This is a genomic window from Stappia indica, from assembly GCF_001696535.1.
In the GTDB taxonomy this organism is placed as follows: domain Bacteria; phylum Pseudomonadota; class Alphaproteobacteria; order Rhizobiales; family Stappiaceae; genus Stappia; species Stappia indica.
Map to the genome: position 1 here is coordinate 447,790 of NZ_MBQE01000006.1, position 56,753 is coordinate 504,542.

Below are 56,753 nucleotides of genomic sequence, written 5' to 3' on the forward strand. Positions count from 1 at the left end.
GGATCGTCGCTCATGACGGGGCGGAAAAGACCGGCGACGACCGCAAGGCGGAAATCCACCATCTGCTGGCCGTGGAGCGGGCCATCGCCGGCAACGGCTTTCTGCTGCATTCCATGACCGTGATCGACCTGGCCACCGGCAAGCCGGTGATGCGGGAGGTGCTGCCGCGGGTTGCATCCGGCACGCGCGACCTGCACGGCCCCTCGATGATCCGCGCCACTGCCGAGCGCCACGGATTGATGCGGGCGGTGGACCGGCTGGTGATCAATGCGGTGCTGGCGCGCCTGGAGGCGGGAGAGACGGACGGGCTTCCCGTGGCTGTCGATCTGTCGGCGGAAACGCTGCACAGCCAGGTCTTTGCCGGCCAGCTCGTCGACCGTCTGGAGCGCGCTCCCGACTTGCCGCGGTCCCTGGTCTTCGAGGTTTCGGAATCCGCCCTGTCGCGGATGAAGCCGGAGGCCTGGAACCTGATGGCCGACCTGCGGGGTCTCGGTTGCCGGATCGCGCTCGACCATTTCGGCCGCGGCGTTGCCGGGTTCACCCAGCTGCGCGCCAACGCCTTCGACTTCATCAAGATCGACCGGCTGCTCACGGCCGGGCTCGCCGGCGATCCGGTCAAGCGCGCCGCGGTCTCTGGCGTCGTCGGTCTTGCCGAGGCGCTGGGCCTGCCGACGGTCGCCGAATACGTGACCGAGCCGTTGCATCTCGATATTCTCAAGGGGCTCGGCGTCACCTATGCGCAGGGCCACGCCGTGTCGCGGCCGCAAGCCTGGTGCTGATCCGGCGTCACGCCGGCCCGCTTTCTCCAAAACTCTCGCCCGGAAACCGCGCCTGCGCCTCGGCCAGAAGCGGTCCGTGGGCTGCCGTCCCCTCGCTCGCCGAAAGCCGCGCCCGCCATACCGCCTTGCGCCAGCGTTTCGGCAGGGCGCTGGCCCCCGGCATCGCGTCGATGTGTGCCTCGACCTCGCCGAGCCGCTCGGCCGCTTCCGCGCGCCGGCCGAGCCGCACCAGCGCCTGCCCGACGGCAAGCCCGTAGCCGGGGTTGAGGCGCGCGTACGGGTCGCTGAGCGCCGATGCGACGGCATCGGCCTCTCCTGCCCTCTCGCCCTGCTCCGCAGCTTCCGCCATCACCTCGAAAAACCGCGCGAAACGGGCAAGATCGGCCGTTTTGTCACCCGCGATCAGCCCGCGTTCGGAGCAAAGCGCCTCGAGATCGCGGCTGAACCCGGCAATCAGCTTGCGGGCGATGTTCAGCGTGTAGAGGTGGTCGTGGCTGGCATGCGACGAGACGAGCCGGAGCACGCGCACCCGCTCCGGCAGGTCGCGGCCGCTCAGAGCCACCGCACCGGCCGTATCCGTCGCATCGAGAATGCCGAAGACCAGCGTCAGCTCGGGGCCCGCCCCGGCGCGTTGCAGCTGCTCGGCCATGTCGGGCGCGTTCGCCATGTCGGGGCTTCGGACCGCGCCGCTCTGGCTGCCCGGCCGGCCGAGCACCAGTTCGGGGCCGAAGGCGAAGGCCCGTCCGTCGCCGCGCCGCAGCGCTGCGGCCAGCGCGCCATAGGCCCCTTTCGAGGCCCCGTAGTGGACGATCCGCGCCGCGCCCGAGGCCTTTGCGGCAACGTTGATCGCGCGGTCGATCGCCGTCTCGCAGCCGAGATACCAGACGGGATCGGGGCAGTTGAGGAACAGGCAGGCATGGCGGGTGTGGGCGAACAGCCGTTCGAGGCCGAACCGTCCCTCCGGCACGCGCACCTGCGAATAGACCACGGCGAGGCAGTCGCTGCCGCCCGCCGGCGCTGGCCGATAGCGCCAGACGAGGCCGCTTTGCGGATCGAACCCGTCCGGGCGGGCCGGCATGTGCTCGTCCATCGCGGCCTCAGATCTCCGGGCCGATCCAGAAGTCGGCCTTGGTCGCCTTGCGCGGCTTTCGCGCCTCGGCGATATGCGCGGTGCGCGGATCGAGCGCGGCGAAGGCCTCGTACTGGGTCAGGAACACCTTGCCGTTGAGGTGGGTGAGGAAGTCGGTGCGCTGCAGCCGGTCCATCACCGGCCCCTTCACCTCCGACAGGTGGAAGCCGACGCCGGCGCCGGCCAGCCGGCGGCTGATCTCCTCCAGGCTTTCCAGCGCCGAGGCGTCGATCTCGTTGACCGCCGTGCACATCAGCACCACGTGCCGCAGCTGCGGCCGCTCGGCGACCAGCTCCGTCAGCCGGTCTTCCAGGAAGCGGCTGTTGGCGAAGAACAGGCTCTCGTCGACGCGCAAGGTGAGCACGGTCTCGCCGGTGATCACCTTGTGCCGGTTGATGTTGCGGAAATGCTCGGTGCCCGGAACGATGCCGACGATGGCCATGTGCGGCCGGGCGCTGCGATAGAGATGCAGCGCCAGCGAGACGCCGACCCCGACGGTGACGCCGGTCTCCACCCCGAGGACGAGCGTCGCCAGGATCGTTGCGGCCATCGCCGCGAAATCGCTGCGCGAATAGGCCCAGACCCGCACCAGCGCCTTCAGGTCGACCAGCGACAGGACGGCGACGATGATCGTCGCGGCCAGTGTCGCCTGCGGCAGCTCGGAGATCAGCGGCGTCAGGAACAAGGTGGCGAGCGCGATGCCGATGGCGGTGAAGGCGCCGGCCGCCGGCGTTGCCGCGCCCGCGTCGAAATTCACCACCGAGCGGGCAAAGCCGCCGGTCACGGGATAGCCGCCGGAAATGCCGGAGGCGATGTTGGCCGCGCCGAGCCCGATCAGCTCCTGATCCGGGACGATGCGCTGGCGCTTCTTGGCCGCCAGCGTCTGTGCGACGGACACCGACTCCACGAAGCCGATCACCGAGATCAGCAGGGCGGGCACCACCAGCTGGCCCCAGAGCTCAGGGTCGAGCGGCGGCAGCGCGGGCGCCGGCAGGCCGGAGGGAATGTGCCCGACCAGCTTCACGCCCTTGTCGCCGAGGGAAAAGACATGGGCCGCCAGCGTCGTCGCGGCCACCGCCGCGACGGGGCCGGACTTGGCGATGATGTCGGCGAGCCGCGGCCGCAGGCCGGCCCGCACCAGCGCCGGCTTCAGCCCGCTGCGCACCCAGAACAGAAACAGCGTGACCGGTATGCCCACCGCCAGCGCATAGGGATTCACATTGCCGAGATTGGCGACGAGCCCGCTGACGATCTCCACCATCGTGCTGCCCGAACCACCGACGCCGAGGATGTGCTTCAGCTGCCCGGCGGCGATGATCAGCCCGCTCGCGGTGATGAAGCCGGAAATCACCGGATGGCTCAGGAGGTTGGCGAGAAAGCCGAGGCGAAACAGGCCCATGGCGATCAGCATCGCCCCGGAGAGCAGCGCCAGCACGATGGCCGCGCCGAGATATTCCGGCGTTCCCTGCGCCGCGATCTCGCCAACTGCAGACGCGGTCATCAGCGACACGACGGCCACCGGCCCGACGGCCAGCGCCCGGCTGGTTCCGAACAGCGCATAGGCGACGAGCGGCAGGATCGAGGCGTAAAGGCCCACTTCCGGCGGCAATCCTGCGAGCAGCGCATAGGCGAGCGACTGCGGGATCAGCATGATCGTCACGATCAGCGCGGCGATCAGGTCGTCGGTCGCCGTGTCGCGGCTATAGGCGCGTCCCCAGTCGAGGATCGGCAGGTAGGAGGCAAGGCGTGTCATGTCGAGGCCGGAACCGCGTGTCGCAAAAGGAAAGCGCGCCGCCCGCTGGCGGGCGGCGCAACCGTGAAACCCCGCTCGGCGAGCGGGCGAAAGGTGTTTGTCCGGCTGGCCGTGCGGCCGACCGCCGTCTCAGCCGGCCGACGCTTTAGCCGGGAAGGCCGTGATCGGCAATCTGGCGCAGGGCCGGGGCGAGGCCCGACAGGTCGTAGCCGGCATCGCCCGCCATGCGCACCAGCTCGGCCGCGTCGCGGTCTCCGGCCTGGGACAGGGCCCACAGGTTGATCGAGCGGGTGCCGGTGCGGCAGAAGGCGAAGACCGGGCCGCCGGCCGTCTCCAGCGCCTCGTGGAAGGCACGGATCGTGTCGGGCGTGATGCCCTCGCGCCCCGTGACCGGCAGCGCGGTATAGGCAAGGCCGGCCTCGGCGGCGGCGCGGGCGATCTCTGCCCCGTCCGGCTGGTCCGGTGCCTCGCCGTCGGGGCGGTTGTTGATGATCGCGACGAAGCCCGCATCGCGGATCGCCGCGACATCCTCCGGCTGGATCTGGAACGATACGGTGAGGGTGTCGTCGACCCGGGCGCTTTGCATTCTTCCTGTCCTTACAATCCGTTGACCGGCACCTTGAGGAAGGTGCGGCCGCTGTCGTCCTTGGGGGGCAGTTTGCCGGCGCGCATGTTGACCTGTATCGAGGGAATGATCAATTTCGGCATGTCGAGCGTGGCATCGCGCGCCTGGCGCATCGCCACGAACTCCTCCTCGGTGACGCCGTCGCGCACATGGATGTTGTGCTTGCGCTCCTCGCCCACCGTGGTCTCCCAGCGGATCTCGCGGCCGTTCGGGCCGTAGTCGTGGCACATGAACAGGCGGGTCTCGTCCGGCAGCGACAGCACCTTGCGGATCGAGCGGTAGAGCTCGTGCGCGTCGCCCCCAGGAAAATCGGCCCGCGCCGTGCCGCCATCGGGCATGAACAGCGTGTCGCCGACGAAGGCGGCATTACCCATCACATGGGTCATGCAGGCCGGGGTATGGCCGGGCGTGTGCATGGCGAAGCAAGCCATGCCGCCGACCGTATAGGTGTCGCCATCGCGGAACAGATGGTCGAACTGCGAGCCGTCGCGCTGGAACTCTGTGCCTTCGTTGAACACCTTGCCGAACGTGTCCTGCACGAGCCTGATGTTCTCGCCGATGCCGATGCGCCCCCCCAGCTTTTCTTGGAGATAGGGCGCGCCGGACAGGTGGTCGGCATGGACATGGGTCTCGATCAGCCAGTCGACCGTCAGCCCGTTCTCGCGCACGAAATCGATGATCCGGTCGGCGGATTCGTAGGAGATCCGGCCGGCGGCATAGTCGATGTCCATCACGCTGTCGACGACGGCGCAGGCCTTGGATCCCGGATCCTGGACCACATAGGAGATCGTGTTGGTCTTGGGGTCGAAGAAGGCGGTGACCTCGGGGCGGGTCGCCGGGTCGAGCGGATAGGTCGTGTCGGTCATGGTGTCGTGCTCCATCGGTCGCGGATCGTGCGCGGCGGAAGGGGTGATGGGGGTCAGGCCGGCTGCAGCCGTCGGATGCGCCGGGCCTCGAAAAGGCGGACGGCGCCGATTGCGGTCACCAGGGCGGCTGCGAAGACGAAGGGCTCGATCCGGCCGAGGCTGAGCGCCGGCACCACGCCGCCCGGGCAGAAGCCGGCGATGCCCCAGCCGATGCCGAACAGGGCGGCGCCGCCCAGCAGCCGGGCGTCGAGCGTGGTAAGGGCCGGCAACGAGAAGCTGGAGGCCAGCACCGGCGCCGGCCGGGCCAGCACAAGCCGGTAGCCGATTGCCGCCACCAGCAGCGCGCCGCCCATCACGAAGGCCAGCGAGGGGTCCCAGCTCCCGGCGAAGTCGAAGAAGTTCAGGACCTTGGACGGGTCGGCCATGCCGGACAGCAGGAGGCCGGCGCCGAAGACGAGGCCGATGAGGAAAGCGGAAACGGTGCGGATCATCGCTCAGGCTCCGAACACGTGGCGGACGAGGAAGACGGTGACGGCGGTGGTCGCCATGAAGGTCAGCGTGGCGGCGATCGAACGCACTGAAAACCGCGCCATGCCGCACACACCGTGGCCGGACGGGCAGCCATTGGCATAGGACACGCCGACGCCGGCGATCAGTCCGCCGATCGCCAGCATCGGCAGGGACACGGGCACCTCGATCTCCGGCAGGCTGCCGGTGGCGACCAGAAGCACCAGCGGCGAGGCGATCATGCCTGCGAGAAACGCCAGGCGCCAGCCCCGCTCGCCGGCTGCCGCCGCGCCGCCCGAATAGGGCGGCAACAGCCCGCCGATCATGCCGCTGATCCCGGCGATCCGTCCCAGCAGCCCCATGGTCAGAACGGCTGAAAGGCCGATCAGCATGCCGCCCAGGGCGGAAGTAAGGGGAGTGAACTCGCTCATGTCGACATCTCGCCAAACGGTTATTTGCGGGATTTTGCGAGGTGTACGAGTCGCAGATTCTGTCAATGGCACTTTGGCACAGTTGCGACTCGCTGACCCATAAGGGCTTCCTCGAATGGAAAATATATGCGAGCCATATAAATTAGCAAGCATGAATATTCAAGATATGGAAAGTAAGGCCGACGAGGCCGCTGCCCTGCTCGCATCGATGGCCAACAGCCGCCGGTTGCTGGTCCTGTGCCACCTCGTGCGCGGCGAATACAGCGTCGGTGCGCTGGCCGAGCGTGTCGGCCTCAGCCAGTCGGCCCTGTCCCAGCACCTTGCGAAAATGCGGGTCCAGGGCCTGGTCGAAGCCCGGCGCGAGGGCCAGACGGTCTATTACCGGCTGGCCGGTCAGGAGGTCCTCGCGGTCCTCGAGACGCTCTATGGCATCTATTGCGGCGTGGACGCAGTCCCGGAAGACGCCGCCGGAGCCTGAACGGCGCCCTGATCCGCACCCTGCCCGGTACTCTGACCGGCATTGGGCAGGTCCACCGCCTCGCCGCCCAGCGCCACGGTCGAGCCGTCGCTGCGCATCTTCAGAACGACCCCCGGCAGCCCGTTCAGCGGGTTTTCGTCCGCCTGCGGCAGGTCGCGGTCCGCGCGCGGCGCCGACAGCTCGTTGAGCGGACGCAGGATCCGTTCGTGGATCAGCGAGCCGACCCGCAAGGGCAGCCGCTCGCCGTCCTGCGTCACGATCTCAAAGCGCGTCTGCCACAGCCGCAGGACCCAGCGCCCCCCGTCGGTGCTGCCATCTGCGCCGGCGGGCTCGTCCTCGTCCTGGCGCACCAGCACCAGGTCGGCGCCGCGTCCGTTCTGGATGCGCGGCAGGGCCGGCAGGTCTTCCGGCGCGGTCTGCCCGGTCAGGAAGCCGGCAAAGGTGGTGAGCGACCAGCCCGGCGCCGGGCGGTAGCCGTCCCGCGCCAGCGCGTCGGCCAGCGCCTGCGGGTCGCCGCTCCATTGCAGGATCAGCGGTTCCTCGCGTTCGCCGCTCAGCTCGATCCGGTGCGTCGGCACCTTTTCCCATCCGCCGGACAGCCATTCCTGGCTCGTCAGGGTCTCTATCGGCTTGGTCGGGCGATACATTTCGCGTGCCCGGTCGAAATCGCGCGACACATGGATGCCGCCGACCACCGCCAGCGTCGCCACGGTGAGCCCCGCCAGCGACCAGCGGCCGATCTTCTCGTTATGCACCGAGCCGAAGACGAAGGCGAAGATGGCGACCATCGCCGTGCCGAAGGTGATGCCGCCGACCACGTCGCTCATCCAGTGGGCGCCGAGATAGATCCGCGAGAAGGCGACCGCGCCGATCAGCGGCACGGCGAGCGAGAAGATGCCGGCCTTGATCAGGGGCGAGCGGTCATGGGCGACCAGCACCGCGATGATGCCGAACAGCACCGCCGTCAGCGTCGCGTGGCCGGAGGGGAAGGACAGCGCGTCGGCGCCGGTATAGATCTCGATCGGCCGCTCGCGCTGGAACAGCATCTTGAACAGAGGCACGAAGACGGCCGCGCTGGCGATCGCGATCATCAGGCCCGTCGCCCGCCGCCAAGCCTTGCGCGCGAACAGGTAGGCGATCACCACCGCCGCCACGGAGGCGATCACCACCCCGTCGCCGAGCATGGTGATGAAGGTCATGATGTCGTCGCCGACCGGCGTGCGCAGGTCCTGGAACAGGTTGCGGATCGAGGTATCGGCGCGGTTCAATCCGTTGTCGGGCGAGATCGCCGCCGCCAGCGCCGCGAACAGCGGTACGGTGACGATCAGCAGCAGCGCCGAGACGATCATGCCGGCCGAGCGCGGATGCGCCGGATCCAGCATCTTCGCCAGCCACAGGCTGACACGGTTCTGGTGCCGGCCCAGCCATTCGACTGTCCTCAACCGGCTGCCGGCATAGAGCGGCAGCACGATCAGGATCAGCCAGCGGGCGATCATCACCGCGACGAAGAGCAGCACCAGCAGCACGCCCAGCACCGTGGCCAGCCGGCCGCTGATCTCGCCGAGCGCGCTGAAGGCGGTGCCGGCGATGACGCCGGGGCCCAGATGCACGATGGCCCAGACGATGGCCGAAGTGACGTTGATGAAGGTGAAGCGGCCGACCGGCATGCCGACCATGCCGGCAATTCCCGGCACGATGGCCTTCACGCCCGGCACGAAACGGCCGATGAACACGCTCTTGCCGCCATGCAGCAGGAAATAGGCCTCGCCCCGGTCGACCAGCGTTCGATAGCGGTTGAACGGCCAGACCGACTTGATCTGGTGCTTGTAGACATGCCCGACCCAGTAGGAGATGGCATCGCCGGCGATGGCGCCCATCGTCGTCCAGAACAGGATCGGCCAGGGATCGAGCTTGCCGAGACCGACCAGCGTTCCCGCACCCACGAGCACGACGGTCGAGGGCACGAACATGCCGATGATGAACAGCGCCTCGCCCATGGCGATCGTGAACACGACCACGTTGGCGAGAAGCGGGTTTTCGCCGATGAAGGCGACGAGCTGATTGAGAAGGTCCGTCACGAGACGCGGCCCGGCATATCCTGTTTCCTGGCTGGCGCGGGGCGGAAGCCCCCGGCGCGGCCCGCTACATGTACGTCCTGCGACCGGCTTCGCCAATCCTCGGAAGGCGCATTTTTGCCTCTGCGCCCGGCAGTTTGGCGCAAGCCATATGACAGGCGCGGCCCGTGCGACTATATGTGGCGGCCCCGTCGCCCCGGATCGGGGCCGTGCACGCCCCGGCCATTGCATCGCGGCGGCACGCGCGGCACCTTGGGTCCGTCCGGGCACGCTGTGCCGGCGGAATGACAGCAGGAGAGCAGCGCCCCGTGTTTCAGTCGGCTTCCCTTCCCCTCGACCTGTCCCGCACTGACTTCGACGCGCTCGAGCCGAAGCTGCGCACCGAGCTTCTGGCCGCCCAGCGCGAGGTGATCGAGAAGAAGCCCTTCTCCGTGCTGGTGGTGATCGCCGGTGTCGACGGTGCCGGCAAGAACGACGCCATCGCGCGCCTGCACGAATGGCTCGACGTGCGCTACGTCACCTGCAACGCCTACGACGAGGAGACCGAAGAGGAACGCGGCCGCCCGGATCTCTGGCGCTACTGGCGCGACCTGCCGGCGCTGGGCGAGACCTCCATCGTCGTCTCCTCCTGGTACAACGAACCGCTGCGCTGCTTCGTCCAGGGCGAGATCGGCGAGGCCGAGTTCGAGCGCCGGCTTGCCCGCATCAACCGGTTCGAGGGGCTGCTGGCCAGCGAGAACGTCTTGGTTCTGAAATTCTGGTTCTCGCTCACGCCGGAAACGCAGAAGCGCCGGCTCAAGGGGCTGGGCCGCAAGGATCGCGCCCGCCGGATCCTGGCCGAATGGGCCGATATCACCCATGCCCCGGGCGCCCAGGCGGCCTTCGAACGGGCGGCCCTCGCCACCTCCACGCCGGCCGCGCCCTGGATCGTCATCCCCAGCGACGATGCGCGCGCCCGCGACCTCGCGCTCGGCCGCTGCGTCGAGATGGCCGTCCGCCGCCGGCTGGAAGCGGCGCCGAGCGATCCGCTGGCCCTGCCCGCCGTCGTCGCGCGCATCGAGCGGCGCAGTGCGGTCGAGGCGGTCGACCTGTCCTCGCGCCTGTCGAAACACCGCTATCGCACCGAACTCGACCGCCTGCAGGGCGAGCTGGCCCGCCTCGTCGACCGCAAGGCATTCCGCGACCGCTCGCTGGTGGTCGCCTTCGAGGGCAACGACGCCGCCGGCAAGGGCGGCGCGATCCGCCGGGTGATTCGCCCGCTCGACCCGCGTCGCTACCGCGTCCACCGCATTGCCGCCCCGACCGAGGAGGAGCACGCCCATCCCTGGCTCTGGCGGTTCTGGAACCGGCTGCCGCGCCGCGGCCACTCGGCAATCTTCGACCGGTCCTGGTACGGACGGGTGCTGGTGGAGCGGATCGAAGGTTTCTGCAGCGAGGCCGAATGGGCGCGCGCCTACAACGAAATCAATGAGTTCGAGGCCGAACTCACCGATGCCGGGGCCATTGTCGCCAAGTTCTGGCTGGCGATCAGCCGGCAGGAGCAGCTCGCCCGCTTCAAGGAGCGCGAGGAGACCCCCTACAAGCAGTTCAAGATCACCGACGAGGACTGGCGCAACCGGCTGAAATGGGACCAGTACGCCGAGGCGGCCGGCGACATGATCGACCGGACCTCGACCAGCTTCGCGCCCTGGCACCTGGTTGCCGCCGAAGACAAGCGCTTCGCCCGGGTCGAGGTGCTGCGCCGTCTGGTCGAGCAACTGGAGGCGGCGCTGTAGGGCGCATCTTCACGCAGCGTCGTAGGTGAATTCCTTGCGAAAGGCGCGCGGCGACAGCCCGGCGGCGGCGGTGAACACCCGCGAAAAATGCCCGGGATCGGCGAAACCCAGCCGATAGGCGACGTCGGCGACGCTGCCTTGCGTGTAGGCCAGAAGCCGCCGCGCCTCCAGCATCTGCCGCTCGCGCAGCACTGCCGAGGCCGGCCGGCCGAGCGCCTGGCGGCAAGCCCGCGTCAGGTGCGGCGTGGTCACCGCGAGTGCCGCCGCATAGGGCGCCAGGGCGTGCCACTCCCGGTAATGCGCATCGACCAGCGCCTGGAAACGGGCGGCGAGCCGGACCGCCGCACTGCCTGCCCCGGCCTCCGGCCCGGCCTGCGGTTCGGCCGCGAGCAGCCTCAGCGCCCAGACGAAGGTCAGCGTCGCCAGCGCGGCCAGCGCCTCGCCGCGATTGGCCCGGCTGCCTTGCTGTTCGGCCAGCAGCGCCTCCAGCTCGGGCGGCGCGTTGCGGGCCCGGCCGATGCGCACGCCCAGCAGCTCCCCTTGCGGATCGATGCGGGCGCGGATCGGCTCGAACACCGCCACCGGCAGGGTCAGCACCGTCCCGGTGCTGCCGGGCAGGAAGCGGAAGCCGTGCGCGACGCCGGCCGGCATGTTCAGGAAACTCGAGGCGGCGAGCGTGGTCTCGCCTTCCTCGCCGATCAGCGCGCCGCCGCCGCGTTCGATCCAGAACAGCTGGTGCAGGGACGGGTGGCGATGCCGGGCGATGCGCCAGCGGCGCGGCCCGCTGCGCACCGACAGATGTTCGATATGCAGCGTATCCGGGAAGCCCGATCCTTCCGGTTCTCCATAGAGTTCATAGTCGGGCAGCGGTCTCGATGTTCGATTCATCCCTGTATTTGACCGAATTCTGCATTCCCTTGTCCAGCGCTTCGCGCCCATTCTCGACACAAAGGCACGCCGCTTCGCAGGCCGATCTCGTCGAGGACCCCGCGCATGACCTCCGCTCTTTCCGGCCAGAAGCCTGTCGATGTCCCGGCCCGCACCGGTGTCGTCATCGTCGGCGGCGGCCCCTCCGGCCTGCTGCTGTCCCAGCTCCTGCACCTTGCCGGCGTCGACAACGTGGTTCTGGAGCGCCGCTCGCGCGCCTATGTGTTGTCGCGCATCCGTGCCGGCGTCCTTGAACAGGGCACGGTCGACTTGCTGCGCAAGGCCGGTGTCGGCGCCCGTATGGACCGCGAGGGGCTGGTCCATGACGGTGTCGAGATCGCTTACCACGACCGGCGCCTGCGCATAGATCTCGCGGATCTGACCGGCGGGCGTACCGTCATGGTCTACGGTCAGACCGAGGTGACGGCGGATCTTTACGCCGCGCGCGATGCCATGGGCGGCGCGGTGGTGCACGAGGCGGAGGACGTTGCCCTGCACGATCTGGAGAGCGCGCAGCCCTTCGTGACCTTCCGCCTCGGCGAGACTGTCCACCGCATCGATTGCGATTTCGTCGCCGGTTGCGACGGCTTTCACGGCGTCTCGCGCCAGTCTGTCCCCGCCGACCGGCTGCGGCAGTTCGAGATGGTCTATCCGTTCGGCTGGCTCGGCCTGCTCGCCGACGTGCCGCCGGTGCATGAGGAGCTGATCTATGCCGGCCACAAGCGCGGCTTCGCGCTCTGCTCCATGCGCTCGCCGACCCGTAGCCGCTACTACGTCCAGTGCGGGCTGGACGAGCGGGTCGAAGACTGGTCCGACGACCGCTTCTGGGAGGCGCTGGCAGCGCATCTGCCGGCCGATATCGCGGCCCGGCTGGTCACTGGACCGTCCATCGAGAAAAGCATCGCGCCGCTGCGCTCCTTCGTCGCCGAGCCGATGCGATTCGGCCGGCTGTTCCTGGCCGGCGATGCCGCCCATATCGTGCCGCCGACCGGCGCCAAGGGGCTGAACCTCGCCGCCTCTGACATCCACTACCTGTCGGAAGCGCTGATCGCCCACTATCGGCAGGGCGACGAGGGCGGCCTTGCCGCCTATTCCGACCGGGCGCTTGCAAGGGTCTGGAAAGCCGAGCGTTTTTCCTGGTGGATGACAACGACCCTGCACCGCTTCCCGGACAAGGGCGAGTTCGGCGCCCGCATGCAGCAGGCAGAGTTCGACTATCTCGCCTCCTCCCGTGCAGCGCAGACGACGCTCGCCGAAAACTACGTCGGTCTGCCCTACTGACGCCGCGCCGCTTTCGTTTGCCGGTTCCTTTTTCCGCCGCGTTCCGGCCGGTTTGACAAGGGTCAAGGCGGCGCGGGCCCGAAGCCGCAGGATGGTCTTGCAAGAGATCCGCCCGCGAGCGGATGGCGGCGGAGGAGGCGGATGTGACCGACGGAAAGCGACAGGCAGCGAAGGCGAACGGCAAGGCCGGCGCACCGAACGGCGCGTCTATCCCCGCATCGGAGGCCGACAGCGCGATCGGCGACGGCATGGCCGAGGGGCTGTCCCGGGAGCGGGTCGCGGCCGTTCAGGAAAGCGAGCTGGCGGCGGTTCAGGACATCTCCGGACACGAGGAAAACGGCGGCGCCGAGGGCCTTGCCGCGATCCTCGACGGGGCCTCGCCGGACGATGCCGGCCTGATGCGGCGGGCGCTCGGATTGCCCAAGCCGCCGGGCACGCCGCGCCGGACCAGCAACGAACTTGCCCCCGACTGGCGCGAGGGAGGTTATCCTTACCGCTTCAAGATGCTGCGCCGGGACTACGAGCGCGAGAAGTTCGTCCTGCAGACCGAACTGCTCAAGCTGCAATCCTGGGTCAAGGAGGCCGGCCAGCGTGTGGTGATCCTGTTCGAGGGGCGCGACGCGGCCGGAAAGGGCGGCACGATCAAGCGCTTCATGGAGCACCTGAACCCGCGCGGCGCCCGGGTGGTGGCCCTGGAAAAGCCGGACGAGGTGGAGCGTGGGCAATGGTATTTTCAGCGTTACGTCAAGCACTTGCCGACGCTCGGCGAGATCGTCCTGTTCGACCGGAGCTGGTATAATCGGGCCGGCGTCGAGCGGGTCATGGGCTTTTGCAACGAGGAGGAATACCGCGAGTTCCTCCGCCAGGTGCCGGAGTTCGAGCGCAATCTGGTGCGCAGCGGAACCCATCTGATCAAGTTCTGGTTTTCCGTCAGCCGCAAGGAACAGAACCGCCGCTTCCGCGAACGCAACGTCCATCCGCTCAAGCAGTGGAAACTGTCCCCGGTCGACCTCGCCTCGCGCGACAAGTGGGACGACTATACCAGGGCCAAGGAAGCGATGTTCTTCCACACCGACACGGCGGATTCGCCTTGGACGGTGATCAAGTCGGACGACAAGAAGCGGGCCCGGCTGAACGCCATGCGCTACGTGCTGCAGGCGATGCCCTACAAGGACAAGGACGCCAAGCGCATCGGCCGGGTCGACGACCTGCTGGTCGGCCGCGCAACGGTGCTCTCCGAGCGCGGCGAATACGATCCGCGGCGCGGCTGGGACGCCCCGGAAACCGGTGAGGGGCTGCGCTGAGGCGGAGCCGCCAGCTTCCGCAGGCGGCGAGCGTCCTACCGAGGCGCTTGAAACGGGCGCGGTTGGGACCGAAACTGCGGCGAAAGCCGCCACGGCCCTGCCCCTGATTCCCGGAAAAGCCGCCCATGTCCTTCGATCTTCTCGTCAAGAACGCCAAGCTGCCCGACGGCCGCGAGCGCATCGACATCGCCTGCCGGGACGGCCGCATCGTTGCGGTGGAGCCCGGCATCTCCGGCGAGGCGGGCCGCGTCATCGAGGCCGGCGGCCGGCTCGTCTCCCCGCCCTTCGTCGACAGCCATTTCCACATGGACGCGACGCTGTCGCTCGGCCTGCCGCGCATGAACGAGAGCGGCACCTTGCTGGAAGGCATCGCCCTGTGGGGCGAGCTGAAGCCGCTGCTCACCGTCGAGGCGGTGGTGGAGCGGGCGCTGCGCTACTGCGATCTTGCTGTTTCGCAAGGGCTTTTGGCGATCCGCACCCATGTCGACGTCTGCGACGACCGGCTTACCGGCGTCGAGGCGCTGCTTGAGGTCTGCGAGAAGGTCGCGCCCTATCTCGACCTGCAGCTCGTCGCGTTTCCGCAGGACGGGCTCTACCGCTCGCCGACGGCGGAGCGCAATCTCGTCCGCGCGCTCGACATGGGCGTCGACGTGGTCGGCGGCATCCCGCATTTCGAACGGACGATGGAGGACGGCGCGCGCTCGGTGCGGGCGCTGTGCGAGCTTGCGGCCGCGCGCGGCCTGATGGTCGACATGCATTGCGACGAGAGCGACGACCCGATGTCGCGCCACATCGAGACGCTGGCCTGCGAGACGCAGCGCCTCGGCCTCAATGGCCGCGTTGCCGGGTCGCACCTCACCTCGATGCACTCGATGGACAATTATTATGTCTCGAAACTCCTGCCGCTGATCGCCGAGGCGCAGGTGCATGCCATCGCCAACCCCTTGATAAACATCACGCTTCAGGGTCGTCACGACACCTATCCGAAGCGCCGGGGCCAGACCCGCGTGCCGGAGATGCGCAAGCACGGCATCAACGTCTCGTTCGGCCACGACTGCGTCATGGACCCCTGGTACTCGATGGGCTCGGGCGACATGCTGGAGGTCGCGTCGATGGGGCTGCATGTCGCGCAGATGATGAGCCGCGACGAAATGCGCTATGCTTTTGAATGCGTTACGACCCATCCGGCGCGCGCGCTGGGGCTGCAGGGCTACGGGCTTGCGCCGGGCTGCAACGCCGATTTCGTGCTGCTGCAGGCGGCCGACACGATCGAGGCGATCCGCCTGCGGGCCCGCCGCCTGGCCGTCGTGCGCCGCGGCAAGGTGATCGCGCAGAGCGAGCCGGCGATCTCGCGCCTGTCGCTCGAGGGACGGCCGGAAATCGTCGATCCGGCAACCTACGCGCCTGGAAAATAAAGGATTTCGCCGGTTTCCATGATTCTCGAATTTCGAGACGGATTTTGCGAAATTCCGTCTCAATCTCGCGCAATTTCGAGATAGGCGTCTCGAAATTGCCCAAAGGCCGGGCTTGGAGCCGGTCGCCGGGTTTGCGATAAGGGAGGGACGAAACGGCCCCGTCCGGACAGCGCTCCGGACAGCACCCCGGACAGGACCTCGACAGCACCCATGCAGCGACCGACAGGAACCATCGACGGGGATAGCGCGGCAGCGCCCGGCGAGGACAGGGCCGGGGATAACCCGGCCGGCAGGTGCCCGGTCGCCGGCCATGGCGCGGCCTCGCCAGCGACCGCGGATGCATCGGCGCCGGGCGTCTATGTCCCGCCCTTCCCGCTGCGCCCGACCTCGCCCCCGCCGATCTGGAAGCTGATCGGCCTGGCCCGCCGCAACTTCCTCTCGGTCTGGCCGACCACGGCCTTCGCCAATCCCTGGCTGCGCGTCGCCGTTCTGCGCAAGCAGATCTTCGTCTGCAACAGCCCGGACCTGGTGCAGGAGGCCTTCGTGCGCAAGCACGACTCGTTCGAACGCAAGAGCGCGCAGATGCGCCACGCGCTGGAGCCGCTGCTCGGCGACGGCCTGTTCATCTCCGACGGCGAGACCTGGCGTCGCCGCCGCCAGATCGTCGGCCCGATCATCCATGCCTCCAAGGTGCGCGACTTTTTCCCCGTCATGGCGGAGACCATCGCCGAGCGCCGCGCCGCCTGGGAGGCGGCCGGTCCCGGCGCGCCGGTCGACATGCTGCAGGAGATGGCGCACCTGACGGCGGAGATCATCTGCCGGACCATCTTCGGCCGCCAGCTCGGAGGCGACTACGCCGCCGAGGTGGTCGAGAGCTTCACCGACTACCAGCGCCACATCGACCAGATCGACCTGATCTCGCTGCTCGGCCTGCCCGACTGGCTGCCGCGCCGGCGCGGCCGCGCCATCCGCCGCGCGGTCGCGCGCATCGACAAGGTGCTCGACGAGATCATCACCAGCTACGAGGCGCGCCGGAGCGATGGCGAGACCTCGGTCATCGGCGGGCTGCTGGAGGCCCGCGACGAGGACGGCAAGCCGCTGTCGCGCGAGGCCATCCGCAACGAGGCGGCGGTGATCTTCATGGCCGGCCACGAGACGACGGCCAACACGCTGGCCTGGGCCTGGTTCCTGCTGTCGCAGGCGCCCTGGGCGCGCCAGGCGCTGGCGCGCGAGCTCGACACGGTGCTGGACGGGCGCATGCCGGAATTCGCCGATGTCGCCCGTCTGCCCTATACCCGCGCGGTGATCGAGGAGACCCTGCGGCTCTACCCGCCGGTGCCGATCCTGGCCCGCGAGGCGCTGGCCGACGAGACGGTCGGCGGCGTGCGGACCCCCAAGGGCTCGCTGGTCATGGTCGTGCCCTGGCTGCTGCACCGCAATCCGAACCTGTGGCCGCGCGCCGACAATTTCGAGCCGGAACGCTTCCTCGGCGCAACGCGCGGCGGCCAGTCGAAATTCGGCTATGTGCCCTTCGCCATCGGCCCGCGCATCTGCGCCGGCCTCGCCTTCGGCCTGACCGAATCGATCCTGTCGCTGGCGATCCTGGCGCAGGGCTTCGATGCGGAGCTGGAGCCGGGCACCGACGTGCAGCCGGCCTGCCGGCTGACCCTGCGCCCGGGCGAGACGCTGCCGATGCGCCTTCGGCCGCGCGCCTCGCGCACGTGAGGCCGCCCCGGCGATGACCGCCGTTCGCGGCCGCAGGCGCATCCCTCCGGTTGCCTTCGAGGAAACCCATGCGCGCGAGGTCGCGGGCGAGCCCTGGCGCCGGGAACCGGTGCTGGGGCCGGTCAAGCGCGCCTTTCACGAGGCGCTGCGCCGCCTGCCGGTGGGCTTCGGCCCGCGCCTTGGCCACGCGCTCGCGCCTGTCGTCCAGCATATGGAGCGGCGGCGGCTGTTCGCCCGCCGGCTGGCCTGGACGCTCGCCCGGCTGCATCCGCGCGCGCCGCTGACGGCCGCCGAGCACGCGGCGGCGGTGCGGCGCTGGTGGCAGGGGACGGGCGCGATCCTGGCCGAATACGCAACGATCGAGCGGCTGCGCGAGGCCGGGCGGCTGGAGGTCGTGGATCCGCACGGCACGCTGGCCGAGCTACCGGTGGACGCGCCGGTCGTCTTCGCCTGCGTGCATCTGGGGCCGTTCGAACTGTGCTTCGAAAGCGTGCTCAACACGTTCGGCCGCGAGGCGGTCGGCACCTGGCAGCCGGAGCCTTCGCCGACGTCAAACCGCATCCTGCACGATCTGCGCGCCCGCTACGGGCTCTACGTCTTTCCGCCCGGTCAGCGCTCGGCGCGGCACCTGCACAAGATGGTGGTGGGAGAGGGCTTCGACGCGATCCTGTTCGTCGACGAAGTGCGCGAGCGGCAGATCCACCTGCCCGCCTTCGGCCGGCCGCTGCCGGAGCGGGGCAACGCCTCCGTCGCGATAAAGCTGGCGCTCAAGACCGGGGCGCCGGTGGTGCCGATCCATGTGCTGCGCTCAGGCGCGGCGCGGTACCGGGTGCATGTCGGTGCGCCGCTGGATTTTCAGCGGGAGGGCGCGCCGGACAGCGCCATGATGGCCGGGATTGCCGCGCTCGACCGTCATTTCGAGCCGGTCGTCCGGCAGAACCTCGACCAGTGGTACATGCTGAAGGAAGTGCGCCTGCCGGACTTCGACCCGGCAAAGGTCTGAGCGGGGCCTTGCAGCCCCGTCAGTAGAGCAGGCGCACGAGGGCGAGCGTCAGGCCCGGGAACAGCACCAGGATCGCCACGCGGACGATGTCGCTGGCGATGAACGGCACGACGCCGCGGAAGGTCTGCGACAGCGGCACGTCGGGCGCCATCGAGTTGATGACGAAGAGATTCATGCCGACCGGCGGCGTTATCAGCCCGACCTCCACCACGATCAGCACGATGATGCCGAACCACAGGGCGAACTCTTCCGGCGGCAGGCCGAAGTCGAGCGCCGAAACGATGGGAAAGAAGATCGGGATCGTCAGCAGGATCATGGAGAGCGAATCCATGATGCAGCCGAAGATCAGATAGCAGACCAGGATGATCAGCAGCACGGTCCAGGGATTGAGGCCGAGCTCGCCGACATAGGCGGCCGACTGCTGCGGCAGCTGCGAGAAGGCGAGAAAGCCGTTGTAGACGCTGGCGCCGAGCACGATGAAGAAGATCATGCCGGTGGCGCTGGCGGTCGACAGGAAGGATTCCACCAGCCCCTTGCGGTCGAGCCCGCCATTGAGGAGGGCGACGATGCCGGTGCCGGCCGCGCCGACGGCCGCGCCTTCGGTCGGCGTGAAGATGCCCGAATAGATGCCGCCGATCACCGCGACGAAGATCACCATGACCGGCCAGACGGCGATCAGTGCGGCGATCCGTTCGGCGCCCGTCGCCTTGGCCTGGCTGCCGGCGCTGTCCGGGCGGAAGCGCACATAGAGCGAGACGGTGAGCATGTAGCCGAGGGCGGCGAGAAGGCCCGGAATGAAGGCGGCGACGAAGAGCTTGGCGATGTTCTGCTCCGTCAGGATGGCGTAGATCACCAGCACGACGGAGGGCGGAATGAGGATGCCGAGCGTGCCGCCGGCGGCAAGGCAGGCGGTCGACAGGGCGCCGGAATAGCCGCAGCGCCGCATCTCGGGCAGGGCGACCTGGCCCATGGTCGCGGCGGTGGCGAGCGAGGAGCCGCAGATCGCGCCGAAGCCGCCGCAGGCCGCGACCGCCGCCATGGCAACGCCGCCGCGCCGGTGGCCGACCATCGTCTCGGCCGCGCGGAACAGCGCCCGCGACATGCCCCCGCGCGTGGCGAACTGGCCCATCAGGAGGAACAGCGGCACGATGGACAGCGAGTAGTTGGAAAAGGTGCTGTAGACCAGCGACTTGAGCTGCGCCAGGATCGGCACCGTGCTCCCCGTTACCAGCGTCGTTCCGGCAATGCCGACCAGCAGCATCGACAGGCCGATGGGCAGGCGCAGGAAGATCATCAGCAGCAGGACGGGAACCGACCACAGGCCGTATTCGAGCGATGACACGTACGGTTACTCCCGGCCGGTCGCGGCCGCAGGCGGCGCGAGGGTCTCGTCAAGGCTGCGCCAGACGGTATAGGCACAGACCAGCACGGCGAAGGCCGCGCCGACCAGCGAGGCGGCATAGGGCCACCAAAGCGGAAACTGCAGGATGAAGGTGGTCTCGCCATAAGCCTGCTTGTCCAGCATGCCGAGCCACAGGCGCCAGCAGATCAGGCCGCTGGCCAGCGTCATCAGGATGTTGGCGATGAGATCGACGCCCGCGTTGACCCTGGGGCCGAAGCGCGCCAGCAGCAGGTCGACGGTGACATGGCCGCGCTTGAGCTGGCACCAGGGCAGGAAGGCGAAGATCGCGAAGGCGGTGCCCGCTTCCACCAGCTCGTAGTCGCCGGGAATGGGGCCAAGGCCGACGGAGGTCAGCGCGCGGCCGGTGATCGACACGACGGTGGCGATGGTCAGCGCGACCAGCACCGCACCGCCGGCAATCGCCAGCCAGGCACAGAGCCGCTCCAGCAGCCGTTCGACGGATTGACGCATCAGCTCTCGGTCCTCCCCAGCGCGGGCCCGGCGCCATCGGCGCAGACTGCCCGCTCCCTTGCGGTCCCTGCCTGTCCTGCTCTTAACGGCTGGCGCGGGCGGCGACAACTCCTGCCCGAAGGCGGATGCGACCGGCAAGGCTGACAGGGTGATCCATGCAAAAGGTAATGTAAAATGAGATTTGGATGAGTTTCCATAACCGCTGGCGCGGTCGGTCGGCCCATGCTTGCCTCTCCCGTCCGGCTCGGCTCAACTGCGGGCCGTTGGACAGGTGATTTGGGCCCGAAGGGAGTGCCGGGAGTGGCGAGACGCGCGCGCAATATCCTTTTCGTGATGTATGACCAGCTGCGCTTCGACTATCTCGGCTGCGCCGGCCATCCGCACCTCAAGACGCCGAATTTCGACCGGCTGGCGGCGCGCGGGGTGCGCTTCACCAATGCCTATGTGCAGTCGCCGATCTGCGGCGCCTCGCGCATGAGCTTCTACACCGGGCGCTATGTCGGCTCGCACGGTGCGGCCTGGAACAACTATCCGCTGAAGGCGGGCGAGGTGACGCTGGGCGACCATCTGCGGGCACGCGGCATGGACGCGGTGCTGATCGGCAAGACCCACATGAAGGTCGACGATGCCGGGCTCGACCGGCTCGGCATCTCGCGCGGCGGCATCATCGGCACCCGCATCGCCGAATGCGGCTTCGATGCCAGGGTGCGCGACGACGGGCTGTGGGCGGAAGGTCTGGACGGGCCGTATGACGCCAAGCCCTCGCCCTACAACGAGTTCCTCAAGGCGCGCGGCTACGACAGCCGCAACCCTTGGCACGACCATGCCAATTCCGGCCTTTCGGAGGAGCGGGACGCGGACGGGCGCGGCGACATCGAGAGCGGCTGGCTGATGCGCAATGCCGGGCTCGCGGCGAATGTGCGGGAAGAAGACGCCGAGACGCCGTGGCTGACCGACGAGACGCTGGCCTTCCTCTCAGAGCGGCGCGAGGAGCGGCGGGCGGTCCCCTGGCTCTGCCACGTTTCCTACATCAAGCCGCACTGGCCCTATATCGTGCCGGCGCCCTATCACGACATGTATGGCCCCGAAGACGTGCTGCCGGCCGTGCGCCATGAGCGCGAGCGGGCCGACCCCAATCCGGTCTTCGAGGCCTTCATGCAGAGCCGGGCCTCGCGCAGCTTTGCCCGCGACGAGGTGCGGGAGGCGGCGATCCCCGCCTATATGGGCCTGGTGCGCCAGTGCGACGACCAGTTCGGCCGGCTGCTCGACGCGCTGGAGGACAGCGGCGCGCTGGACGACACGATGATCGTCGTCACCTCCGACCATGGCGACTATCTCGGCGACCACTGGCTCGGCGAGAAGGATCTCTTCCACGAGCCCTCGGTGAAGGTGCCGCTGATCGTCTACGACCCTTCGGAAGCGGCCGATGCGACCCGCGGCAGCACCTGCGACGCGCTGGTCGAGGCGATCGATCTGGCCGCCACCTTCGTCGACGTGGCGGGACGCCGGGACGGCGAGGCGCCGGACCTGCCCGGCCACATCCTGGAAGGACGCTCGCTGTTGCCCTGGCTGCATGGCGATAGGCCCGCAGACTGGCGGCGCGCGGCGATCAGCGAATACGACTATTCCTGCACGCCGATGGCCGACCGGCTCGGCGTTTCGGTCAAGGATGCCCGGCTCTTCATGGTGTTCGACGGGCGCTACAAGCTGATCCACGCCGAAGGCGGACTGCCGCCGATGCTGTTCGACCTGGAAAGCGATCCGTCCGAATTCAACGATCTCGGCCGCGATCCCGCCCATGCGGGCGAGGTGGCGCGGCTGCGCGGCCTGCTGGCCGACTGGGGTCTGCGGCTCAGCCAGCGCACCACGGTGAGCGACACGCAGATCCTGGCGCGGCGCGGCGGGGCAGGCGGGCGCACCGGCGTGCTGATCGGCGTCCATGACGAGGCCGATGCCAGCGAGGAGGCCCTCGCCTTCTATCGCGGCAAGGTGAAACCCATGGCCGGGTCTGGGTCAGGGGCAGAGCAGGACGAGGCGGATCAGGCCGAATAGAGCCGGCTGCCGGCGATCCAGGTGGCGCGCACCCGCAAACCGGCGTCGAGCTCGACGAAATCCGCGTCGAACCCGGGCAGCAACCGGCCCTTGCGCTCGGCAAGGCCGGCGGCCTCGGCCGCATGCAGCGAGACCATGCGCAGGGCCAGCTCCAGCGGCAGGCCGATGGGCCCGGTGAGCCGGCGCAGCGAGGCGGACATGTCGATATCGGCACCGGCCAGCGTGCCGTCGGCCAGGGTCAGCCGGCCGAGCCCCTCGCCGATGGGCTCGCGGGCGATCTCGCGGCCGTTCAGCGTGAAGGAGCTGGCATCGGTGCCGAGCGGGGCCATCGCGTCGGTGACGACGAAGAGGCGGCCGGGGCCGGCCTTGCCGCGCGCGGCGATGCCGATCACCGGATCGGCGACATGCAGCCCGTCGACGATGATGCCGGCCGACAGCGCGCCGGTGGCCAGCGCCGCCCCCGCAAGCCCCGGGGCGCGGTGACCGAGCGGGCTCATGGCGTTGAAGAGATGGGTGACGAGGCGCGCGCCGGCAACGGTCGCGGCCAGCGCTGTGGCGTGATCCGCGTCGCTATGGCCGAGGCTGACCACGACGCCGGCATCGACGAGCCGGCGAATCGTTTCGCTCGGCACGATCTCGGGCGCCAGCGTGACGAGAAGCAGCGGCAGGCGGCGGGCGGCGTCGATGAGCTGGGCGATGTCGTCCTCGCCCATCGGCCGGATCAGCTCGGCCGCATGGGCGCCCTTGCGCGAGGGGGCGAGATGCGGCCCCTCCAGATGCAGGCCGAGGCAGCCGGGCACGCTGGTCGCCGCGCCGATGGCGGCGCGAATCGCCCGCTCGGTGACCTGCGGCGTGTCGGTGATCAGCGTCGGCAGGAAGGCGGTGGTGCCGAAGCGGCGATGGGCGGTGGCGATGGCGGCGATGGAATCGCGGTCGGTCGCGGTGTTGAACTGCACCCCGCCGCCGCCATTGACCTGCAGGTCGATGAAGCCGGGCACCAGCATGTCACCGGCCGCCTCGATCCGCTCGGCATCGCCCGGCAGGTCCTGGCCGCGCACGATGCCGGCAATGCCGCCGTTTTCAACGAGAAGCGCGGCATTCTCGTGCCAGCTCTCGCCGTCGAAGATCTTCCTTGCAGAAATCGCCAGGGGGCGCCGGGGAGTCTCGTCAGGCATGGTCCGGGCTTCCCCGCGTCGGGGCCGGCTTTCGCCGGCGAAAGGATCGTTGCCGCTTTTTGCGTCAGCGGCTGGCGGCGCGCAAGCGTCAGGCGGCGAAAAACGCCCGCCTTGCCATGCGCACCGCCCCGTCCAGCGCATCGCCGAGCGGCGCGGCAAGGAGGCCCGCGAAGGGCGGCGCGAGGCGCGGCGCATAGAGCGGGGCGAGCCCGCCCATCAGCGCGATGCGCCGGCAGCCGGGCCACAGGAGGGCGGAGAGCATTTCCTCCACCTCCTTGGTGAAGGCGGCAAGCAGGGCCTCGGCCTCGCTGTCGCCGGCCTTTGCGGCATCGAAGACCGCCGGGGCGTGGCGGGCGAAATCGGCCTGGCGGGCGGAGCCGGCAAAGGCGACCATGCGGGCCGGATCGTCGCCGAAGGCGGCAAGCAGCATCTCGGCAAGCATCCCGCGCGGGCGCACCCCGTCGCGCGACAGCAGCGCCGATTTCAGCGCCTCGCGGCCGAGCCGGGCCCCGCCTCCCTGGTCGGCGAGATGCACGCCCCAGCCGCCGACGCTGCGGATCTTCCCGTCCTGGCGGGCGAGAAAGGCCGAGCCGGTGCCGAGGATCGCCATGATGCCGTCGTCGGGGCCGAGCGCGCCTTCCAGCGCGATCTCGCCGTCGCCGACGAGTTCCACCTGCGAGAAGGGAAGGGAGAGAAGCGAGCGGCCGTCGCGGCCGAGCTGGCGGGCGCCGGCAAGGCCGAGCAGCGCCGGACAGGCCGAGAGCGCGCCGGCCGGCAACCCGGCCTCGGCGAGCGCGCCTTGCGCCGCTGCAACGATGTTTGCGGCGGCCTGCTGCGGATCGGTCGCGACATTGGCCGGGCCGGCGAGACCGCGCGAGACGATCTCGCCGTCGGGACCGGCAAGGGCGGCGCGGCAGGTGCTGCCGCCACCGTCGATGGCGATGAGCCAGGAGCTCATGTCAGTGCGCTCACTGCCCTCGGCTCAGTGCGTGGCGGGCTGCTCGGCGAGCTTGCGGGCCTGCTCGATCCAGCCGTCGCGGTCGATGCGGCCGCGGAAGTCGAGCCGGTTGTCGAGCGCGGCGATCTGCTCGTCGGTGAGCGCGGCGATCTGCCAGTAGTGGAAGATGCCGGCGCCGTTGAGCGCGGTCTGCAGCTTCGGCCCGACGCCGGAGATCGCCGTGAGGTCGTCGGCGACGCCGCGCGGCTTGGCCAGCAGGACCTCTGCCAGCGGATCGGAGACCGGCTTGGTCTTGGCCTTTTCAGGGGCCTTTTCCGGGGCCTTTGCGGGGGTCTTCGCCTCGGCGGGCTTCTCGGCGACGGGAATGGTCACCTCGGAAGAGGCCGACTTCACCGTGTCGGAAGCCTTGGGAGCCGTGGTCGGCAGATGCGCGTGGCTGCGCATGAAGTCGAGGATGCGCGGGGCGATCTCCGAGCGGAAGCGCGAGCCGTTGAACACGCCATAATGGCCGACATCCGGCTGCATGTAATGGGCGCGCATGTCGGGCGAGAGATTGACGCACAGATTGTGCGCCGCCATCGTCTGGCCGCGGCCGGTGATGTCGTCCTTCTCGCCCTCGACCGTCAGCAGGGCCGAGCGGCGGATCGCGCCGCAATCGACCAGCTCGCCGCGATGGCGCATCTTGCCGTTGGCGAGCGCGTGGCGGATGAACACGGTTTCCACCGTCTGCAGGTAGAACTCGGCCGTGAGGTCCATCACCGCCAGATACTCGTCGTAGAAGTCGCGGTGCTTCTCGGCATTGTCGCCGTCGCCGGAGACGAGGTGCTGGAAGAACTCGTGATGCGCATTGACGTGCCGGTCGAGGTTCATGCTCATGAAGCCCGAAAGCTGCAGGAAGCCCGGATAGACGTCGCGCATGAAGCCCGGCTGCGGGAACGGCACCTTCATGATGACGTTGCGCTCGAACCAGTCGATGCTCTTGTTCTCGGCCAGATCGTTGACGGCGGTCGGGTTGATCCGCGTGTCGATTGGCCCGCCCATCAGCGTGACGCTGGCCGGCGCGCAAGGATCGTTGTGCGCTTCCATCACCGCCGTGGCGGCAAGCACCGGTACCGAGGGCTGGCATACGGCCATGACATGGGTGTCCGGCCCCAGGAAGTGCAGCATCTCGATGACGTAGTCGATGTAGTCGTCGAGATCGAACCGGCCGTCGGTGAGCGGCACCATGCGCGCATCGATCCAGTCGGTGATGTAGATGTCGGCGCTCGGCAGCATGGTCTCGACCGTGCCGCGCAACAGCGTCGCATAGTGGCCCGACATCGGCGCAACCATCAGGATGCGCGGGCCCTTGTGCTTGCGCTCGCCGAGCTTGCGGTCGAAATGCAAGAGGTTGCAGAAGGGCTTCTTCCAGACGATCTCCTCGCGCACCGGCACCTTGACGCCGCTGACGGTGGTCTGGGTGAGGCCGAACTCCGGCTTGCCGTAGCGCCGGGTCATCCGCTCGATCATCTCGCAGCCGGCGGCGACAGAGCGCCCGATCGGGGTGTGGGAGAACGGATTGAGCGGGTTCTGGAAGTACAGGCGCGTCATGTCTGCGGTCGCCCGCAGAGGACTCATCGCCGCATGATTGAATTCATAGACCTGATAGAACACGTGACCGACCTCGCAATCTCCGTGAGGCAGTGCAGCATGGCCGCCTGCCTTTTTTCGCATTGCAAAATAGTATGACAAAGATTAACGCCGCTTCAACCTGTACGGAGGTCCACATGGGCTCAGGCGGTACGGGGATACCGGACGCAGCGGTTCAGGCGAGGAAAACTTCTCCCGGCTGTTCCGAAAACGCGAGGCAAGACAGGATCTTGCCAGAAGCGGCCACGCGGTGGAAAAAAGTTGCGGCGACCGCGTTTTTTCAGCCGATACCGTTAAAAATCACGATGCAAGGTCGGCAACGACGGCGTCCAGAACGAGGCAACCGGCCGGCGTGACGCGCATTCGCGTGCCGTCGAGTCGTTCCACCATGCCGTGTTCGATGAGGTCGGCGACGCGGCGCGGATCGATCCGGCGGTCGGAAATCGCCTCGAAACGGGCAAGGTCGACGCCCTCCACCAGCCGCAGGCCCATCAGCAGGAACTCGTCGCCTTGCTCCTCCTGGGTAAGCGACATGTCCTCCACCAGACCCTCGCCGCGCGCTTCGACGGCGGCGAGCCAGGTCTCGGGATGACGCTCGGTGGCGGTGGCGAACTTGCCGTTGCCGCCGGTCAGCCGGCCATGGGCGCCGGGGCCGACGCCGACATAGTCGCCATAGCGCCAGTAGACGAGATTGTGCCGGCATTCCGCGCCGGGCGCGGCATGGTTGGAGACCTCGTAGGCCGGCATGCCGTGGGCGGTGCAGATCTCCTGCGTCAGGTCGTAGAGATCGGCCGCGGTGTCCGGATCGGGCACCACCAGCTTGCCGGTGCGGTGCAGCTCGAAATAGGGCGTGCCCTGCTCGATGGTCAGCTGGTAGAGCGACAGGTGGTCGGCGGCCAGGCCGATCGCCTCCTCCAGCTCGCTGCGCCAGGCGGCGGCATCTTGGTCGGGCCGGGCGTAGATCAGGTCGAAGGAGATGCGCTCGAAGGTCGAGCGGGCGATGCCGATCGCCGCGCGTGCCTGGGCCGCGTCATGCAGCCGGCCGAGACGCTTCAGGTCCGCATCCCTCAGGGACTGCACGCCGAGCGAGAGGCGGTTGACGCCGGCGGCGCGATAGCCGCGGAACCGCTCCGCCTCCACCGAGGAGGGGTTGGCCTCCATCGAGACCTCGACGGTGGGCGAGATTTCCCAGTGGCCGGCGATGGCGTCGAGCACCCGGCCGACCGTTGCGGGAAGCATCAGGGACGGCGTGCCGCCGCCGAGGAAGATCGAGTCGACCCGCCGGCCGCGCGTGCGGGCGGCGAAATAGGCAAGCTCTCGCTCGAAGGCGGCGGCAAAGCGCGCCTGGTCGACGCCGGCATGGCGGACATGGCTGTTGAAGTCGCAATACGGGCATTTGGCCTCGCAGAAAGGCCAATGCACGTAGATGCCGAAACCGCCGTCCGCCTGAGCCATCATGCCTCCAGGCAGCGCGCCGAGAAGTCCGCGAAGGCGCGGGCGCGGTGCGACAGGGCGGTGCCGTTCTGCCCGTGCTTTTCCTCCGCCGACATTTCGCCGAAGGTGCGGCTTTCGCCGTCCGGCTGGAACATCGGGTCGTAGCCGAAGCCGCCGCTGCCGCGCGGCGGCCACACGGCGGTGCCCTCGACCTCGCCGCGGAACAGGGCGACCTCGCCGTCCGGCCAGGCAAGGCACAGCACGGCGACGAAGGACGAGCGGCGGTCCGCCGGATCGGTCGCGCCGGCGGCATGCAGCTTTTCCTCGATGGTCCGCATCGCCATCGCGAAATCCTTCTCAGGTCCCGCCCAGCGGGCCGAATAGACCCCGGGATCGCCGTTCAGCGCGAAGACGCAGAAGCCGCTGTCGTCGGCGAGCGCCGGCAGGCCCGAGGCCTCGGCGGCCGCGCGGGCCTTCAGCTCGGCATTGGCCTCGAAGGTGGTGCCGGTCTCTTCCGGCTCCGGCAGGCCGAGCGAGCCGGCCGAGACGACCTCGTAGCCGTAAGGCGCCATCAGGTCGTCGAACTCGCGCAGCTTGCCCGGATTGTGGCTCGCCAGCACGATCCGGCCGGGCTCGAGCCGGCGCAGGCGAGAAGGGGTGTCGGTCATGCGAGCCTCACGAGATCGCCATCTTCTGCAGGTCGACCAGCCGGCCGATGCCGGACTTGGCCAGCGCCAGCAGCTGGGCGAACTGCTCCTCGGAGAAGGGCTCGCCCTCCGCCGTGCCCTGGATCTCGACGATGCCGCCGGAACCGGTCATGACGAAATTGGCGTCGGTGTCGGCGTCGGAGTCCTCGAGATAGTCGAGGTCGAGCACCGCCTGGCCGCCATGGATGCCGCAGGAAATCGCGGCGATATGGTCCTTCAGCACCTTGCCGGCGACCATGTCGCGGGTGCGCATCCACTCGATGCAGTCGTGCAGGGCGACCCAGGCGCCGGTGATCGCGGCGGTGCGGGTGCCGCCATCGGCCTGGATGACGTCGCAATCGACGGAGATCTGGCGCTCGCCGAGCAGCGGCAGGTCGACGATGGCGCGCAGGGACCGGCCGATCAGCCGCTGGATCTCCTGGGTCCGGCCGGACTGCTTGCCCGAGGACGCCTCGCGGCGCATGCGCTCGCCGGTGGCGCGCGGCAGCATGCCGTATTCGGCGGTGACCCAGCCGCGGCCCTGGCCGCGCAGCCAGGGCGGAATGCGCTCTTCGAGGCTCGCGGTGCACAGCACATGCGTGTCGCCGAACTTGACCAGGCACGACCCTTCCGCGTGCTTGGAAACGCTCCGCTCCAGCGTCACGGCGCGCAACTCGTCCGCTGCACGTTTGGATGGCCGCATGTCGATCCCCTTTGAAGCCTGCCGCACGGGGCGCGGATGCCCCTTGCTCCTGTTTCGCGTCCCTCTTAATCCAATATGGGACCGGAATGAAATGCCTGTCTGCCGCTTGTCCCGTGCCGGACCCCATGCGGGACCTTCGTTCTTGCGCCTTTGGCATGGGCAATCGCGGTCGGGGCGCACTATATTCGGTGGCGCGCCGGGTCGCCGAACGGGCAGAACCGGCGGGGCAGGGGATGACATTGCGCAGGGAATTGCAGAACCGGGGAGCAGGAACGTGACGCTGGGTGTGCCGTCCGTGAGCCTTGGCGATCTCGACAAGCGGTCGCGGGAAATCTTCCGTGCCATCGTGGAATCCTATCTCGACACCGGCGAGCCGGTGGGGTCGCGCAACCTGTCGCGCCTGCCGGGCATCCAGCTGTCGCCGGCTTCGATCCGCAATGTCATGTCCGACCTGGAACATGCCGGGCTGCTCTATTCGCCGCACACCTCGGCCGGGCGCATGCCGACGGAAGGGGGCCTGCGCTTCTTCGTCGATGCGCTGCTGGAGGTGGGCGACCTGACGCGCGAGGAGCGCGACCAGATCGACATCCAGGTCAAGGCGGCGCGCAGCGAGCGCACGAGCGAGCAGCTTCTGACCGAAGCCAGCCAGATGCTGTCCGGCCTGTCGCGCGGGGCGGGCGTCGTCTTCTCGCACAAGGCGGATGTGCGCCTGCGCCATGTCGAATTCGTCCGCATCGAGCCGCTGAAGGCGCTCGTCGTGCTGGTCGGCGACGACGGTTCGGTGGAGAACCGCATCGTCGACCTGCCGCCGGGCCTGCCGCAGACGGCGCTGATGGAGGCGTCGAACTATCTCACCAGCCTGATCCGCGGGCGCACGCTCGCCGAGGCGCGGCGCGAGCTGGAGACCCAGCGCGACCGCCACCAGAAGGAGCTGGACGAGCTGACTGCCAAGCTGGTGGAAGCCGGCATCGCCACCCGCTCCGGCGTGGTCGACGCGGCCGGCTCGCTGATCGTGCGCGGCCGCTCCAACCTCTTGTCGCATCTGGAGGCCGAGCAGGACCTGGAGCGCATCCGCCTGCTGTTCGACGACCTGGAGAACAAGCGCGACCTGATCCAGCTGCTGGCCGCGGCCGAGGGCGGCGACGGTGTGCGCATCTTCATCGGCTCGGAGAACAAGCTGTTCTCGCTGTCCGGCTCCTCCATCGTCGTCTCGCCCTTCCGCGACCAGGACGACCGGATCATCGGTGTGCTCGGCGTGATCGGCCCGACCCGGCTGAACTATGCCCGCATCATCCCGATGGTCGACTATACCGCCCGGTTGGTCGGCCGCCTGCTGCGCTGACCGCCTGCCTCCCCCTTCCGACGCTCCGGACCTTTCGATGACCACGCTTTCGCCCGCAGAACTCGAACGCTATGCCCGCCACATCGTGCTTCAGGATGTCGGCGGCCCCGGCCAGCAGAAGTTGAAGGCCGCGAAGGTGCTGGTGATCGGCGCCGGCGGGCTGGGCGCGCCGGTCCTGCAATATCTGGCGGCGGCCGGCGTCGGCACGCTCGGCGTTGTCGACGACGACACCGTGTCGCTGTCCAACCTGCAGCGCCAGGTGATCCACGACACCGACCATCTCGGCGAGCCGAAGGTGGCGAGCGCGGCCGAGGCGATCGCCCGGCTGAACCCGCATGTGAAGGTTGAGCCGCATGTGGCGCGGCTCGGCGCGATGAACGCGCTGGCGCTGATCTCGCGCTACGACCTCGTGGTCGACGGCTCCGACAATTTCGCCACCCGTTATCTGGTCTCCGATGCCTGCTTCTTCGCCGGCAAGCCGCTGGTCACCGGCGCGGTCGGCCGGCTCGACGGGTCGCTGACGCTGCTGAAGCCGTATGAGAGCGGCGAGGACGGCACGCCGAACCCGACCTATCGCTGTCTCTTCCCCGAGCGCCCGGCCGACGGATTGCTGCCGACTTGTGCGCAGGCTGGCGTGCTCGGCGCGCTGACCGGCATCGTCGGCACGATGCAGGCGATGGAGGCGATCAAGGAGATCGTCGGCTTCGGCGAGGGGCTGCTCGGCCGGCTGCTGCTGGTCGACACCCGCTCCATGCGCTTCGAGACGATCCGCTATCGCTGGAGCGCGAAGAACCCGCTGAACGGCACCGTCCGCAAGCGCTTCGACGAGCTGGCCGGCGCGTGAGCGGCTTGTTCCGCCTGCGCCGGCAACAGCCGGTCCTGCCCGAGGCGATCACCCTGGAGATCGCGGGCCGCGAGCAGCGCATCGTGCTGCGCGGCAACCCGCAGGCGCGCCGCTACATCCTGCGCGTGCCCTCCGACGGCGGCGCCCCGGTGCTGACCGTGCCGAAGGGCGGGACCCTTGCCACCGCGCGCGAGTTCGCGCAGCGCCAGCGCGGCTGGCTGGCCGGGCGGCTGGGCGAGCGGCCCGAGGCGGTGCCTTTCGCGGAAGGCGGGGTGATCCCGCTGCGCGGGGCGGCGCACAGGATCATTGCCGCCGGCGGATTGCGCGGACTGGTGCGCGCCGAGCCGGCCCGGGAGCTGGAAGAGGACAGCGAAGCCGTCGGCCGTCTGCTGGTGCCCGGCGCTACCGAGCACATCGCCCGCAAGCTCACCGACTGGCTGAAGCGCGAGGCGCGGCGCGATCTGGAGCGCGCGGTGGCGCAGCATGCGGCGGCGCTCGGCCGCACGCCGACGGCCCTCACCCTGCGCGATACGCGGAGCCGCTGGGGCTCCTGCACGGCGGACGGGCGGCTCTCCTTCTCCTGGCGGCTTGTGCTTGCGCCGCCGTCGATCCTCGATTACGTCGCTGCCCATGAGGTTGCCCATCTCGCCGAGATGAACCACGGCCCGCGCTTCTGGGCCCATTGCCGCCGCCTTGCCCCGCACACGGAGGAGGCGCGCGACTGGCTGAAGCGCGAGGGCGGCCGCCTGCATCTTTACGGCTGACCCGGCAGTCCTGCCCCGCCAGCCGCCCTCTCCCCCCGGCGCCCGCCCAAGCTCGCGGCCGCGCGCCGCCGCCAGAAGGCCGCTCGCATGCTCAAGCCGGACACTCTCAAACCGGACACCTGGGCGCTCACCATCCTGCTCGCCAGCCTGACGGCGCTCGGCCCGATCTCCACCGACATGTACCTGCCGGCGCTGCCCTCGATCCTGCGCGAGCTGGAAACCAACCACGCGGCGGTGCAGCTGACCCTCTCGGTGTTCCTCGTCGGCTTCGCCGCGGGGCAGGTGTTCTACGGCCCGCTCGCCGACCGGATCGGCCGCAAGCCGGTGCTGATCGCCGGCCTTGCCATCTACGCGGTGGCGAGCCTTGCCTGCACGCTGGCGCCGAGCGTCGAGGTGCTGATCGTGGCGCGCTTCTGCCAGGCCTTCGGCGCGGCGGGACCGGTGGTGCTGGCGCGCGCCGTTGTGCGCGATCTCTACGAGGGTCCGCGCGCGGGCCAGGAACTCGCCCGCATGGGCTCGATCATGGGCCTTGCCCCGGCGATCGCGCCGTTCTTCGGCGGGTTGATCGCAGCGGCCGGCGGCTGGCGCTTCGTCTTCCTGGTGTCGGTCGCCTTCGCCGCCGTGGTGATCGTCGGCATCTGGCGCGGCCTGCCCGAGACGATCCGGGCGCGCGAGACGGCGCCCTTCTCGGTGCGGGCGATCCTGTCGGGCTTTGCCGGCCTGCTGCGCCACCGCGCCTATGCCGCCTATCTGGCGGTGGTGACGCTGACCTATTGCGGCCTCTTCGCCTTCATCTCCGGCTCGTCCTTCGTGCTGCAGGACATTTTCGGGCTCAGCCCTTCGCTCTACGGCATCGCCTTCGGCGTCTGCGCCGGCGCCTATGTGGTGGGAACGCTGATCGGCCAGCGGCTGGCGCCGAGAAAGGGCGCGGAAGTGACGATCCTGACGGGCTGCGCGGCGCTGGCGCTGGGCGGCGCGGCGATGATCGTCGCGGTCCTGGCCGTGCCCTCGGCCGTTTCCGTCATCGCGCCGATGATGCTCTACATGGTGGGTGTGGGCCTGGCCCTGCCGCAGGCGCAGGCCGCCGCGCTGATGCCCTTCCCGGATCGCGCCGGCAGCGCGTCCTCGCTGATGGGCATCTGCCAGATGAGCATTGCCGCGGCGGTCGGCATCGGCGTCGGCGCCACCCATGGCGGCACCGCCCTGCCGCTGGCGCTGATCATCGCCGCCAACGGGGCCGGCGCGGTGCTGGTGCTGCTGGTCAGCCGCCGCGCCCGCATGGCTGGGTGAGGGGCCGTGTGAGGGGCTTCCCTCAGCGCCCGAAGATCCGGTTGAGCAGGTCGAGCGGTCCGCCGCCGCCGCCCGAATCGCGCATCGGCGGCAGCCGGCGCGCCGGATCGCCCTCGGCGGGAATGTCGCGCATCGGCATGTCGAGCGGCGCTGCGGCGGGCTCCGCCACCTGCACCGGCCGGTCGGACACGCCCGGCAGGTCGGCGACCGGCAGGCCCTGGTGGCCCGCCTGCATCACGTCCTTCCAGACCTTGGCCGGCAGCGAGCCGCCGGTGGCGCGCTTGGTCGGCGAATTGTCGTCGTTGCCGAGCCAGACGGCGGTGGTCAGCGAGCCGGTGTAGCCGATGAACCAGCCGTCGCGGAAATCCTGGCTGGTGCCGGTCTTGCCGCCGGCCGGGCGGCCCGGCAGATTGGCGATCTTGCCGGTGCCGGTCGTCAGCGTCTGCGCCATCATCATGTTCATGTCGGCGAGCGTCGCATGGTCGATGACCCGCCCCGCGCCGTCACCGGTGCGCGCGTAGAGCACCTTGCCTTCCAGCGTGCGGATCTGGCGGATGACATGCGGCACCACCGCATAGCCGCCATTGGAGAACGGCGTGTAGCCAGCGGCGATCTCCAGCGGCGTCACCTCCGAGGTGCCGAGCGAGATCGACAGGTTGGAGGCGAGCGGCGAGGTGATGCCGAGCTTGCGGGCGGTGCGGATGATGGCGCGCGGGCCGACTTCCTCCGCCAGCCGCGCGGCCACGGTGTTCAGCGACAGCGACAGCGCCTCGGTCAAGGTCACCGGGCCGCGATAGGTCTTGGTATAGTTCTTCGGCGCCCAGTTGCCGATCTTGACCGGCTCGTCGACGCGCACGGTCGCCGGTGTCAGCCCGCGCTCCAGCGCGGCGAGATAGACGAAGGGCTTGAACGCGGAACCGGGCTGGCGCCGGGCATTGACCGCCCGGTTGAACTGGCTCTGCGCATAGTCGCGGCCGCCGACCAGCGCCTTGACTGCGCCCGACCCGTCCAGCGTGACGATGGCGCCCTGGCCGACGCCGAGCTTGGCGCCTTCCTCCGACAGGGCGCGGCGCAGGGAATCCTCGGCGATGATCTGCAGGCCGAGATCGATCGTCGTGTCGACGACGATGTCGTCCTCGATGGCGCCGACATAGCCCGGCAGCAGCTCCATCACCCAGTCGGCGACGTAGTTCTCGCTGGCCGAGGTGTGGTGGGTGACGACGCGCAGCGGCGCGGCGATGGCATCGCGCGCCTCGGCATCGGTGAGATAGCCTTCCTCGGCCATGGCCGCGAGCACGGTGGTGGCGCGCTCCTGGGCAAGGTCCGGATTGCGGGTCGGGGCATAGCGCGAGGGCGCCTTGAGCAGGCCGGCGAGCGTCGCCGCCTCCGATACGCTGATCAAACGCGCCGACTTGCCGAAATAGCGCCGGGCGGCCGCATCGACGCCATAGGCGCCGGCGCCGAAATAGACCCGGTTGAGATACATCTCCAGGATCTCGTCCTTGGAGTAGTTGGTCTCCAGCCACAGGGCGAGAACCGCTTCCTGCACCTTGCGTCGCAGGGTGCGGTCGGGCTCCAGGAACAGGTTCTTGGCGAGCTGCTGGGTCAGCGTCGAGCCGCCCTGCACCAGCCGGCCGGAGGTGAAGTTGGTCAGCACCGCACGGCCGAGGCCCAGCGGATCTAGGCCGAAATGCGAGTAGAAGCGGCGGTCCTCGATGGCGATCACCGCCTGCGGCAGATAGGGCGGCAATTGTTCGAGCCGCACCGCCTCGCCGCCGGTATCGCCGCGATTCGCCATCAACGTGCCGTCGGCCGCGACGATGCGCACGTTGGGCGGGCGCTGCGGCACCTTCCATTCGGAGGTCGGCGGCAGATAGGCGGCGTAATAGATGAGGACGCCGATGCCGGCGATGCCGCCCCAGATGCACAGGACGAAGCTCCAGTAGAGGCCGCGCCTCAGCAGGCGCGAGAGGCCGCCGCGCTGGCGCTTGGCGCGGGACTTGCCGCGTCCGCCCTTGCGGCCGCCGCCATTGCCGCCGCTGCCGCCATTGCCGCCGCCGCCCGAGAGCCGTCCGCCGGAGACGCCGCCGAGGCCGGAACCGTTGCCCGAGCCGTTGCCAGAACTGCTTCCGGCGCTGTCCAGCGAGCCGGACTTGCGGGGCGTACGCTTGCGGGCCGGTGCCGAGGAGGACGCGGAAGAGGAGGAGGGCGCGTGTCCGCCGGCCGCCGACCGGTCGGCACCGGTCAGCCGCATGTCCAGCGTTGCGCCGCTGCGCTCCATCTTCGGCTCGACGCGGGTGGTGCGCCGGCTTCCGGGTGACGATCCGCGAGCCATCGATTCGCTCTGTTCCTCCAAGATGCGCAAGAGGGCCGGCTGCCGGTCGCTCCGGCGGCGATGGCCGGGATGCCGCGCGCCTGCCCGAGCTTCGCCTTGGAGCCTAAATGCGGCGATTTAAGGGGGTGTTAAGTACGCCGGCGCGGTCCCCGTCCCTCGTGCTGGCCGGCTTTACAGGCGTACCGGCCGCGCGCTACGCCTTGGGCCGAGACGCGGGGCCGAACCGCGGCGGCAACGGGCCGCCGCAGCCCCGCCGGCAGCTCCATGAAAGGCGCAGGCATGGCAAAGGCATATTGGGTGGCACGGGTCGATGTGAGCGATCCGGACGCCTACAAGAAATATATCGAGGCGAATGCCGAGGCATTCCGCGCCTATGGCGCCCGTTTCATCGTTCGCGGCGGCCGCTTCGAGTGCAAGGAAGGCGCCGCGCGCCAGCGCAACGTGGTGATCGAGTTCGACAGCTACGAGAAGGCTGTCGCCTGCTACGAGAGCGAGGCCTATGCCTATGCCAAGTCGCTGCGCGCCTCCCACGCGGTCTCGGACCTGGTGATCGTCGAGGGCTACGACGGCCCGCAGCCGTGAGTGCCTCCGCCGGGGCGTTCGTGGTGCGGGTCGCGGGCCCGGACGATGTCCCGGCCCTGCACGAGCTGTGGACGGGCGAGCCGGACCGGCGCGACTGGTCCCCGGCCGCCTCTCCCGATGGTTTGCTGCCCGAGCTCGACCTGCTGGCGGCGGAAAACCGCGTCTGGGGCGCCTTTCGCCGCGGCCGGCCCGTCGCCATGGCGGCGGCGGGCGAGCTGGACGGGGCGATGTGGCTGTCTGTGCTGGGGGTGGCCCGCGACTGCCGCGGACGCGGCCTGTCGCGCTCGCTGCTGGCCTCGGTGCTCGGCCATGGCGCCTTCGCCTGCTATCCGGCGCTCGTCGCTTTCGTGCGGCCCCAGCGCGGCGGCTTTCTCGATCACGTGGGCTTCGTGCGGCTGGATGCCGGCCAGCTCGATCCCGGCGCGCGGAACATCGCCGCCCGCTACCGGCTGGAGCCCTGGGCACGGCGGCTGTGAGGGCCGCCGGACGCGCCCGGAGCGGAGCTTGTTACTGGTTGGCGTAGCGGCCGGCGTCGGCGCCGTAATGGTTGACGTAGCGGCTGTTGAGCGCTTCCACCGGCATGACGATCAGCACGTCGGTGGTGCCGAACTGGTGGTCGACGACGGCGCCGTCGCCGATAAAGGCGCCGAGCCGCAGGTAGCCCTTGATCAGGGGCGGCAGCTCGCGCAGCGCCTGGCGCTCGTTGACCTCGGCCTTGGGCATGCGGTTCATCTCGACATAGCGCTCGCCGACGGCGCGCACCCGCCACGTCTCCGGCGTCCTGGCATTGTGGTGCAGGAAGGCGAGCTGCGAGGCGATGCGGTCGGGATCGGTGCCCTCGATGGAGGCGCAGCCGACCATGACGTCGATCCGGTGCATCAGGACATAGGCCCAGATGCCGTGCCACAGCAGCTCCACCGTGCGCTTGGTGCGGTAGGGCTTGAGCACGCAGGAGCGGCCGAGCTCCAGGAACTGCAGCCGCGGATGAGCGTCGACCAGCGACTGGATGTCGAATTCGGCGGCGGTGTAGAAGCCGCCATTGCGCTCGGCGACGTCCTGGCGCAGCAGGCGGTAGGTGCCGACGATGCGCGGCACGCGGCGGCCGAGCTTGTTGCGCTCGGTCAGGTCGTGGTCGAGGACCAGGAGATGGTCGCAGATGTCGTCATAGGCATCGACGTCGCGCCGGGTCGCCTGGGTCGCCGGGTCGGCAATCGCCGACATTTCCTCGTAGAAGACGTGGTAGCGCAGCTCCTGCGCCTTGCGGATTTCCTTGGCGCTGCGCGCCAGGCGCACCTCCAGGGAACCGATGCGTCCGAGGCTGGGCACGTTGCGGCCCGACGGAGCGGCCTTCATTCCGGCCAGCCAGCTTGTCGCCATTGCGGGGGCGAACTTGCGCATCAGGCTGCGCGGCGACAGAACAGCGTTTCTTGACATGGCCCCGAGCCTTCCCTGCTTGCCTCCCGCAGACGCCGCCACGTGACGGGGCCGGTGTCGGGCGCGCCCGGCCCGGCCTTTTGTGTCGTTTCGTGCGGCTTCGTCGCGCTGTCCCGGCGCCCTCAGCCGGCAAAGGATCCCGGCGGAGGCAGGCAGGCGAATCGGCCGCGCATGGCGGACGGCCACGATGATGGCCGTGGCGTAGACCATACTTTCCCAACACTTGCGTGACAATTGGCGAAGTTTTCAGGGCCTGCCCGCTGCGGTCGCATCCGCAGTGCGGCGAACGATACGCCGGCGAAGCAGGTCCGGGTCGAGCGGCTTCGACAGGACCGCATCGGCACCGGCGGCCAGCGCCGCCTTTTCCGCATCGGCGGTGACATCGGCGGTCACCACATAGACGGGCGCGCGGGGCCAGCCGCCGGCCGCCTCCATCTCGCGGAAGCGGCGGATTGCCGCAATGCCGTCGACGACCGGCATGTGCAGGTCCATCAGCAGCATGTCGCAGGACCCGTCGGCCGCCGCGGCAAGGGCGGCGGCGCCGTCGGCCGCCACCACCGGCTCGTGGCCGAGCTTGCGCAGCAACGCCTCGCTGAGCAGGCGGTTGATGTCGTTGTCGTCGGCGACGAGGATGCGCAAGGGGCGCGGTGCGCAGGTGCCGTCGCCGTGGCCTGCCTCGCCGTCCTCGCCCGTCAGCGAGCGCGGCTCGGGCCGGTCCCAGGGCGACAGGCCGGTGTCGCGGCCGAGCAGCGTGGCGCAGAGCTCGGCCAGCGAGGCGGCGCGCACCGGGCGGATCAGATAGCCGCCGAAGCCCGCCTCGCGCAGGCGCGGCAGCCGGTCGCGCTCGCTCGGCGCCAGCAGCACGCCGGCCGGCGCGGCAAGCCCGGCGGCGCGGGCACTGGCGAGCCAGGCGCCGGCATCGGTCACCGCCAGCGGATCGAGCAGCACCAGGTCGGCAGACAGAAGCGCATCGTCGTCGTCCTCCTTGCCCGGTGCGAGCAGCGAGGTGACGGCGCCCTGCGCGGCGAGCGAGCGGGCGATCAGCGGCATCTCGATGCGGCTGGCCGAGACCAGTGCGATGCGGGCGCCGGCAAGCGCGCGGGCGGCCCGGTTTTCCCGCGCCGGCAGGGCGGGTGCGGCGTGAAGCGGCAGCTCGACGCGGAAGGCGGCGCCCTTGCCCGGCTCGGAGCGGGCGATGACATCGCCGCCCATCAGCCGGGCCAGCCGGCGCGAGATGGCAAGGCCGAGGCCCGCGCCGTCGAAGCGGCGGGCCGGGCCGTGGTCGACCTGCTCGAACTCCTCGAACAGCCGTTCGGCCTCTTCCGGGGCAAAGCCGATGCCGGTGTCGCGCACGGTGATGGCGAAGCGGTGCGGGGGGCCGGCGGGGGTGTCCTCTCCGGTCTCGGCGATCGACTCGATGCAAATCTCGACGCCGCCGGTCTCGGTGAATTTCAGCCCGTTGCCGGCCAGGTTGAACAGGATCTGGCGCAGGCGCGTCGGGTCGGCGACGAGACGCGCGGGCATGTCGGGCGCGATGTAGCAGCCGATCTCCAGCCCCTTCGACTGGGCGCGGGGCGACAGCAGCTCGACGACGCTTTCGGCGAGCGGGGCAAGGGCGATCTCCTCCGGCGCCAGATCCAGGCGGCCGGCCTCGATGCGCGACAGGTCGAGCACCTCGTTGATCAGCAGCAGCAGGATCTCGCCGGAGGCGCGCACCGCCTCCACATAGCTCGCCTGCTCGGCCGTCAGCCGCGTGTCGGCGAGCAGGCCGGTCATGCCGAGAATGCCGTTGAGCGGGGTGCGGATCTCGTGGCTGACGGTGGCGAGGAACCGGCTCTTGGAGGCGTTTGCGGTCTCCGCCTGGTTTCGCGCGGCAAGCAGCGCATCCTCGATGCGGCGGCGGTCGGTGACGTCGCGCAGGATGGTCTGGATCAGCGGTTCGCCGCTGGTGCCGTCGCGCACCGGCACGTCGCGCCGGGCGAACCAGCGCTCGCCGCCGGAGGTCTCCATCCGGATGTCGCGGCTCACCTCGTCTTCGGCCTTGCCGCCGTTCGCCTCCGGCAGGGCCGGGGCCCAGCCCTCCGGGAACAGCCGTTCGGCCGCGTCATTGGCATAGACGATCTCGCCGCCGGCGCGCCAGCGGGTGACCACGTCGCCGAGCGTGTCGAGCACGTCGCGCAGCCGGCCGTCGCTTTCCTTCAGCCGCCAGGCCTCGTCGCGCAGCTGTTCGTTCTCGGATTGCAGCAGGTTGCGCTCGGAGGCGAGCGCGGCGAGGCGGGCGCTGATCTGCGCCATCTCGCGCATATGGGTGCCGCGCTGGGCCTGCAGCAATCCGCCGAGGCCGATGGCGAGCCCGGCAAGCGCCAGCGCGCCGCCGGCCGCGGCAAGGCGCAGCGGTTCGGGCACCAGCCACACGGTGAGCGCGGCGCCGGCGAGAAAGCTGGCGGCGGCGACGGCAAGCGTCAGCAGCGAGGGGCCAGAGGCGGCGGGCGTGTGCGGGGACACCTCCCCCGCACGGAGGCTGGCGCGCTCGGGGGCGGCCGCGCCGCTGTCGCGGTGCTCCGTTCCGTCATGGCGTTTCGGGGCGGCCACCTGCTCTCCTCGTCAAGGGTCGGGTTCGCGCAAGGCGCACGAACCCGCCGATCTTGGAGGGGAGAGATTGAGAAACCGTTGCGGCGAAAGGACCTTGGGGTCAGCGGTCCCTAGGCGGCGGTCGCCAGGTCGTCGAGGATCCCGGCCGCCAGCTCGAACGAGCGGACCCGGGCGGCGTGGTCGTGGATCATGCCGGTGACGATCAGCTCGTCGGGCTGGTAGCGCTCCAGGATCGCGGAAAGCCCCTTGCGGACCGTGTCCGGCGAGCCGGTCGCCGAGACCGAGAGGGCCTGGTCGACCTGCGCAAGGACGTGGGGCGGGATCTCGGCCGCGACGTCCTCGACCGGGGCCGGCAGCTTGCCCGGGCGCCCGGTACGCAGCCTTGCGAAGGACAGCACCTGCGAAGAGCGCAGGTAGCGGGCCTCCGCATCCGTGTCGGCGACGAAGACGCCGGCGGCGACCATCACGCGCGGCTCGGCAAGCTGTTCGGACGGACGGAAGGTGCTCCGATAGACGGCCAGCGCCTCCTCCAGCATCGCCGGGGCGAAATGCGAGGCGAAGGCGTAAGGCAGGCCGAAGGCGGCCGCAAGCTGCGCGCCGTAAAGGCTGGAGCCGAGGATCCAGACCGGAACGTTGGTGCCCTCGCCGGGAATGGCGCGGACCGGTCCGCCCTCCGACGGGTCGCCGAGATAGGCGATGAGGTCGACGACATCCTGCGGGAAATTGTCCTCGCCCGCCATGTGCCGGCGCAGCGCCCGGGCGGTCGCGAGGTCCGTGCCCGGCGCGCGGCCGAGCCCAAGGTCGATGCGGCCGGGAAACAGCGTTGCCAGCGTGCCGAACTGCTCGGCGATGACCAGCGGCGAATGGTTGGGCAGCATGATGCCGCCCGCCCCGACGCGGATGGTCTTCGTCGCCGCTGCCACCTGGCCGATGACGACGGACGTGGCCGCGCTGGCGATGCCCGGCATGTTGTGGTGCTCGGCAAGCCAGTAGCGGTGATAGCCCGCCGCTTCCGCCTTGCGGGCCAGATCGATGGTGTTGGCAAGCGCGTCGGCCGACGTCTTGCCTTCCGGCACGGGGGCCAGATCGAGAAGGGAATAATGGTGCATGAGGATCTCCGTTGGGTCCTCATTTAGGATGCGGCGGCCCGGCAGCCAAGGGCGAAGGGGGAGGCGGAAGGGAGCGGGAGTGGACCCGCTCAGGCCGCGCGCCGCTCCAGCGCGGCGCCGCGATAGCTCAGCGCCTCGGCGAGATGCAGCCGCGAGACGGCGTCCGAGCCGTCGAGATCGGCCAGCGTGCGCGCCACCTTCAGCACCCGGTGATAGCCGCGCGCCGAAAGCTGCAGCGCGTCCGCCGCCGATTGCAGCAGGTCGAGGCCGGCGGCATCGGGCGCGGCGACCTGCTCGATCAGCCGGGCGCCGGTGGCGGCATTGGTGCGGGCGGAGACGCCGAGCGCGGCGTAGCGCTCGCTCTGGCGCCGGCGGGCACGGGCGACCCGCTCGGCGACCGCCGCGGAGCTTTCGGCCTGGGCCGGGCGCAGCAGGTCGGACGCGGCGACGGCCGGCACCTCGATGCGAAGATCGAGGCGGTCGAGCAGCGGGCCGGACAGGCGCGCCTGGTATTCGGACGCGCAGCGCTCGCCGCGCCGGCAGACATGGCCGGGCTCGCCGGCATGGCCGCAGCGGCAGGGGTTCATCGCCGCGATCAGCTGGACGCGCGAGGGATAGCTGGTGCGGTGGTTGGCGCGAACGATCACCGTCTCGCCGCTTTCCAGCGGCTGGCGCAGCCCGTCGAGCACCTGCGGCTGGAACTCAGGCAACTCGTCGAGGAACAGCACGCCGTTATGGGCGAGCGAGACCTCGCCCGGCCGGGCGCGGATGCCGCCGCCGACGAGCGCGGCCATCGAGGCGGAATGATGCGGCGCGCGAAAAGGGCGGCGCTCGCTGAGCTTGCCGTCGGCGAGCTCCCCGGCGATGGAGGCGATCATCGACACTTCCAGCAGCTCGCGCGGGCTGAGCGGCGGCAGGATCGAGGGCAGGCGGGTCGCCAGCATCGACTTGCCGGCGCCCGGCGGGCCGATCATCAGGAGGTTGTGGCCGCCGGCCGCGGCGATCTCCAGCGCCCGCTTGGCGCTTTCCTGGCCGCGCACCTCGCAAAGGTCTGGCAGGACGGACGGATTGGCGCTCAGCTTCGGCTGCGGCCGGGAGAGGATCTGCGTGCCCTTGAAATGGTTGGCGAGCTGGATCAGCGAAACGGGCGCCAGGATCTCCATCTCCGGATCGGCCCATGCCGCTTCCGGGCCGCAAGGCGCCGGGCAGATCAAGCCGCGGGCGAGCGTATTGGCGCCGATGGCGGCCGGCAGCACGCCGGCGACGGCGGAGATCGTGCCGTCCAGCGCCAGCTCGCCGAGCACCACGTAGCGCTCCAGCTCGGCGGCTGGCAGCGCGCCCATCGCCGCCATCAGGGCAAGGGCGATGGGCAGGTCGAAATGCGAGCCCTCCTTGGGCAGGTCGGCCGGCGCAAGGTTGACGGTGACGCGCTTGGCCGGCAGCGACAGGCCGGAGGCGATCAGCGCCGAGCGCACCCGCTCGCGGCTTTCGCCGACCGCCTTGTCCGGCAGGCCGACGATGGTGAAGGCGACCTGGCCGGGGCCGATCTGCACCTGCACGTCGACAGGTTGCGCCTCTATGCCCTGGAACGCGACCGTGGTGACCCGCGAGACCATTGACCGCCCCCTCGCTCCATGACTTTGCGCGAAACTGCTGCAATCGCAATAGACTGCAACCTAGCGCAACCTCAGGTCGGTCACAACCTCAAGGAGAGGGGCTCGGTCACGGGAAGCGCCCGCAGCCGAACTTTGCGGGAGCGGTCTTGAACGGGCGGGCTCCTCGGCACAAATCCGTATCGTCCGTTCCACATGGCGGACATCCCGGCAGACGGATCAGGAAGGACAGCCATGCTCGTTACCACCACCGCCACGCTGCAGAACCGCGAGATCGCCGACTATCGCGGCATCGTCACCGGCGAGGCGATCCTCGGCGCCAACATCTTCAAGGATCTGTTCGCCGGCATTCGCGACATCGTCGGCGGCCGGTCCGCTGCCTACGAGGAGGAACTCGCCCGCGCCCGCCAGATCGCGCTGGAGGAGATGCAGCAGCGCGCCGCCCAGCTCGGCGCCAATGCGGTGATCGGCGTCGACCTCGACTACGAGACGGTCGGCCAGAACGGCTCCATGCTGATGGTCAGCGCCACCGGAACCGCCGTCGTCGTGCGCTAGGTCTCGCTCCCTTCGGCGCGCAAACGAAAACGGCGGAGCCATGAGGCCCCGCCGCTGGTGATCAATAGGTCCGCAAGATGCGGGGAGCTCAGTCCAGCCCCTCGAACAGCGCCGTCGACAGGTAGCGCTCGGCGAAGGAGGGGATGATCACGACGATGCGCTTGCCCTTCATATCGGGCCGCGCGCCGACCTTGAGCGCGGCCGCGAGCGCGGCGCCGGAGGAAATGCCGACCGGCAGGCCCTCGGTGCGCGCGACCTTGCGGGCCATCTCGAAGGCCTCGTCGTTGCTCACGGTGACGACCTCGTCATAGACCGACTTGTCGAGCACACCCGGCACGAAGCCGGCGCCGATGCCCTGGATCTTGTGCGGGCCGGGATTGCCGCCGGACAGGATCGGGCTGTCGGCCGGTTCGACCGCGACCACATGCAGGCCGGGCTTGCGCTCCTTCAGCACCGAGCCGACGCCGGTGATGGTGCCACCCGTGCCGATGCCGGAAACGAAGACGTCGACCGTGCCGTCCGTGTCGTTCCAGATCTCCTCGGCGGTGGTGCGGCGATGGATCTCCGGGTTGGCCGGGTTCTCGAACTGCTGCGGCATCACCGCGCCGTCGATCTCCTTGACCATTTCCTCGGCGCGCGCGACCGCACCCTTCATGCCCTTGGGGCCTTCGGTGAGCTCCAGCTCGGCGCCGAGCAACTTGAGCATCTTGCGGCGCTCGATCGACATGGTCTCCGGCATCACCAGGATCAGGCGGTAGCCCTTGGCGGCGGCGACGAAGGCGAGCGCGATGCCGGTATTGCCGGAGGTCGGCTCGACGAGGGTGGTCTTGCCGGGAACGATCTTGCCCTCGGCCTCAAGCGCCTCGATCATCGACACGCCGATGCGGTCCTTGACGCTGGAGATCGGGTTGAAGAACTCGAGCTTGGCGAGGATCTCCGCCTCGACGCCGGCCTCTCGGGCCAGCCGGTCGAGCCGGACGAGCGGGGTGTCGCCGATGGTCTCGGTGATGGAGGCGTAGACGCGGCCACGGCCTGGCTTCTTGGCGCTCATGCTGGACTCCCTTGTTCTCGCCGGATCGCGGATGTCCGGCACCTCATTCTGTCCCCAATCTAGGGATGCGCCGCCGCGCTGACGAGACCCTGCCATCGCCGCGAGTGGCTTCGGCATGGAACATGATTCCAGAATGAGGCTTATTTTTAGAAATCCATGCCCTTCTGGCGTATCAATGATGCCCGGTGGAGCCGAAGCCGCCCTCGCCGCGCCGGGTCTCGTCCAGCTCGTTGACCTCGATCAGCTCGGCCCGCGCCACCGGCGCCACCACCATCTGGGCGATGCGGCTGCCGCGCTCCACCGTGAAGGGCTCGTCGCCGAGATTGATCAGGATCACCTTCACCTCGCCGCGATAGTCCGGGTCGATGGTGCCCGGCGTGTTGAGCACGGTGACGCCGTGGCGCGCGGCAAGTCCGGAACGCGGGCGCACCTGCGCCTCCGTATGCGGCGGCAGGGCGATGGCGATGCCGGTCGGCACCAGCGCGCGGGCGCCCGGCGCGATCACCAGTGGCGCCTCGACGGCGGCCAGAAGGTCCATGCCGGCGGCCTCCTCGCTCTGGTAGGACGGCAGCGGCAGGTCGAGACCGTGGGCAAGGCGGCGTACGCGCAGGGGAAGGGTCATGGCTGGGATCCGTTGGTGAGACCGGGGGTGAGATCGGGAACGGTTTGAAAAAAAAGACCGGAAACGACAGGCGCGGGCAGACGCCTCACGCCGGGCCGACGGTGGCGGCGAGCCGGCGGGCGATCTCGGCGACCAGCCGGCGCGCCACCTCGTCCTTGCTCAGCGTCGGCCAGTCGGTGACGCCGTCATGGCTGACCAGGCGTACGGTGTTGGCATCGCCGCCCATGACGCCGGTTTCCGGCGACACGTCGTTGGCGACGATCAGGTCCGCACCCTTGCGCTCCAGCTTGCCGCGGGCATTGTCGACGACGTCGTTGGTCTCGGCGGCAAAGCCGACCACCAGGCGCGGCCGCGCGGTCGGGTGGCGGCCGATGGTGGCCAGGATGTCCGGGTTCTCGGTCAGCGCCAGCACCGGCACCTTGCCGCTGCCGTCCTTCTTGATCTTGCGGTCGCTCTCGCCGTCGGTGCGCCAGTCGGCGACGGCCGCCGCCATCACCGCGACATCGGCCGGCAGCGCCGCCTCGACGGCGGCCAGCATCTGCCGCGCGGTCTCCACCTTCACCACATCGACGCCCGGCGGATCGGCCAGCGCCACCGGCCCGCTGACCAGCGTCACGCGGGCGCCGTGCCGCGCCATCCAGGCGGCGATGGCATGGCCCTGCTTACCGGAGGAGCGGTTGGCGATGTAGCGGACGGGATCGATCGGCTCATGCGTCGGCCCGGACGTGATCAGCACGTGCCGGCCGGCAAGGTCCTGCGGCACCGGATCGAGCATGGCTTCGAGCGCGGCGACGATCTCCAGCGGCTCGGCCATGCGACCGACGCCCGCCTCGCCGCTCTCGGCCATCTCGCCGGCATTCGGTCCGACGAAGGAGAGCCCGTCGCGGGCAAGCTGGTCGACATTGCGGCGGGTCGCGGGATTGGCCCACATCGCCGGGTTCATCGCCGGGGCAAGCAGAATGGGCTTGTTCGAGGCGAGCAGCACGGCGCTGGCGAGATCGCCGGCAAGGCCTGCTGTCATCTTCGCCATCAGGTCGGCGGTGGCCGGCGCGACGACGATGGCATCGACCTCGCGCGACAGGCGGATGTGGCCGACATCGTGTTCGTCGTCGCGGTCGAAGAGATCGGTGAAGACCTTGTCGCCGGCAAGCGCCCCGGCCGCCATCGGCGTCACGAAGCGGCAGGCGCCCTCGGTCATCACCACCCGCACGCTCGCCCCGCGCTCGCGCAGGCGGCGGATCAGGTCGAGGCTCTTGTAGGCGGCGATGCCGCCGCCGATCACGAGAAGGATGCGCGTGTCAGTAAGGCTCAACGGTGCCTCCCGCTGGCTGGATGGAGGACGTCGGCGGGCGGCCGCCGTCAGCTGCCCGAGCCGAAGGAGCGCGGTGCCGGCGAGATGACCCGCGAGCCGCTGCCCGTGACCTCGTAGACCGCAAGGCCGCGCTCGTTGCGCCCGTCCCGCTCGAAGCGGAAGACGCCGTCGATGCCGAGGAAGCCGTCCCGGTTGGTCAGCACCCGCTCGGAAAAGCGCGCGGGGCCGGCCGAGCGCACGAGGCCGGCGGCAAGGATCGTCGCGTCATAGGCGAGCGAGGCGTTGCGCGGCGGCTGCGAGCCGTAGCGCGACTGGTAGCGCGAGGCGAAAGCCTGGAAGCCGGCGGCATCCGGGCCCGGATACCAGGCGCCGGTCAGCGGCGCCGCGTTCAGCACCTGCGGCGATTCCCACTGGCCGCTGCCGAGCAGGCGCGTCTGGCCGAGATTGACGCCGCCGGTCGACAGGGTCTGCGCCACGAAGGGGGCGACATTGCCCGCCGGCACGAAGATCGCGTCGATCTGCGCGGCATTAGCGGCGATCTGGCTGGCCTTGGCGGCGATGTCGGACGTGTCGTTGCCGGTCAGCTTGTAGCGCTCGATGGAGACGATGCGTCCGCCCGCGCGGCCGACCTCCTGGCGGAAGGCGGCCTCGGCCACCGCGCCATAGGTGTCGTCCGGCAAGAGCGCTGCGAAGGAGCGCTTGCCCTGGGCTGCTGCGTGCGAAACGATCCGCGCCACGTCGCTGCGCGGCAGGAAGCTGAGCAGGTAGACGCCGCGCGAGGCGACGGCCTCGTCGCTGGAAAAGGCGACGACCGGAACGCCGGAGGAGCGCGCGGTCGCGCCCGCGCCGCCGACGGCCGGCGCGAAGACCGGCCCGAGAATCAGTTCCGCACCTTCCGCAATGGCCGCCTGGGTGGCCGCCTGCGCGCCCTGCGCGGTGCCGCCGGTGTCCTTGATCAGGATCTGCACGTCGGCGCCCTGGAAGTCGGACAGCGCCAGTTCGGCGGTGTTGCGGAAGACGGTGGCGATGGACGAGGCGCTGCCGCCGCCGCTCATCGGCAGCAGCATGGCGACGCGCACCGAGCCCTGTCCGATGGTCTCGCCGCTGGGCGCAGGCTGGCCCGGGGGCGTCGAGGGATAGCCCGGATATTCGCCCATGGTCGAGCCGCTGCAGCCGGCGAGCGCCAGGGCGGCTCCGAGCGAGAGCGCAAGGACGGAACGCCGCGCATGCATCATCTTGTCCAGAACTCCAAGCACTGTCCCCGATCTCCCGTCTGCCCGGCCTTGCCTGCCGCAAGGCGGGTGTCCCGCCGTCGGCCCTGGGTGCGAACGGGCCGCCGACCGCAAAATGCTTAGCAGCACCGCCCGCCGGCTGCAAATCCTCGCTCGCCGCCTTGGCCTTGACCGCGTTTCCTGCCAAAACGGGCGAAAGCCCGCCCGGCGGGCCCCGTTCGCATGAAAGCCGACCCAATGTCCTCCACCGAGCCGGACCAGAGCGAAGCGCCGAAGCCGGCCTCCCGCGACTTCTTCATCGGCGCCCATCGCCTGACGGCGCCCTCGCTCGCGTCGGGCCTCTACATCGTCGCAACGCCGATCGGCAATCTCGGCGACATGACGGTGCGCGGGCTGGAAGTGCTGGCGGCGGCCGATCTCGTCGCCTGCGAGGACACGCGCGTCACTGCCACCCTGATGCAGCGCTTCGGGCTGAAGACGCCGCTCACCGCCTATCACGAGCACAATGCGCAGAAGGTGCGTCCGCGCCTGATGGCGGCGCTGGAGGCCGGGCGCGCCGTCGCGCTGGTTTCCGATGCCGGCACGCCGCTGGTGTCCGATCCGGGCTACCGCCTGGTGCGCGAGGTGGTCGAGGCCGGCCACAAGGTCTTCCCCGTGCCCGGCGCCAGCGCGCCGCTGGCCGCGCTCGTCGCCTCCGGCCTGCCGTCCGACACGTTCTGCTTCGCCGGCTTCCTGCCGCAAAAGGGCGGCCCGCGCGGCGCAAGGCTGGAGGAGCTCTCGCGCATTCCCGCAACGCTGATCTTCTTCGAGAGCCCGCACCGCATCGCCGCCTCGCTTGCCGACATGGCGCAAGTGTTCGGCGGCGAGCGGGAGGCGGCGGTCGCCCGCGAGATCACCAAGCGGTTCGAGACCTTCGAGCGCGGCACGCTGGAAGAGCTCGCCCGCCATTTCGCCGAAGGCCCGGCGCGCGGCGAGTTCGTCGTGGTGATCGCTCCGCCGCCCGAGCGGCCGGAAGCCGATGCGGGCGATGCCGATGCGTTGCTCGCCGAGGCGCTGAAGACCATGAAGGCGGCAGGGGCCGCCAAGCATGTGGCGCAGCTTACCGGCCTCGACCGCAAGGACCTTTATGCACGCGCCCTGGAGATGAAGGCAAAGTGAGGCGGCGGGGCGCTGCTTTGCCCTCGATTGCCGCCCGTGCTACTCGGGCGGGTGAGCCTTTGAACCCGCCAGCGGAGCGCCGTGCATGACCAAGATCGTCCTGGTTTTCTTTGCCGCCGTCGCCGCGATCCAGGTGATCAAGCCGCTCGGCTGGCCCGGGCTGAAGCACCGCCGCGATGCCTGGAAGCTCGCCGCCGGCGGGTTTCTGCTGACCGTGATGGCGGTGATCGTCACCGCGATGTTCCAGCCCTCCGCATGACCCGGGGCGGCGCGCAAGAGCCGGGCAGCACCCGCCGGCGGCGCGGCGCCTACCGGCTGGGGCTGAGGGCCGAGACGCTGGCCGCGCTCTATCTGCGGGCGAAGGGCTGGCGGATCCTCGCCCGCCGCTTTCGCGCCGGCAGCGGCGAGATCGACATCATCGCCCGGCGGGGCAAGACGATCGCCTTCATCGAGGTCAAGGCGCGGGGCGACCGGGATGCGGCGCTCACCGCGATCACTCCGTCGGCGCAGCGCCGGATCGCGTCGGCTGCCCGCACCTGGTGCGCCGGGCGCGAGGATCTCGGCGCCATGACGCTGCGCTTCGACGCGGTGCTGGTCTCGCCCTGGCGGCTGCCGGTGCACATCGCCGACGCCTTCGCCGTCGCGGAACGGTGATCGTCCGGGCGCCCGCGCACTGGACCGCGCACTGGACAAAGCCCGGCGCGGGTCGCATATCCTGTCCCCAACCGCGGGGCGCCCGCCCCGCCTTCCCGTCCGTCGTTCAGCGCGCCGTTCCGGCGCCGGAGACCTTCCCCGGAGACCTTCCGATGACCTCTTCCACCCCTTCGACCTCCGGCCAGGCCTCCCCCCGGCTGAAGGTCGCGGTCCAGATGGACCACATTTCCTCCATCAACATCGCCGGCGACAGCGCCTTTGCGATGATGCTCGAGGCGCAGGCCCGCGGCCACGAGCTCTTCCACTACACGCCCGACCGGCTGGCGATGAACGGCAACACCGTGACCGCCTCGCTGGAGCCGGTCACGGTGCGCGACGAGACGGGCAACCATTTCACCCTCGGCGAGCGGAAGCTGACGGACCTCTCCGAAATGGATGTGGTCCTGATGCGGCAGGACCCGCCCTTCGACATGGCCTATGTCGCGGCGACGCACATGCTGGAGAAGATCCACCCGAAGACCCTGGTGGTGAACGACCCGGCCTCGGTGCGCAATGCGCCGGAAAAGCTCTTCGTCACCGAGTTCCCGGACCTGATGCCGGAAACGCTGATCACCCGCGACCGCGCTGCCATCGACGCCTTCCGCGCCGAGCATGGCGACATCGTCATGAAGCCGCTGTTCGGCCATGGCGGGGCGGCGGTGTTCCGCATCACCTCGGACGATCTCAACTACGGCTCGCTCTACGACTTCTTCGCCGCCACCTTCCGCGAGCCCTGGGTGATCCAGCGCTTCCTGCCCGAGGTGTCGAAGGGCGACAAGCGCATCCTGCTGGTCGACGGCGAGTTCGCCGGTGCGGTCAACCGGGTGCCGCAGGAGGGCGACCTGCGCTCCAACATGGTGCGCGGCGGCGCGGCGCGCGAGGCCGACCTCACCCCGCGCGAGCGCGAGATCTGCGCCCGTCTCGGTCCGGCACTGCGCGAAAAGGGGCTGATTCTCGTCGGCATCGACGTCATCGACGGCTATCTGACGGAGATCAACGTCACCGCCCCGACCGGCATCCGCGCCGTTGCAAGGCTCGGCGGACCGGACATCGCGGCCCGCGTCTGGGACGTGGTGGAGGCCAAGCGCGCCCGCGCGTGAGCCGAATTTAAGAGCCCGGCCCCATCAGCCGGTCGATCGGCACATAGTCGTCGGAGAGCACCGGCGGGTCGATGCGGGCAACGAGCGCGTCGATCCGCTCAGCCGGCATGCGCGCGAGGATGCGGCTTGCCGCGCCCTCTGCCACCGGCGGCAGCACGAAGCGGGCCTGAGGCGTCGGCGTGCGCCCGGCGATCAGCACGAAGGTGGTGCGCCCGCCGGCGGTGAAGTCTTCCGCCTCGACCCAGACCTCGACCACCGGAAAGGCGGTGCGCAGGGTCCGCACCGTGGCGGCCAGCGCCTGCAGCCGGTCCATGTGGTCGATGAGGTTCATCGCGTAATGGCCGTTTGCCGCAAGGCTCGCGGCGATCTCGGCATAGAATTCGCGCGTCACCAGATGCGCCGGCACGGCGATGTCGGTGAAGGCGTCGCCGATGATCACCTGGAAGCCTCCGAGCGAGGCGAGGCGGGCCCTGGCATCCGCATGGACGACGGTGAAGCGCGACGGGTCGACGTCGAAGTCGCGCGCGGCCATCCGCGTCACCTGCGGATCGATCTCCGCGACGACGAGGCCGGGGCGGGCACCGTCCCGCGTCCAGGCGCGCGGCAGCGTCAGCGATCCGCCCCCGATGAAATAGGCCTGCTCGGGCGCATCGCCGAGCCGGGCGCGGGTCACCGCGTCGATGATCGCCGCATAGGGCATTTCCAGCCGCGCCGGATCGCCGAGCACGTTGATGCCGTGGCCGAGATGATCGAGCACCATCAGCCGGGTCGGCGCGCCGAAATCCTCCGACACGTCCAGCGAGCGGATGCAGTAGTAGCGGCTTTCGATGTCGCAGATCTTCTGCGGCAGGAAGGGGCCGGCGGCGGTGGCGAAAAGCGCAAGCACCGTGATGCCGGCAGCAGCCTTCAGCGAGGCGCCGTCTGCATTCCGCGGCACGCGGCGGACCATCCACAGGCAGCACAGCGCGAACAGGGAGTAGGCGGCGGCGACGGTGATCAGCGTGCGGGCGGTGCCGAGCCAGGAGATGAAGAGATAACCGGCGGCCAGGGTGCCGGCGATGGCGCCGATGGCCGAAACCGCATGCAAGGCACCGAGCGCCCGGCCGCTGCGGACCCGGTCCTCGATGGCGAGCCGCGCCAGGATCGGCGAGGGAATGCCGGCGGCGAAGGACGGCAGGAAGAACAGCAGCATCGCCAGCGCGACGATGCCGGCGACCGGATCTGTCAGGCTGGAGAGCACCGGGCCGGAGACCCAGCGCAGCAGCGGCAGGGCGGCGATGGTGGTGATCGCCCCGAGCGCGCCGGAGACGGCGAGCCACATGAGGCCGGTGCGCGCCGGGCGGTCGGCGACGAGGCCGCCGGCCCAGTGCCCGGCGGAAAAGCCGGCCAGCACCACGGCGATCACCGCCGTCCAGGTGTAGAGCGACATGCCGACATAGGGCGCCAGCATCCGCCCCGCGACGATCTCCACCACGAGGCCGGCCGCCGCCACCACGAACTGCGCGGCGAGCAGGAACCAGAACGGCGCGGGCGTCGTGCCGGCAAGGGAAGCGGAAGCCGGGCGGGATGCTTCGGCGTGATCGGGCGGGGGCAGGACGGCGTCTGTCATGACGCGAATCTAGCCGCCCCGCGCCCGCCGGCAAAGCGGATCGTGAGGATATCCTGATATTCGAAAGCGGATATCTCAGAAGCGGGGTGGCAGGTGGTCAGGCGGGCGGGCCGATGCGGTCCGGATGGGCGGCGGCGAAGGCCTCCATCTCGGTGCAGGCCGCATCGATGGCCACCAGCTTGGGCAGGGCGGCGAGATCGACGCCCCAGCGGCGGGCATTGTACATCTGCGGCACCAGGCAGAGGTCTGCCAGGGTCGGCGTGTCGCCATGGCAGAAGCGGCCCGTGCGCGGGTCGTCCAGCATGCGCTCCAGCGCCGCCAGCCCCTTGCCGATATAGGTGCGCATCCAGGCGGCCTTGGCCTCATCGCCGCCGCCGGTGATCTCGGCAACGTGATTGGCGACCGACAGGTTGCAGATCGGATGGATCTCCATGGCGATGGCATGGGACAGCGCGCGGACCCGGTGGCGGCCGGCGGCATCGGCCGGCATCAGGGTCGAGGCCGGCTGGTTGGTCTCGTGCAGGTACTCGATGATGGCCAGCGACTGGGTCAGCGCCTGCCCGTCGATCTCAAGCGTCGGGACAAGGCCTTGCGGATTGACCGCGAGATTTTCCGCCGCCCGGTGAGCGCCGGTGAGCAGGTTCACGGTGGTCGCCTGATAGTCGATGCCGAGCAGGTTCAGCGCGATGCGCACGCGGTAGCTTGCAGACGAACGCCAGTAGTCGTGAAGGACGGGTCGCGTCACCGGTCTCTCTCCCGTTGCATGTCTTGGTGCCGCGTCGCGGCCTGTATGGCATCGCATATCGCACGCCCGCCGCCGGCGGCCAAGCGCCGCGTCGGGAAGCCGGCTTTCGAGTTGCCACAAAAAATTTGACTATTTGGTCAAAATTCGGCCCAATGATCCCCGGACGTGCTCCCACCCAACGAGGCGCGCGCCAAGCAAATCGCCAGAGCCGACGCAGGACAATAGCGGGATCCCCTTCCGGTCCCGGTCCGACGACAGAAACGGATCGCCTGCGTTCCAGAGGAGAACATCGACGCCGGAGCCCGCGCCCGCGGTCCGGCGCTATCGGAGGTGCAGCCATGGCTGATGCACTCGTGAACCCCGACATCCGTGCGGGGCGACTGACGGCCGACGACTATCTGGAGAATTTCGAGGACCTGCATCCGCCGCTCGGCGTCCATGAGGCGCGGGTCGAGGCGGATCGCTGCTATTTCTGCTACGACGCGCCCTGCACGATCGCCTGCCCGACATCCATCGACATCCCGAAGTTCATCCGCCAGATCGCCACGGGCAATCCGCTCGGCTCGGCCAAGACGATCTTCGAGCAGAACATCCTCGGCGGCATGTGCGCCCGCGTCTGCCCGACCGAGACCCTGTGCGAGGAGGCCTGCGTGCGCAACCTCGCCGAGGACCGCCCTGTGTCCATCGGCCTGCTGCAGCGCCATGCGACCGATACGTTCCTGGCGCGCGATGCGTCCCTGCCTTACGAGCGCGCAGCGCCCACCGGCAAGCGCGTCGCCGTCGTCGGCGGCGGCCCGGCCGGCCTCGCCTGTGCCCATGCGCTGGCGCGCGAGGGGCACGACGTGACGATCTTCGAGGCGCGGGCCAAGCTCGGCGGCCTCAACGAATACGGCATCGCCGCCTACAAGACGACGCACGACTTCGCCCAGGCTGAGGTCGACTTCGTCCTGTCCATCGGCGGCATCACGGTGGAGTGCAACACCGCGCTCGGCCGCGACATCACGCTGCAAGGCCTGCGCCGCGACTTCGACGCGGTGTTCCTCGGCATGGGTCTCGGCGGCGTCAACGCGCTCAAGACCGAAGGCGAGGATCTGGCCGGCGTCATCGACGCGGTCGCCTATATCGCCGAGCTGCGCCAGGCGCAGGACCTCTCCGCCCTGCCGGTCGGCTGCAAGGTCGTGGTTATCGGCGGCGGCATGACCGCCATCGACATCGCCGTGCAGATCAAGCGCCTCGGCGCGGAAGAGGTGACCATCGCCTATCGCCGCGACCGCGAGGCGATGAAGGCCAGCGCCTACGAGCAGGAGATCGCCCTGACCAACGGGGTGGTGATCCGCGAGTGTCTGGCGCCCCGCCGGCTGATCGGCGAGGGCGGCCATGTGCGGGCCATCGAGCTGGAGCGGATGCTGCCCGACAGCGCCGGCCGGCTGACGGGAACCGGCGAGACGGTCACGCTCGAAGCGGACCAGGTGTTCAAGGCGATCGGCCAGACCTTCGTGCCGGACGCGCTGGGCGGCGGCGAGGCGCTGGAGCTCGACGGCGGCCGGATCGGCGTCGACGCGGACCGCCGCACCTCGCTTGCCGACGTGTGGGCCGGCGGCGATTGCGTGGCCGGAGGCGAGGACCTGACGGTCGCGTCGGTCGAGGACGGCAAGATCGCCGCGGCCTCGATCCACGCGGCGCTGTCCGCCTGAGCGCGGCAGGTCTCCCGAACCCTTAGCTTTCACTCCCGAACATCCGTGGGGAGGATTTCAGATGGCCGATCTTCGCACCAATTTTCTCGGCATCACGTCGCCGAACCCGTTCTGGCTGGCCTCCGCGCCGCCGACCGACAAGGAATACAACGTCGTCCGCGCCTTCAAGGCGGGCTGGGGCGGCGTCGTCTGGAAGACGCTGGGCGAGGACCCGGCGGTGGTCAATGTCAACGGCCCGCGCTACGGCGCGATCCACGGGCCGGACCGCTCGCTGCTCGGGTTCAACAATATCGAGCTGATCACCGACCGCCCGCTGGAGACGAACCTGCGCGAGATCAAACAGGTCAAGCGCGACTGGCCCGACCGGGCGCTGGTCGTCTCGCTGATGGTGCCCTGCGAGGAGCAGAACTGGATCGACATCCTGCGCCGCGTCGAGGAGACGGAAGCCGACGGCGTCGAGCTGAACTTCGGCTGTCCGCACGGCATGTCCGAGCGCGGCATGGGCTCGGCCGTCGGCCAGGTGCCCGAATACATCGAGATGGTGACGCGCTGGTGCAAGCAGCACACGCGCATGCCGGTGATCGTCAAGCTGACGCCGAACATCACCGACATCCGCAACCCGGCCCGGGCCGCCCATGCGGGCGGGGCCGACGCGGTGTCCCTGATCAACACGATCAACTCCATCGTCTCGGTCGATCTCGACCAGATGGCCCCCTATCCGACCATCGACGGGCAGGGCGCCCATGGCGGCTATTGCGGCCCGGCGGTCAAGCCCATCGCCCTCAACATGGTCGCCGAGATCGCCCGCGATCCGCAGACCCACGGCCTGCCGATCTCCGGTATCGGCGGCGTGACGACGTGGCGGGACGCGGCCGAGTTCATGGCGCTGGGCGCCGGCACGGTGCAGGTCTGCACCGCGGCGATGACCTACGGCTTCCGCATCGTCGAGGACCTGATCGACGGCCTGTCCGACTGGATGGACGAGAAGGGCTACACCTCGGTCGATGAGGTGGTCGGGCGGGCGGTGCCCAAGGTCACCGACTGGCAGCGGCTCAACCTCAACTATGTGGTCAAGGCGCGCATCGACCAGGATGCCTGCATCAAGTGCGGCCGCTGCCACATCGCCTGCGAGGACACCTCGCACCAGGCGATCACCGCCATGAAGGACGGCTTGCGCCACTTCGAGGTGATTGACGAGGAGTGCGTGGGCTGCAACCTGTGCGTCTCGGTCTGTCCGGTCGAGGACTGCATCACCATGGAGCAGATCACCGAGGGCTCGGACCCGCGCACCGGCAAGCCGATCGACCCGAACTATGCCAACTGGACGACCCACCCCAACAACCCGAACCGGGTGCCGGAAGCAGCAGAATGACGATGTGCGAAAGACGGGCGGCACGGTGACCACCGCTGCCGCCCCTGCGGATGCCGGCGAAACCGGGCGCGCCCATGCGGCGATGCTCGGTTTCGTCTTTCTGGTCTCCACCTCGTTCCCGCTCGGCCATGCGATCACCGGTGCGCTCGACCCGGCGGTGCTGACCGCGCTGCGGTTCTGCATCGCCGCGGCGATCTTTGCCGCCATCGTCACGGTGAAGCGGCAATGGGCGCTGCCGAAGCTGTCGCGCCTGCCGGTCTATCTGCTGATCGCCCTGCTGCTGGACATCTTCTTCGTGACGATGTTCGAGGCCTTGCGGCTGACCAGCGCGCTCAATGCGGGCGCGGTCTTCACCCTGCTTCCCGCCTTCACCGCGCTTGCCGGCCTGGCGCTGCTCGGCCAGCGGATCTCGCGGCGGCAGGTGGTGTGCCTCGGCGTGGGGGCGGCAGGCGCCCTGCTGGTGCTGTTCGGCGACGACCTCAGCCGGCTGGCGCGGCTGGAATTCGGCCCCGGCGAGCGCATCTATCTCTTCGGCGTCGCCGCCTATGCCTTCTATGCTCCCCTGATGCGGCTCTTCAATCGCGGCGAGCCGCTGGAGATCTTCAATTTCTGGATCCTGACCGCCGGCGCGGTGATGCTGCTGGTCTATGGCCGCGCCGAACTGGCGGCGACCGAGTGGGCCGCGGTGCCGCTGCCGGTGCTGGCCGGTATTGCCTATCTTGCGGTGTTTCCAACGGCGACCAGCTTCTTCTGCGCCACCTATGCCAGCCTGCGCCTGCCGGCGGGACCGGTGATGGCCTACACCTACCTGCTGCCGTCCTTCGTGCTGCTGGAGACGGTGATGATGGGTGCGCCCTGGCCGGGCGCCTGGACGCTGGCCGGCGTCGCGGTGACGGCGGCAGCGACCTTCGTGCTGCAGCGGGACGGCCGCAACGCGAAGCCGCGGGCCGCCTGAGCCGCTGCTTTTTCCGCCAGTGCTACTTCGTCAGCTCGGTGGCGAAATGGGCGATGGTCCGGCGATAGACCTCGGCCCGGTTCCAGTCGCGCAGGACGGCATAGTTGCTGCTGCCGGGCGACCAGTCGCCGCCCTTTTGCCAGCCGTGCTGGCGCAGGAAATTGGCG

The 56,753-nt window shown here is 69.6% G+C and carries 51 protein-coding genes (2 of these 51 only partly in view); 23 read left to right on the forward strand and 28 right to left on the reverse strand.

The annotated features are described in order from the left end of the window. A protein-coding gene (locus BBX35_RS22210; RefSeq protein WP_171901506.1) for a putative bifunctional diguanylate cyclase/phosphodiesterase crosses the window boundary here: on the forward strand, positions 1-779 show its 3' portion. It extends 1,249 nt beyond the left edge of the window; 779 of the gene's 2,028 nt are visible here — the last part of the coding sequence; its start codon lies beyond the left edge, outside the window; the stop codon is at positions 777-779. Positions 780-786: 7 nt separating this feature from the next. Here the strand turns inward: BBX35_RS22210 and BBX35_RS22215 are convergent, their stop codons facing one another. From BBX35_RS22215 to BBX35_RS22240, 6 genes are all read right to left on the reverse strand, one after another. Beyond that, entirely contained in the window at positions 787-1,869 is a 1,083-nt protein-coding gene (locus BBX35_RS22215; protein ID WP_067224651.1) for a hypothetical protein, read from the reverse strand. A gap of 7 nt (positions 1,870-1,876) precedes the next feature. Then, positions 1,877-3,661, reverse strand: a complete 1,785-nt coding sequence (locus tag BBX35_RS22220; RefSeq protein WP_067224652.1) for a SulP family inorganic anion transporter — start codon at positions 3,659-3,661, stop codon at positions 1,877-1,879. A gap of 145 nt (positions 3,662-3,806) precedes the next feature. Further along, a complete protein-coding gene (locus BBX35_RS22225) occupies positions 3,807-4,247 on the reverse strand; it encodes a protein tyrosine phosphatase family protein (protein WP_067224654.1) in 441 nt (146 codons plus the stop codon). Positions 4,248-4,258: 11 nt separating this feature from the next. Then, entirely contained in the window at positions 4,259-5,152 is an 894-nt protein-coding gene (locus tag BBX35_RS22230) for an MBL fold metallo-hydrolase (RefSeq protein ID WP_067224856.1), read from the reverse strand. Positions 5,153-5,205: 53 nt separating this feature from the next. After that, positions 5,206-5,643 carry a DUF6691 family protein gene (locus BBX35_RS22235; protein WP_067224656.1) on the reverse strand — a complete coding sequence of 146 codons (438 nt, stop codon included), beginning with the start codon at positions 5,641-5,643 and terminating at the stop codon, positions 5,206-5,208. 3 nt (positions 5,644-5,646) lie between these two features. Continuing rightward, a complete protein-coding gene (locus tag BBX35_RS22240) occupies positions 5,647-6,090 on the reverse strand; it encodes a YeeE/YedE family protein (RefSeq protein WP_067224657.1) in 444 nt (147 codons plus the stop codon). A 151-nt stretch (positions 6,091-6,241) separates the two neighbouring features. Here BBX35_RS22240 and BBX35_RS22245 point away from each other — a divergent pair, with 151 nt between their 5' ends. Further along, positions 6,242-6,568, forward strand: coding sequence for an ArsR/SmtB family transcription factor (locus tag BBX35_RS22245; RefSeq protein ID WP_067224659.1), 327 nt, complete (start codon positions 6,242-6,244; stop codon positions 6,566-6,568). Here BBX35_RS22245 and BBX35_RS22250 read toward each other — a convergent pair. Next, positions 6,523-8,646, reverse strand: a complete 2,124-nt coding sequence (locus tag BBX35_RS22250) for a bifunctional DedA family/phosphatase PAP2 family protein (protein WP_067224660.1) — start codon at positions 8,644-8,646, stop codon at positions 6,523-6,525. The two genes, BBX35_RS22245 and BBX35_RS22250, sit on opposite strands and share 46 nt — an antisense overlap. Positions 8,647-8,951: 305 nt before the next feature. Between BBX35_RS22250 and pap the strand changes: the two genes are divergently transcribed. Further along, a complete protein-coding gene (pap, locus tag BBX35_RS22255; protein WP_067224662.1) occupies positions 8,952-10,418 on the forward strand; it encodes a polyphosphate:AMP phosphotransferase in 1,467 nt (488 codons plus the stop codon). A gap of 9 nt (positions 10,419-10,427) precedes the next feature. Here pap and BBX35_RS22260 read toward each other — a convergent pair whose 3' ends face one another. Then, complete coding sequence (locus tag BBX35_RS22260) at positions 10,428-11,306, reverse strand: helix-turn-helix domain-containing protein (RefSeq protein WP_171901507.1); 879 nt, start codon at positions 11,304-11,306, stop codon at positions 10,428-10,430. 105 nt (positions 11,307-11,411) lie between these two features. Between BBX35_RS22260 and pobA the strand changes: the two genes are divergently transcribed. From pobA to BBX35_RS22285, 5 genes are all read left to right on the forward strand, one after another. Further along, positions 11,412-12,626, forward strand: a complete 1,215-nt coding sequence (gene pobA, locus BBX35_RS22265; RefSeq protein ID WP_067224664.1) for a 4-hydroxybenzoate 3-monooxygenase — start codon at positions 11,412-11,414, stop codon at positions 12,624-12,626. A 122-nt stretch (positions 12,627-12,748) separates the two neighbouring features. Further along, positions 12,749-13,930, forward strand: coding sequence for a polyphosphate kinase 2 (gene ppk2 / locus BBX35_RS22270; RefSeq protein ID WP_067224665.1), 1,182 nt, complete (start codon positions 12,749-12,751; stop codon positions 13,928-13,930). Between the two features lie 125 nt (positions 13,931-14,055). Beyond that, positions 14,056-15,345, forward strand: a complete 1,290-nt coding sequence (locus tag BBX35_RS22275; RefSeq protein ID WP_067224667.1) for an amidohydrolase family protein — start codon at positions 14,056-14,058, stop codon at positions 15,343-15,345. A 210-nt stretch (positions 15,346-15,555) separates the two neighbouring features. Continuing rightward, positions 15,556-17,070: a cytochrome P450 gene (locus BBX35_RS22280; RefSeq protein ID WP_083206527.1), complete on the forward strand. Its 1,515-nt coding sequence runs from the start codon at positions 15,556-15,558 to the stop codon at positions 17,068-17,070. Between the two features lie 13 nt (positions 17,071-17,083). Continuing rightward, positions 17,084-18,073 carry a lysophospholipid acyltransferase family protein gene (locus tag BBX35_RS22285; RefSeq protein ID WP_067224669.1) on the forward strand — a complete coding sequence of 330 codons (990 nt, stop codon included), beginning with the start codon at positions 17,084-17,086 and terminating at the stop codon, positions 18,071-18,073. Positions 18,074-18,092: 19 nt separating this feature from the next. Here the strand turns inward: BBX35_RS22285 and BBX35_RS22290 are convergent, their stop codons facing one another. Both BBX35_RS22290 and BBX35_RS22295 read right to left on the reverse strand, forming a co-directional pair. Beyond that, the gene (locus tag BBX35_RS22290; protein ID WP_067224670.1) at positions 18,093-19,415 is read right to left on the reverse strand and encodes a TRAP transporter large permease; all 1,323 of its coding nucleotides are present in this window, start codon (positions 19,413-19,415) and stop codon (positions 18,093-18,095) included. A 6-nt stretch (positions 19,416-19,421) separates the two neighbouring features. Next, positions 19,422-19,946 (reverse strand): TRAP transporter small permease, encoded by a 525-nt coding sequence (locus tag BBX35_RS22295; RefSeq protein ID WP_067224672.1) that lies wholly within the window; start codon positions 19,944-19,946, stop codon positions 19,422-19,424. Positions 19,947-20,246: 300 nt separating this feature from the next. On the opposite strand from BBX35_RS22295, the gene BBX35_RS22300 reads away from it, so the two are divergent. Continuing rightward, a complete protein-coding gene (locus BBX35_RS22300; RefSeq protein ID WP_279626401.1) occupies positions 20,247-21,998 on the forward strand; it encodes a sulfatase-like hydrolase/transferase in 1,752 nt (583 codons plus the stop codon). On the opposite strand, the gene nagA is transcribed toward BBX35_RS22300, so the two are convergent. From nagA to rph, 6 genes are all read right to left on the reverse strand, one after another. Then, the gene (gene nagA, locus BBX35_RS22305; protein ID WP_067224674.1) at positions 21,986-23,173 is read right to left on the reverse strand and encodes an N-acetylglucosamine-6-phosphate deacetylase; all 1,188 of its coding nucleotides are present in this window, start codon (positions 23,171-23,173) and stop codon (positions 21,986-21,988) included. The genes BBX35_RS22300 and nagA overlap by 13 nt on opposite strands. Before the next feature lie 88 nt (positions 23,174-23,261). After that, a complete protein-coding gene (locus tag BBX35_RS22310; protein ID WP_067224676.1) occupies positions 23,262-24,131 on the reverse strand; it encodes a glucosamine kinase nucleotide-binding domain-containing protein in 870 nt (289 codons plus the stop codon). A gap of 24 nt (positions 24,132-24,155) precedes the next feature. Then, complete coding sequence (gene phaZ, locus BBX35_RS22315) at positions 24,156-25,721, reverse strand: polyhydroxyalkanoate depolymerase (protein WP_425274617.1); 1,566 nt, start codon at positions 25,719-25,721, stop codon at positions 24,156-24,158. Between the two features lie 339 nt (positions 25,722-26,060). Next, positions 26,061-27,218 carry a radical SAM family heme chaperone HemW gene (hemW, locus tag BBX35_RS22320; RefSeq protein WP_067224677.1) on the reverse strand — a complete coding sequence of 386 codons (1,158 nt, stop codon included), beginning with the start codon at positions 27,216-27,218 and terminating at the stop codon, positions 26,061-26,063. Further along, positions 27,215-27,862, reverse strand: a complete 648-nt coding sequence (gene rdgB, locus BBX35_RS22325; protein ID WP_067224679.1) for an RdgB/HAM1 family non-canonical purine NTP pyrophosphatase — start codon at positions 27,860-27,862, stop codon at positions 27,215-27,217. Before rdgB ends, hemW begins: the two co-directional genes overlap by 4 nt. A 7-nt stretch (positions 27,863-27,869) precedes the next feature. Beyond that, positions 27,870-28,583 (reverse strand): ribonuclease PH, encoded by a 714-nt coding sequence (gene rph / locus BBX35_RS22330; RefSeq protein ID WP_067224680.1) that lies wholly within the window; start codon positions 28,581-28,583, stop codon positions 27,870-27,872. Between the two features lie 274 nt (positions 28,584-28,857). On the opposite strand from rph, the gene hrcA reads away from it, so the two are divergent. From hrcA to BBX35_RS22350, 4 genes are all read left to right on the forward strand, one after another. After that, entirely contained in the window at positions 28,858-29,925 is a 1,068-nt protein-coding gene (hrcA, locus tag BBX35_RS22335) for a heat-inducible transcriptional repressor HrcA (RefSeq protein WP_067224682.1), read from the forward strand. A gap of 37 nt (positions 29,926-29,962) precedes the next feature. Next, positions 29,963-30,769, forward strand: coding sequence for a molybdopterin-synthase adenylyltransferase MoeB (gene moeB / locus BBX35_RS22340; RefSeq protein WP_067224683.1), 807 nt, complete (start codon positions 29,963-29,965; stop codon positions 30,767-30,769). Then, a complete protein-coding gene (locus tag BBX35_RS22345; protein ID WP_244271696.1) occupies positions 30,766-31,533 on the forward strand; it encodes a M48 family metallopeptidase in 768 nt (255 codons plus the stop codon). The genes moeB and BBX35_RS22345 overlap by 4 nt, the downstream gene beginning before the upstream one ends. Positions 31,534-31,620: 87 nt before the next feature. Then, complete coding sequence (locus BBX35_RS22350; protein ID WP_067224685.1) at positions 31,621-32,823, forward strand: multidrug effflux MFS transporter; 1,203 nt, start codon at positions 31,621-31,623, stop codon at positions 32,821-32,823. A 22-nt stretch (positions 32,824-32,845) separates the two neighbouring features. On the opposite strand, the gene BBX35_RS22355 is transcribed toward BBX35_RS22350, so the two are convergent. After that, positions 32,846-35,158 (reverse strand): transglycosylase domain-containing protein, encoded by a 2,313-nt coding sequence (locus BBX35_RS22355; protein WP_067224687.1) that lies wholly within the window; start codon positions 35,156-35,158, stop codon positions 32,846-32,848. Between the two features lie 279 nt (positions 35,159-35,437). Here BBX35_RS22355 and BBX35_RS22360 point away from each other — a divergent pair, with 279 nt between their 5' ends. Further along, the gene (locus tag BBX35_RS22360) at positions 35,438-35,740 is read left to right on the forward strand and encodes a DUF1330 domain-containing protein (protein WP_067224688.1); all 303 of its coding nucleotides are present in this window, start codon (positions 35,438-35,440) and stop codon (positions 35,738-35,740) included. Continuing rightward, entirely contained in the window at positions 35,737-36,216 is a 480-nt protein-coding gene (locus BBX35_RS22365; protein ID WP_067224690.1) for a GNAT family N-acetyltransferase, read from the forward strand. The genes BBX35_RS22360 and BBX35_RS22365 overlap by 4 nt, the downstream gene beginning before the upstream one ends. 31 nt (positions 36,217-36,247) lie before the next feature. On the opposite strand, the gene olsB is transcribed toward BBX35_RS22365, so the two are convergent. The 4 genes from olsB to BBX35_RS22385 form a co-directional block, all read right to left on the reverse strand. Beyond that, positions 36,248-37,117 (reverse strand): l-ornithine N(alpha)-acyltransferase, encoded by an 870-nt coding sequence (olsB, locus tag BBX35_RS22370; RefSeq protein ID WP_067224865.1) that lies wholly within the window; start codon positions 37,115-37,117, stop codon positions 36,248-36,250. A gap of 303 nt (positions 37,118-37,420) precedes the next feature. Then, positions 37,421-39,766 (reverse strand): hybrid sensor histidine kinase/response regulator, encoded by a 2,346-nt coding sequence (locus BBX35_RS22375; RefSeq protein ID WP_083206532.1) that lies wholly within the window; start codon positions 39,764-39,766, stop codon positions 37,421-37,423. 110 nt (positions 39,767-39,876) lie between these two features. Continuing rightward, the gene (locus tag BBX35_RS22380; RefSeq protein WP_067224692.1) at positions 39,877-40,875 is read right to left on the reverse strand and encodes an LLM class flavin-dependent oxidoreductase; all 999 of its coding nucleotides are present in this window, start codon (positions 40,873-40,875) and stop codon (positions 39,877-39,879) included. Positions 40,876-40,964: 89 nt separating this feature from the next. Continuing rightward, entirely contained in the window at positions 40,965-42,491 is a 1,527-nt protein-coding gene (locus BBX35_RS22385) for a YifB family Mg chelatase-like AAA ATPase (protein ID WP_067224693.1), read from the reverse strand. A gap of 231 nt (positions 42,492-42,722) precedes the next feature. On the opposite strand from BBX35_RS22385, the gene BBX35_RS22390 reads away from it, so the two are divergent. Further along, a complete protein-coding gene (locus tag BBX35_RS22390) occupies positions 42,723-43,043 on the forward strand; it encodes a heavy metal-binding domain-containing protein (protein WP_067224695.1) in 321 nt (106 codons plus the stop codon). 88 nt (positions 43,044-43,131) lie between these two features. Here the strand turns inward: BBX35_RS22390 and cysK are convergent, their stop codons facing one another. The 4 genes from cysK to BBX35_RS22410 form a co-directional block, all read right to left on the reverse strand. Beyond that, on the reverse strand, positions 43,132-44,094 hold the full coding sequence (cysK, locus tag BBX35_RS22395; RefSeq protein WP_067224696.1) for a cysteine synthase A: 963 nt from the start codon (positions 44,092-44,094) through the stop codon (positions 43,132-43,134). A gap of 172 nt (positions 44,095-44,266) precedes the next feature. Then, positions 44,267-44,716, reverse strand: coding sequence for a dUTP diphosphatase (dut, locus tag BBX35_RS22400; protein ID WP_067224698.1), 450 nt, complete (start codon positions 44,714-44,716; stop codon positions 44,267-44,269). Between the two features lie 85 nt (positions 44,717-44,801). Next, positions 44,802-46,028: a bifunctional phosphopantothenoylcysteine decarboxylase/phosphopantothenate--cysteine ligase CoaBC gene (gene coaBC, locus BBX35_RS22405; RefSeq protein ID WP_067224700.1), complete on the reverse strand. Its 1,227-nt coding sequence runs from the start codon at positions 46,026-46,028 to the stop codon at positions 44,802-44,804. Between the two features lie 47 nt (positions 46,029-46,075). Next, positions 46,076-47,284: a penicillin-binding protein activator gene (locus BBX35_RS22410; protein ID WP_341871225.1), complete on the reverse strand. Its 1,209-nt coding sequence runs from the start codon at positions 47,282-47,284 to the stop codon at positions 46,076-46,078. Positions 47,285-47,482: 198 nt separating this feature from the next. On the opposite strand from BBX35_RS22410, the gene rsmI reads away from it, so the two are divergent. The 4 genes from rsmI (at position 47,483) to gshB (ending at position 50,211) form a co-directional block, all read left to right on the forward strand. After that, on the forward strand, positions 47,483-48,418 hold the full coding sequence (rsmI, locus tag BBX35_RS22415) for a 16S rRNA (cytidine(1402)-2'-O)-methyltransferase (RefSeq protein WP_067224701.1): 936 nt from the start codon (positions 47,483-47,485) through the stop codon (positions 48,416-48,418). Positions 48,419-48,503: 85 nt separating this feature from the next. Further along, positions 48,504-48,677 carry a hypothetical protein gene (locus BBX35_RS23735; RefSeq protein WP_171900731.1) on the forward strand — a complete coding sequence of 58 codons (174 nt, stop codon included), beginning with the start codon at positions 48,504-48,506 and terminating at the stop codon, positions 48,675-48,677. Further along, positions 48,674-49,072, forward strand: coding sequence for a YraN family protein (locus tag BBX35_RS22420; RefSeq protein WP_067224703.1), 399 nt, complete (start codon positions 48,674-48,676; stop codon positions 49,070-49,072). The genes BBX35_RS23735 and BBX35_RS22420 overlap by 4 nt, the downstream gene beginning before the upstream one ends. Positions 49,073-49,224: 152 nt before the next feature. Continuing rightward, positions 49,225-50,211: a glutathione synthase gene (gene gshB / locus BBX35_RS22425; protein ID WP_083206533.1), complete on the forward strand. Its 987-nt coding sequence runs from the start codon at positions 49,225-49,227 to the stop codon at positions 50,209-50,211. A 7-nt stretch (positions 50,212-50,218) separates the two neighbouring features. Here the strand turns inward: gshB and BBX35_RS22430 are convergent, their stop codons facing one another. Beyond that, a complete protein-coding gene (locus BBX35_RS22430; protein ID WP_171901508.1) occupies positions 50,219-51,820 on the reverse strand; it encodes a fused MFS/spermidine synthase in 1,602 nt (533 codons plus the stop codon). Between the two features lie 97 nt (positions 51,821-51,917). Continuing rightward, a complete protein-coding gene (gene maiA, locus BBX35_RS22435) occupies positions 51,918-52,565 on the reverse strand; it encodes a maleylacetoacetate isomerase (protein WP_067224705.1) in 648 nt (215 codons plus the stop codon). Positions 52,566-52,903: 338 nt separating this feature from the next. Here maiA and BBX35_RS22440 point away from each other — a divergent pair, with 338 nt between their 5' ends. The 3 genes from BBX35_RS22440 to BBX35_RS22450 all read left to right on the forward strand — a co-directional run bounded on the left by BBX35_RS22440 (position 52,904) and on the right by BBX35_RS22450 (position 56,586). Continuing rightward, positions 52,904-54,259 (forward strand): NAD(P)-dependent oxidoreductase, encoded by a 1,356-nt coding sequence (locus BBX35_RS22440; protein ID WP_067224706.1) that lies wholly within the window; start codon positions 52,904-52,906, stop codon positions 54,257-54,259. Positions 54,260-54,320: 61 nt separating this feature from the next. Next, complete coding sequence (gene preA / locus BBX35_RS22445) at positions 54,321-55,631, forward strand: NAD-dependent dihydropyrimidine dehydrogenase subunit PreA (RefSeq protein WP_067224708.1); 1,311 nt, start codon at positions 54,321-54,323, stop codon at positions 55,629-55,631. Between the two features lie 25 nt (positions 55,632-55,656). Next, positions 55,657-56,586, forward strand: a complete 930-nt coding sequence (locus BBX35_RS22450) for a DMT family transporter (RefSeq protein ID WP_171901509.1) — start codon at positions 55,657-55,659, stop codon at positions 56,584-56,586. 22 nt (positions 56,587-56,608) lie between these two features. Here the strand turns inward: BBX35_RS22450 and BBX35_RS22455 are convergent, their stop codons facing one another. Then, positions 56,609-56,753 carry the end of a lytic murein transglycosylase gene (locus tag BBX35_RS22455; RefSeq protein WP_067224709.1) on the reverse strand. It continues 671 nt past the right edge of the window, so the window shows 145 of its 816 coding nt (coding positions 672-816); its start codon lies off the right edge, out of view; the stop codon is at positions 56,609-56,611.

Bases quoted from the DNA above. Each gene is read 5' to 3' on its own strand.
- BBX35_RS22215 (WP_067224651.1), bottom strand. From the start codon at position 1,869: ATGGACGAGCACATGCCGGCCCGCCCGGACGGGTTCGATCCGCAAAGC.
- BBX35_RS22220 (WP_067224652.1), bottom strand. From the start codon at position 3,661: ATGACACGCCTTGCCTCCTACCTGCCGATCCTCGACTGGGGACGCGCC.
- BBX35_RS22225 (WP_067224654.1), bottom strand. From the start codon at position 4,247: ATGCAAAGCGCCCGGGTCGACGACACCCTCACCGTATCGTTCCAGATC.
- BBX35_RS22230 (WP_067224856.1), bottom strand. From the start codon at position 5,152: ATGACCGACACGACCTATCCGCTCGACCCGGCGACCCGCCCCGAGGTC.
- BBX35_RS22235 (WP_067224656.1), bottom strand. From the start codon at position 5,643: ATGATCCGCACCGTTTCCGCTTTCCTCATCGGCCTCGTCTTCGGCGCC.
- BBX35_RS22240 (WP_067224657.1), bottom strand. From the start codon at position 6,090: ATGAGCGAGTTCACTCCCCTTACTTCCGCCCTGGGCGGCATGCTGATC.
- BBX35_RS22245 (WP_067224659.1), top strand. From the start codon at position 6,242: ATGAATATTCAAGATATGGAAAGTAAGGCCGACGAGGCCGCTGCCCTG.
- BBX35_RS22260 (WP_171901507.1), bottom strand. From the start codon at position 11,306: ATGAATCGAACATCGAGACCGCTGCCCGACTATGAACTCTATGGAGAA.
- pobA (WP_067224664.1), top strand. From the start codon at position 11,412: ATGACCTCCGCTCTTTCCGGCCAGAAGCCTGTCGATGTCCCGGCCCGC.
- ppk2 (WP_067224665.1), top strand. From the start codon at position 12,749: ATGGCGGCGGAGGAGGCGGATGTGACCGACGGAAAGCGACAGGCAGCG.
- BBX35_RS22275 (WP_067224667.1), top strand. From the start codon at position 14,056: ATGTCCTTCGATCTTCTCGTCAAGAACGCCAAGCTGCCCGACGGCCGC.
- BBX35_RS22280 (WP_083206527.1), top strand. From the start codon at position 15,556: ATGCAGCGACCGACAGGAACCATCGACGGGGATAGCGCGGCAGCGCCC.
- BBX35_RS22285 (WP_067224669.1), top strand. From the start codon at position 17,084: ATGACCGCCGTTCGCGGCCGCAGGCGCATCCCTCCGGTTGCCTTCGAG.
- BBX35_RS22295 (WP_067224672.1), bottom strand. From the start codon at position 19,946: ATGCGTCAATCCGTCGAACGGCTGCTGGAGCGGCTCTGTGCCTGGCTG.
- nagA (WP_067224674.1), bottom strand. From the start codon at position 23,173: ATGCCTGACGAGACTCCCCGGCGCCCCCTGGCGATTTCTGCAAGGAAG.
- BBX35_RS22310 (WP_067224676.1), bottom strand. From the start codon at position 24,131: ATGAGCTCCTGGCTCATCGCCATCGACGGTGGCGGCAGCACCTGCCGC.
- phaZ (WP_425274617.1), bottom strand. From the start codon at position 25,721: ATGACGCGCCTGTACTTCCAGAACCCGCTCAATCCGTTCTCCCACACC.
- hemW (WP_067224677.1), bottom strand. From the start codon at position 27,218: ATGATGGCTCAGGCGGACGGCGGTTTCGGCATCTACGTGCATTGGCCT.
- rdgB (WP_067224679.1), bottom strand. From the start codon at position 27,862: ATGACCGACACCCCTTCTCGCCTGCGCCGGCTCGAGCCCGGCCGGATC.
- rph (WP_067224680.1), bottom strand. From the start codon at position 28,583: ATGCGGCCATCCAAACGTGCAGCGGACGAGTTGCGCGCCGTGACGCTG.
- moeB (WP_067224683.1), top strand. From the start codon at position 29,963: ATGACCACGCTTTCGCCCGCAGAACTCGAACGCTATGCCCGCCACATC.
- BBX35_RS22350 (WP_067224685.1), top strand. From the start codon at position 31,621: ATGCTCAAGCCGGACACTCTCAAACCGGACACCTGGGCGCTCACCATC.
- BBX35_RS22355 (WP_067224687.1), bottom strand. From the start codon at position 35,158: ATGGCTCGCGGATCGTCACCCGGAAGCCGGCGCACCACCCGCGTCGAG.
- BBX35_RS22360 (WP_067224688.1), top strand. From the start codon at position 35,438: ATGGCAAAGGCATATTGGGTGGCACGGGTCGATGTGAGCGATCCGGAC.
- olsB (WP_067224865.1), bottom strand. From the start codon at position 37,117: ATGGCGACAAGCTGGCTGGCCGGAATGAAGGCCGCTCCGTCGGGCCGC.
- BBX35_RS22380 (WP_067224692.1), bottom strand. From the start codon at position 40,875: ATGCACCATTATTCCCTTCTCGATCTGGCCCCCGTGCCGGAAGGCAAG.
- BBX35_RS22385 (WP_067224693.1), bottom strand. From the start codon at position 42,491: ATGGTCTCGCGGGTCACCACGGTCGCGTTCCAGGGCATAGAGGCGCAA.
- BBX35_RS22390 (WP_067224695.1), top strand. From the start codon at position 42,723: ATGCTCGTTACCACCACCGCCACGCTGCAGAACCGCGAGATCGCCGAC.
- cysK (WP_067224696.1), bottom strand. From the start codon at position 44,094: ATGAGCGCCAAGAAGCCAGGCCGTGGCCGCGTCTACGCCTCCATCACC.
- dut (WP_067224698.1), bottom strand. From the start codon at position 44,716: ATGACCCTTCCCCTGCGCGTACGCCGCCTTGCCCACGGTCTCGACCTG.
- rsmI (WP_067224701.1), top strand. From the start codon at position 47,483: ATGAAAGCCGACCCAATGTCCTCCACCGAGCCGGACCAGAGCGAAGCG.
- BBX35_RS23735 (WP_171900731.1), top strand. From the start codon at position 48,504: ATGACCAAGATCGTCCTGGTTTTCTTTGCCGCCGTCGCCGCGATCCAG.
- BBX35_RS22420 (WP_067224703.1), top strand. From the start codon at position 48,674: ATGACCCGGGGCGGCGCGCAAGAGCCGGGCAGCACCCGCCGGCGGCGC.
- gshB (WP_083206533.1), top strand. From the start codon at position 49,225: ATGACCTCTTCCACCCCTTCGACCTCCGGCCAGGCCTCCCCCCGGCTG.
- BBX35_RS22430 (WP_171901508.1), bottom strand. From the start codon at position 51,820: ATGACAGACGCCGTCCTGCCCCCGCCCGATCACGCCGAAGCATCCCGC.
- BBX35_RS22440 (WP_067224706.1), top strand. From the start codon at position 52,904: ATGGCTGATGCACTCGTGAACCCCGACATCCGTGCGGGGCGACTGACG.
- preA (WP_067224708.1), top strand. From the start codon at position 54,321: ATGGCCGATCTTCGCACCAATTTTCTCGGCATCACGTCGCCGAACCCG.